Consider the following 53,290-nt stretch of genomic DNA (forward strand, 5'->3'; position numbering starts at 1 on the left):
CGCCCGACCCGCCGCCCGACCCGCCGCCCGACCCGCCGCCCGACCCGCCGCCCGACCCGCCGCCCGACCCGCCGCCCGACCCGCCGCCCGACCCGGCCGTGCAGCCGGCTGGCCCTAGGGGAGCAGGGCTGCGGAGGGCGCTTGTCGCGGAGTCGCGCGCAGCGGTGGCTGGAGTGGGGCGCGTGGGTGGGAGGCGGGGTGGGGGAGGGGGTGGTTGGGTTAGTGGGGCGTGTCACGCCGTCTGCTTGAGGTTGAGTGGAACTGGCTCAACTTTTCTGCCGTTGTGAGTACTGTGGCCGGTGTTCCGGCCGTGTGTAGTGCTGGTTCGCCAACCGAGGTGAGGAATGGACGCTTTCAACCCGACCACCAAGACCCAGCAGGCGGTGTCCGCCGCGGTGCAGGCGGCGACCATTGCCGGGAATCCCGACGTCAGTTCGGTCCACCTCCTCGGCGCCCTCCTCGCGCAGGGCGACGGGCTCGCCGCGCCCCTGCTGGAGGCCGTCGGCGCGGACGTCGCGCAGGTGCGCAAGGAACTCGAGCAGCTCGCCCGCGCCCTCCCCGCCGCCACCGGCAACTCGGTGTCCGCGCCGCAGTTCTCGCGCGACGCGCTGAAGGTGCTGACCCGCGCCCAGGAACTCGCGACCGAGATGGGCGACGAGTACGTCTCCACCGAGCACCTCCTGGTCGGTCTCGCGCAGCACGGAGGTCAGGTCGCCGACCTGCTCAAGCGGCACGGGGCGGGTGCCGAGGCGGTGAAGGAGGCGTTCGGGAAGGTTCGCGGGTCGGCGCGGATCACCAGTCCCGATCCCGAGGGCACGTTCAAGGCGCTGGAGAAGTACGGCGTCGACCTCACCGAACGCGCGCGCAAGGGCGAGCTCGACCCGGTCATCGGTCGCAACACCGAGATCCGCCGCGTCGTGCAGGTGCTGTCCCGCCGCACCAAGAACAACCCGGTGCTGATCGGCGAACCCGGCGTCGGCAAGACCGCCATCGTGGAGGGCCTCGCCCAGCGCATCGTCGCGGGCGACGTGCCGGAGTCGTTGCGCGGCAAGCGGGTCGTCGGGCTGGACCTGGGCGCGATGGTCGCGGGCGCCAAGTACCGCGGCGAGTTCGAGGAGCGGCTCAAGGCCGTGCTGAAGGAGATCACCGACTCCGCGGGCCAGGTCATCACCTTCATCGACGAGCTGCACACCATCGTCGGCGCCGGCGCGACCGGCGAGTCGGCCATGGACGCGGGCAACATGATCAAGCCCATGCTGGCCCGCGGCGAGCTGCGGATGGTCGGCGCGACGACCCTGGACGAGTACCGCGAGCACATCGAGAAGGACCCGGCCCTCGAACGCCGGTTCCAGCAGGTCCTCGTCGGCGAGCCGTCGACCGAGGACACCATCGGCATCCTGCGCGGCCTCAAGGAGCGCTACGAGGTGCACCACGGCGTCCGGATCACCGACGCCGCCCTGGTCGCCGCCGCCACCCTGTCCGACCGCTACATCACCGCGCGCTTCCTGCCGGACAAGGCGATCGACCTGGTGGACGAGGCCGCGTCCCGGCTGCGCATGGAGATCGACTCCCGGCCCGTCGAGATCGACGAGGTCGAACGGGCCGTGCGCCGGCTCGAGATCGAGGAGATGGCGCTGGCCAAGGAGTCCGACGCGGCGTCGGTCGAACGGCTCGCCGCGCTGCGCGCCGAGCTGGCCGAGAAGCGCGAGACGTTGGCGGCGCTCACCGCGCGCTGGCAGAACGAGAAGACCTCGATCGAGAAGGTCCGCGAGCTCAAGGAGCAGCTGGAGACGCTGCGCGGCGAGTCCGAGCGGGCCGAGCGGGACGGCGACCTCGGCCGGGCCGCGGAACTGCGCTACGGCCGCATCCCGGCGCTGGAGAAGGACCTGGAGGCCGCGACCCGCAGCACCCAGGACGCCGCCGTGATGCTCAAGGAGGAGGTCGGCCCGGACGACGTCGCGGACGTGGTCAGCGCGTGGACCGGCATCCCCGCGGGCCGGCTGCTCGAGGGCGAGACGGCCAAGTTGCTGCGCATGGAGGACGAGCTGTCCCAGCGCGTGGTCGGCCAGGGCGAGGCGGTGCGCGTGGTGTCCGACGCGGTGCGCCGGACCAGGGCCGGTGTCGCCGACCCGGACCGCCCGACCGGCAGCTTCCTGTTCCTCGGCCCGACCGGCGTCGGCAAGACCGAGCTGGCCAAGGCGCTGGCGGAGTTCCTGTTCGACGACGAGCGGGCGATGATCCGGATCGACATGAGCGAGTACTCCGAGAAGCACTCGGTGGCGAGGCTCGTCGGCGCCCCGCCCGGGTACGTCGGCTACGACCAGGGCGGTCAGCTCACCGAGTCGGTCCGCCGCCGCCCCTACAGCGTGGTGCTGCTGGACGAGGTGGAGAAGGCCCACCCGGACGTCTTCGACGTGCTGCTCCAGGTGCTCGACGACGGCAGGCTCACCGACGGCCAGGGCCGCACGGTCGACTTCCGCAACACGATCCTGGTGCTGACCTCGAACCTGGGCTCGCAGCTCATCGCCGACGCCAACCTGGACGAGCGGCAGCGGCAGGACGCGGTGCTCACCGTGGTCCGCGGCCACTTCAAGCCGGAGTTCCTCAACCGGCTGGACGACGTCGTGGTGTTCCACGCGCTGGCCACCGAGGAACTGACCTCCATCGTGGACATCCAGGTCGGGCGCCTGTCCGCACGGCTGGCTCAGCGCCGGCTGGTCCTCGACGTCACGCCCGCCGCCCGCGAGTGGCTCGCGCTGAACGGGTTCGACCCGCTCTACGGCGCCCGCCCGCTGCGCAGGCTGATCCAGTCCGCGATCGGCGACCAGCTGGCCAAGGAGCTGCTCGCCGGTGAGGTGCGCGACGGCGACACGGTCCGGGTCGACGTCCTGGACGACCAGTCCGGGCTGATCGTCGGGCGCTCCTGACGTGCGACGAGGGGGAGCCCGCGCTCCCCCTCGTCCGCATAACGGCTTGGCGGCTCACGTGAACCACGGCGGTAGTGATCTTCGTTCTTGACCACGGGACCGCTACCCTCGCCCTGTGGGCATACCGGCGTGGGTCTGGTTCACCGTCGCCGCGGTTGCGGGCGTCGCGGGGTTCGCCCTGCTCGCCACCGACCGGGCGCAACGAACCGCGCGTAACCGGGAGCGGCGCAGATGGGCCGCTCTCCGTGGTTGGCAGTTCGAGGAGACCGACCACGTGCTGCCCACCCGGTGGGAGAGCGGCGCGATCGCGTACTACGGCACCGGCGTGGCCAAGGACGTGGTGGCGGGCTCGACGTTCACCGCGGACGGCCGGCGGCAGGTCTACGTGCTCGACCACGAGACCGGCGGCAAGGTCAACTCGGTGCTGGTCGGCGTGCGCTGCCGGCGTGCCCTGCCGGTGGTGGTCGAGCTGTGGCTGCCAAGCGTGCCGTTCCAGCGCGACCAGATGCCCGACCTGCTCGGACCGGTCGGCTCGCGGTACGCCTTCGTGAGCGAACTGCCCGCCGCGCGCAAGCTGATCACCCCCGACCTGGTCGACGCGGCCGAGGAGATCGGCGGCGACGTGACCGTGGTGTGGCTCGAGGGTGACTGGGTCCTCGCCGCCGCGCCCCCCAACTCCACGCCCGCGCGCCTGGAACGGCTGCTGCGCGACCTGGGCGAGCTGGCCGACGTGCTCGACCCGTTCGACGCGGACCCGGCCGAGGACGAGTCCGAGGGCGCCGAGGTGCACCGACCGCAGTTCGGGCGCAAGCCGTGACCCCACCGACCGCGCTCGTCACCGGCGCGACCTCCGGCATCGGCGCCGCGTTCGCCCGCAGGCTCGCCGCCGAGGGCAACGACCTGGTGCTGGTCGCCCGCACGGTCGAGCGCCTGGAGGACACCGCGCGCAAGCTCACCGAGCGCTACGGCGTGCACGTCGAGGTGCTGCCCGCCGACCTGGCGTCCGAGGCCGGGCGCGCGGCGGTCGAGGCGCACCTCGCCGCGAACGTGGTGGACGTGCTGGTCAACAACGCCGGGTTCGCGAACTCCGGCGAGTTCTTCACCGCCGACCCGACCCGCTTGCAGTCCCAGCTGGACGTGAACGTGACCAGCGTGCTGCGGCTGAGCCGCGCCGTGCTGCCGGGCATGGTGGAGCGCGGGCGCGGCGACGTGGTCAACGTGTCCAGCGTGGCCGGTTTCCTGATCGGCCGCGGCTCGACCTACAGCGCCGACAAGGCGTGGGTGACGTCGTTCTCCGAGGGCCTGGCGTCCGCGACCCGCGGCACCGGCGTGCGGGTGATCGCGCTGTGCCCCGGTTTCGTGCGCACCGAGTTCCACGAGCGCGCGGAGATCGACATGTCCGGCACGCCCGACGTGCTCTGGCTGGACGCCGACCGTGTCGTGCACGACTGCCTGGCGGACCTGCGCGCGGGCCGGCCGCTGTCGGTGCCCGGCGCGCAGTACAAGGCGATCGTGACGCTGTCCCGGCTGATCCCCCGACCGCTGCTGCGGTTCGTGTCGTCCCGGGCGGCCGGTGGTCGCGGCCGGACCTGACCGCGTGCCGCCTGTGAGGGTGCGGCGGCATGTGACAGTCTTTGGACCCGTGCGAACTGAAGTGGTTCTGGACGCCGCGGCCAAGGGTGAACTGGCGCGGCTGGTGAGCGAGTTGGCCGTGGTGCACGGCAAGGTCACGTTGTCCTCCGGCGCCGAGGCCGACTACTACATCGACCTGCGGAGGGCGACCCTCCACCACGCGGCGGCGCCGTTGATCGGCCGGCTGCTGCGCCAGCTCACCGCCGACTGGGACTTCGTGGCCGCCGGCGGGTTGACCCTGGGCGCCGACCCGGTCGCGTGCGCGATGATGCACGCCGCGTCCGCCGCGGGCGACGTGCTGGACGCGTTCGTGGTGCGCAAGGCGACCAAGGCGCACGGCATGCAGCGCCGGATCGAGGGCATCGAGGTCGCCGGGCAGCGGGTGCTCGCCGTCGAGGACACCTCCACCACCGGCGGCAGCGTGCTGACCGCCGTCGAGGCGCTGCGCGAGGCGGGCGCGACCGTCGTCGGCGTCGCCACCGTCGTGGACCGCGGCACGGTCGCCCGCGAGGTCATCGAGGCCGAGGGCCTGCCCTACCGCTACCTGCTGGACCTCGCCGACCTCGGCCTGGCCTGACGTGTCCGCGCTGCTCCTGCTCGTGGTGGTCCTGGGGATCCTCGGGGTCGGCGTCGCCGTGGGGTTGTCGCGCCGCAAGCGCAACCCGTTGACGAACCCGGCGTTCGTCACCGAGTGGGAGCAGCGGATGCGCGCCCTGGAGGCGTCGCTCGGCTGGCAGTTCGTCGGGCCCGACCAGGGCTTCCAGGAACGCGTGCCGCAGATCGGCCGGATGCTCGAGGCCGACCGGTCGCGGGTGAAGTTCCAGCTCGTCGGCCAGTGGCGGGGCGTGCCGGTGCTCGCGGTGGAGGTGTTGCTGCGCACCGACAACGTCGTGACCGTCGAGTACCGGACCTACTCGGTCGTGGTCGTGCCGCGGCCGATGCCCGGGCCGTGGGTGCTCGTCAGCCCGCGCACGGACAGCGTGTGGGGGCTGTTCGAGCAGTTCGTGACCACCGGCGACCCGGTGTTCGACGGCCGGTACGAGGTGCGCCGCAAGAACCCCGCGTTCGCCTCGGCCCTGCTCGGGTCCGGGCTCGCCCAGGCGCTGCTGCACGACCCGCGCGCGCAGGGCGTGGCACTGGACTTCGACGAGCACAACCTGGCGGCGGCGGTGCCCGGCGGGTTGCTCCAGGTGCCGCTCGGTCAGCTCGCCGACCTGCTGCTGGACGTGGCCGGTCGGGTGCCGTGGCAGGCGCTGCCCAGGGGCTGAATTCTCGCGGGCGGGTTTCGGGGGTGCGGCTTACCCTGGATCGCAGGGAGGTCGCCGATGGTCGCGCTCGCCGAGCTGGTCATGGTGCTGCACTTCGGGGTTCTGGTGTTCCTGGTGGTGGGCGGTTTCCTGGCGTGGCGCTGGCACCGCGTCCTGTACCCGCACCTGGTGATGGCGGGGTGGGCGCTGCTGATCGTCCTGTTCCCGGTGTCCTGTCCGCTGACGTGGCTCGAGAACGTGTTCCGCGAGGCGGGCGGGTTGCCGCCGTTGGCCGCCGGCGGGTTCATCGACACCTACATCGACGGGGTGCTCTACCCCGAGTCGGCGGCCGGGGTGGTGCAGCTGTTCGTGGGGGTGGCGGTGCTGACCTCGTGGACGGGCTTGTACCTGCGGCGTCGTGCGGGGCAGCCGGCCTCGGCCGGGGTGGTGGAGTGCGGCGGTCGGCGCTAGGTCGGGCCGGCTCGCGGGGGATCATGGGTCGGTGAAGGTGTTGTTGGAGGGGTTCCACCCGGTCAAGCACGCGCTCCGGTTCGGGGCGGTGGTCGAGGGTCTCGTGGTGGTCGACCTCGACGCCGCGGTGGGGTTGGCCCGGTCGCACGCGCCCGAGTTGGTCGACGTGCTGCGGGAGCGGGCTCGGGTGGTCGACGCCCGGGAGTTCGTGGGGATTGTCGGACGATCCAACAACACCGGGGTGGCCGGGTGGGTGGAGCGGCCTGTCGACAGGGGGATTGTTGAACGATCCTCGCCGGTGGTGTTGCTGGACAACCCGCGGAACCTGGGCAACTTCGGCGCGGTGATCCGGGTCGCGGCCGGGCTCGGCGCGGGCGGGGTGTTCTCGCTGGGGGACGTGGATCCCTGGCACCCCACCGTGATCCGCGGGTCGGCCGGGTTGCACTTCGCGCTGCCGGTCGGGCGGGTGGACCTGGCGGACGTGGTCGGCGCGCCGGGCGTGGGCGGTGGCGCGGGTGACGGGGGCGGGGCGGGAAGTGTCGCCGAGGTCGGCGGTCCGGGCGCCGGCGGTTCGGACGTGGGCGCCGGGGGTCCGGGTGTGGGCGGTGTGGCCGGGGTCGGGCGGTCGGGTGCGGGGCTCGGCGGGACGGTGATCGCGTTCGACGCCGGCGGGGTGGACCTGCGCGGGGTGCGGATTTCGGACGACGCGGTGCTGGCGTTCGGGTCCGAGCGGCACGGGTTGTCGGCCGCGGTGCGCGGGCGGGCGGATCTCGTCGTGTCGCTTCCCATGCGGGACAAGGTGTCCAGCTACAACCTCACGACGAGCGTCGCCATGGGGCTCTACCACTGGGAGCTGTTCCGGCGAGCTTCTTGATCGGTTCATGGGGCAGGCTGGAACCGTGACGACGTCCAAGCTCCTCGCCGCTCGCGCCGGGGTCGCCGAACGCGCGGTCGGGTCCCGCCACCTGCGCCGGGTGTGGGGAGTGCCGGGCACCGCCCTCGGCGCGGTGAACTGGCCGGTCGACCTGGCCGCGCGGACGCACGTCCGGTTCAACTACTGGTGGCAGGCGCACCTGCTCGACTGCGCGCTCGACGCCCACCTCCGCGCACCGACCAAGGGCCGGGAAGCGTTGGTGCGCAAGCTGGTCCGCGGCATCCGGGTGCGCAACGTGCTGGGCTGGACCAACCGCTACTACGACGACGTCGCCTGGCTCGGCCTCGCCCTCCAGCGCGCCGCGCGCCAGGGCGTCGCCAAACCCCGTGCCCTGGACGTGATCGCCGCCCACCTCCGCGCCGGCTGGACCGACCACGCGGGCGGCGGCATCTGGTGGCGCACGAACGACGACTTCAAGAACGTGCCCGCGAACGGCCCGGCCGCGATCTTCCTGGCCCGCCGCGCCGAGGTCACCGGCGACCGGGCCGACCTCGGTCGCGCCGAGTCCACAGTGGACTGGATCGAGGCGAACCTGCTCGACGGCGACACGGGTCTGCTGTTCGACGGCCTCCACGTGCACCCCGACGGCCGGGTCCGCGAGGTCGAGCGCACCCTCTTCACCTACTGCCAGGGCGTGGTGCTGGGCGCGTGCGTCGAGATCGCCCGCGTCGAGGAGGACCCGGTGTGGTCCGACCGCGCCGCGCGCATCGTGGACGCCGTCGACAAGCACCTGGCGACCGACGGCGTGCTGCGCGGTCACGGCGGCGGCGACGGCGGGTTGTTCGGCGGCATCCTGGCCCGCTACCTCGCCCAGGCCGCCCTGCACCTGCCCGGCGACGCGTCCGCGCTGGCCGCCGACCTCGTGTTCCGGTCCGCGGAAGCCTTGTGGACCAACAGGTCCATCGTGGTGAGCGGCCCGCTGTTCGGTCCGGAGTGGACGGACCCGGCGCAGCGGCCGACCCGGGCGAGCGCCGAGCGCGACCTGTCCGTCCAACTGGGCGGGTGGATGCTGCTCGAAGCGGCGGCCCTGTTGGAGCGCAACGACTTCACGCCGCCGCGCTGACCCACCCCAGCAGCACCGCCGCGTCCGCGCGCACGTCCTCCGCCGCCGACTCCAGCACCACGTGCCGCTCGACGCCGTCGCGCGCCAGCTCGCGCAGCACCGGCATCCACAGGTCCTCCCGCGCCGCCGCCGGCAACCGCCGCCCGTCCCGGTCGCGCGAACCCACGTAGGCGGCCGTCAACCGGGGCAGCAGCGCCCGCACCTCCTCGACCGCCGACGCCGCGCGCTGCCCGCCGGTCGACCGCCAGCACGGCACCGCGGCACCGTGCCCCACCTCGGCCGCCAGCAGCACCGCCGACTCCAGCGTGTCGGTCAACGTGCCCGGCAGCCGCGCCAGGGAGAGCCGGACGCCGAACCGGCCGGCGTCCTCGGCGGCCGCGCGCACCGCCGCCACCACCTCGGCGCGCCGGGCGGGCGAGGTCGACGCGGACCCGGAATCCCCCGCGGTGGCCCGGATCTCCGGCGCGCCCAGCTCGCGCGCCGTCGCCAGCACGGGCGGCCAGTCGGCGGGCGGGCTCACCCCGACCCGGTGGGACGAGCCGTAGGCGGACACCGCCAACCCGGCGTCGGCACAGCGCTCGCGTGCCTCGCGCGCGGCGGCCAGGTCGTGCGTCGGCACGTGCACCCGGCTGCTCCACTCGACCGCCCACATCCCGCACGAGGCCGCCAGTTCCACCGATCGGGGGACGGATAAGGCGCGGAAGGTCACCGAATCAACTCCGGGTACCAGCACGACTTCACCCTACTGAGAAAGAAGCCGCAAAATTGAGCAACTCTAGTGACAGCCGCAGGACAACCGGTGCCGCAACTCGGGCACCAGCCGGATGGTTTGCGGCGCCCGCGTCGGGTCCTCGATGCGGTCCAGCAGCAGCCGCACCGCGGTGCGGCCGATCTCCTCGACGGGCTGGGCCATCGTGGTCAGCGGCGGGTCGACCAGCTCGGCCCACTCGACCTCGTCGTAGGCCACCAACGCGAGGTCCGTGCCCAGCCGCACGCCCGACGCCCGCGTCGTGCGGACCACGTTCGCCAGCACCTGGTGGTCGCCGACGACGACACCGGTCACCCGACCCAGCAACGGTTCCACCGAACCGGCCACGAGCGACTCGTCCCACGCCAACCCGGCGCGACCGAGGCCCAGCCGGTACCCGAGCACCCGCTCGTCGGTGGTGGCCAACCCCGGCGTGCCGGTGACCATCCCGATCCGCCGGTGCCCCAGCTCGGCCAGGTGCCGCACCAGCGTCGACGTGGTCTGCACGTTCTCCGGGCCGACCTGGTCGGTGTCCTGCGCGACGGTCAGCCGGTCCACCAGCACGGTCGGCACGCCGAGCCGGCGCAGCTCGGGCAGCGCGGCCGACCCCGCCGTCGGCGTCAGCAGCACCCCGTCCACCCGCCGCGACCGCAGCATCCGCACCGCCGCCTGCTCGGACTCGGCCTCGCCGCGGGTGTCGATCAGCACGAGCGAGTACCCGGCCCGGGTCGCCTCGGCCTCGATGGCCGCGATCAGCTCGGCGAAGTACGGGTGCGACACCAGCGACACGGCCAGCCCGAGCGACTTCGTGCCGCCGGTGACGAGCGACCTGGCGATCGCGTCGCCGGTGTACCCGGTCTCCTCGATCGCTTGCAGCACGCGGTCCCTGGTGGCCCCCGCGACCGCCCTGGTCTCGTTGATCACGTGTGAGACCGTGGTGATGGAGACGCCCGCGAGCTGGGCGACCTCCTTCATGGTGACCATGAGCCGTCCCCGTTCGGACTTGCGCAAGCGATTGCGTCCGGACCCTACCCGCTGGGAGGTGCGTCCGCGTGGCGGTGGTGCTCTGCGTCGGACTGACCACCGTCGACGTGAGCCAGCTGGTGGTCGAGTTCCCCGCGCCCGGCGAGAAGGTGCGCTCGCTGGATGTCCACCTGGTACCCGGTGGACCGGCCGCCAACGCCTCCCGCGCGGTGGCGGCGCTCGGGCACGAGGCCGTTCTGGTGACCGCGCTCGGCGACGACCTCGGCGAGTTCGCCCGGCGGCGGCTCGTCGGCGTCGAGGTGCACGACGCGGGTCCGGGCGGACCGGCGGTCAGCATGGTCGCGGTGCGCGAGCGCGACGGCGAGCGGACCGTGGTGTCCCGCAACGCCGCGACGTTCCGCGACACCGGGTTCGACCTCGCGCCGCTCGTCGCGCGGGCCGACGTGGTGCTGGTCGACGGCCACCTGCCGGAACTGGCGCTCGAGGCCGCCCGGCGGGCCGCGGTGCCCGTGGTGCTGGACGCGGGCAGCTGGAAGCCCGTGCACGGCGAACTGCTGCCGCTGGTGGACGTGGCGGCGTGCTCGGCGTCCTACCCGCTCACCGCGCGCGGACTGCACGAGCGCGGCGTGCCGCTGGTCGTCCGCACGCACGGTGCCGGGCCGGTCACCTGGTCGACGGGAACCCGAACCGGACGGGTGCCGGTGCGGCCCGTCGAGGCACGGGACACCAACGGCGCGGGCGACGTGTGGCACGGTGCGCTGGCCGTCGCGTTTGCCGAGGGCCTCGCCGTGGAAGAAGCGGTGGCCCGGGCGAACGAGGTGGCGGCGGTCCGCGTCGCGCACACCGCCCTGGACTGGGTCGAGGAGGTGGAGCGGTGGCGGCGATGAGGTTCGAGGACCTGCTCGAACGCGCGCACCGGCTGGTCGAGACCGGTGAACGCCGGGTGCTGGGCATCGGCGGCGCGCCCGGCTCGGGCAAGTCGACGCTCGCGCGCCGGCTCGTGGACGCGCTCGGCCCGGACGCCGCGCTCGTCGGCATGGACGGGTTCCACCTCGCGCAGTGCGAGCTCGACCGGCTGGGCATCGCCGACCGCAAGGGCGCGCCGGACACCTTCGACGTGTCGGGGTACGCGGACCTGCTGGCCAGGCTCAAGGCGTGCGGTCCGGACGTGGTGTACGCGCCCGAGTTCCGCCGCGAGATCGAGGAGCCGGTGGCGTGCGCGGTGCCCGTCGCGCCCGAGGTGCCGCTGGTCGTGACCGAGGGCAACTACCTGCTGACCCGGCTCGCGCAGTGGGAGCGGGTGCGCACGGTGCTGGACGAGGCGTGGTTCCTGCTGCTGGACGAGGACGTGCGGGTGGCCAGGCTGGTCGACCGGCACGTGCGCTACGGCCGGTCGCCCGAGGAGGCCCGCGAGCGGGCGCTGCACGGCTCGGACCACGCGAACGCCGTGCTGGTGAACGCGTCGTACGAGAGCGCGGACCTGGTGGTGGAGGGCGTGCTCTAGGTGCTCGTGTCGTACTTGAGCCTGACCTGGTACTGGTCCCCGCCGGCGTTCACGGACAACGTCGCGTAACCGCCGCCGCCCTCGCCCGTGACGGTGACCTGGATCGGGTGGTCCGACGAGCCGGTGCAGCCGACCGTGGTCGCCGCGACCTCGCAGTCCCAGCCGTCGCCGCCGACGGAGGTGAACGAGATGGGCTGCTGACCCTCGGTCAGCGGCTCCAGCGCGAGCGCGACCGGGCTGGTGGACGTCGTCACGGTCAGGTCGGCCGCCTTGCGGAAGCTGAACTGCGTGGTGCCGCCGGAGTCGTTCCGCACCGCACCGCCCGCGGCCTCGATCGCGATCGGACCGCCGGAGGGCGCCTTGTCCGGTGCCGACGTCGGCGCACCGGACTTGGTCGTGCCCCCGGGCGTGGTCGCCGGCGCGTCGGTCGCTCCGGTCGTCCCGGTCGTCCGCGCGGCCGACGGTGTGGTCGAGGGCGTGGAGGAGGTGGGCGAAGCCGAGCCGCACGCGGTCACGGTCAGGGTCAGGGTCAGACAGGCCGCCGCCACCAGGGCGAACCGCTCAACTCGGGACATCGGCCTCTTCCTCTTCCTCGACGGGCTTGCGCATCTCCTGCCGGTACCGGATCAACCCGAACCCGGTGCCGCCGACGAAGAAGGCGATGCTGACGATCACCGCCGCCGTTTCCAACCACGGTACGGCGGTCAGCAGACCGGCACCGTAGTACCCCGCGAGCACCAGCGTCGGCACCCACGCGATCGCGCCCAGCGTGGTCGCGAGCATGAACCGCCGCGACTCCATCCGGGCCGCGCCGGCGATCATCGGCGCCAGTGTCCTGATCCACGGGATCCACCGCGCCAGCACGATCGCCCAGAAGCCCCGGCGGTCGAAGAAGTCGCGGGCCTTGTTCAGGTTTCGCCTGTTCAGGACCTTGCCGCCGCGTCGGGCGAGCAGTCTCGTCCCGGTGCCGCGGCCGATGTAGTAACCCACCTGGTTGCCGACCACGGCCACCACCAGGGCGGTCGCCGACAGCAGCCACGCGCTCAGCTCCGCGCCGTGCGAGGCCAGCACCACGCCCGCCGCGAACAGCAGCGAGTCACCGGGCAGGAACAGGCCGAAGATGAACGCGCACTCCAGGAACAGGAAGCTGAGCGTGATCAGCCACACGGCCATCGGGCCCGCGGTTTCCAGCGAGAAGAAGCCGGCGGCTTCGGTCGTTGCGGACAGCACCACGGGTGCAGCCTACGTCGCGGGTGGTTGTCCGCAGGGCGACTCGGCGCTAACGGTTGAGGAAGGCTTGGCGTCGGATCCGATCACGGGTTAGCTGGGGTCATGGAGTCCCTGCTCGCGCAACTCCGCTCCGCGGTCGGATCTCCGGCCGTGCTGGTCGACGTCGACGTCACCGCCTCCTACCGGCGCGACATGATGCCGCTGGCACCGTGCGGGACGCCGCTCGCGGTGGTCCTGCCGACGACCGCGGCGCAGGTGCAGGAGGTCGTGCGGGCGTGCGCGGCGGCCGGGGTGCCGATCGTGCCGCGCGGCGCGGGCAGCGGGCTCTCCGGCGCGGCCAACGCCGTCGAGGGGTGCGTGGTCCTGGTCCTGACCAGGATGAACGCCATCCTGGAGATCGATCCGGCGAACCGGCTCGCGGTGGTCGAGCCGGGCGTGGTGAACCTGGACCTGCGCACCGCCGTGGAGGCGCACGGGCTGTTCTACCCGCCGGACCCGTCGAGCTACGACTGGTGCACGATCGGCGGCAACCTGGCCACCAACGCGGGCGGGCTGTGCTGCGTGAAGTACGGCGTGACCACCGACTCGGTGCTGGGCGTCGACGTCGTGCTGGCGTCCGGCGAGCTGCTGCGGACCGGTCGGCGCACGGTCAAGGGCGTCGCCGGCTACGACCTCACGAAGCTGTTCGTGGGCAGCGAGGGCACCCTGGGCGTGATCACGCGGGCGACCCTGGCGTTGCGGCCGCTGCCCCAGGCGCCGTCCACCCTGGTCGCCACCTTCGCGTCCACGGTGGACGCGGGCGCGGCGGTGACCCGGGTGGTGCGCGAGGGCGTCGTGCCGTCGTTGATGGAGATCATGGACCGGACGTCGATCCGGGCCGTCGAGCAGTACCTCAAGACCGACCTGAGCGCGGGCGCGGCGCTGCTGATCTGCCAGTCCGACGCGGGCGGCGAGGCCGGGCGGCGGGAGTTGGCCGCCGTCGCGCGGGCGTGCTCCGAGGCGGGCGCGGAGTTGGTGCACACCACCGACGACGTGTCCGAGGGCCGCGACCTGCTGACCACGCGCCGGTCCGTGCTGACCGCGCTGGAGGTGCTCGGCGCCTGGCTGACCGACGACGTGTGCGTGCCGCGGACCCGGATCGCCGAGCTGATCACCGGGTGCGAGCGGATCTCGGCCGAGGTCGGGCTGCCGATCGCGGTCGTCGGCCACGCGGGCGACGGCAACATGCACCCGACGATCGTCTACGACCCCGCCTCCGAGGACGAGTTCGCGCGGGCGCGGCGGGCGTTCGAGGAGATCCTGGGGCTCGGCCTGGAACTCGGCGGCACGATCACCGGTGAGCACGGCGTCGGCAAGATCAAGCGGGAGTGGCTGGAGCGGGAGATCGGACCGGTGGCGCTCGGGGTCCACCGCGCCGTGAAGGACGCGCTGGACCCCGAGGGCCTGTTCAATCCGGGCTCGATGTTCAGCCGACGGTGAAGGTGTAGTTCGTGGCGAGGCGCGACTCGCCGGTCGCGCTGATCAGGTGCACCAGCACGGTGTGCTCGCCCGCCGTGGTCGGCGTGTACGGGAAGCTCGCCACGCCGTCGACCGCGTCGACGGTCGTCAGCTCGCCGGTTTCCCCGTCCTGGTAGGCGATCCTCGTCGTGCCGACGACGTTCGTGTCCACCGTGAAGGTGCTCGGCACGCCGACGCCGCCCGAGGTGTGGTAGGCCGCGTACACGTCGTTGGTGACCGAGGTGGTGCCCGGGACGTTGACGATCGCCGTGGTTTCCGGCGCGGTGCCGCCGCTCGCCGTGGTGCCCTTGACCCGGATGATGAGCGCCCCGTTGCGCTCGACCGGGAGGGTGAACCGGGCCGCGCCGCCCGGGCCCGCCGGCACCGGCTTGGTCTGGAGCGAACTGCCCAGCCGGTAGTTCCAGGTGACCACCGGGTCGACCGGCGAGCCGCCGGTCACGTCGACCTGGACGGTCCACTTCGACGGGCGCGTGACGACGAGCGCCGGCTTGGTCGAGGCGACCTGGAAGGTGTAGGTGGTGGGCGGGGAGGAGTTGTCCGCGCGGTCGTGGCTCCACACGATCAGCTGCACCCGGCCCTCGCCGCCGGGGCGGATCGAGGCGGTGGCCCGGCCGTCCGGACCGGCCTCGACCCGACCGGTCGAGGAGCCGGTGGAGTAGGTGTACGCGACGACGTCGGTGACCCCGTTGGGCTCGAACGCGAAGGTGCCCGGCACCGCGCCGCCGCCGGTGCCCGGCGCGGCGTCCACGTAGTCGGTCGAGGTGACCACCGGGCCGCGGTCCGGCGCGGTGAAGTCGGTGCCGAACGTGCACGGCTCGCTGGTCGGCGAGTCGAGCCGGCCGTCGTTCGTGCGGATGGTCCAGGTGTGGGTTTCGCCGTCGCCGAGCACGCCGGCCGGTACCGGGACGTAAACCCGGTCGTAGGAGGCGGTCGCGGTCAGCTGCCGGGTGCCGTCCAGCACCGCGGTCGCGGTCAGCTGGTCGTGGTCGGTGTCCCACACGGTGGCCATCAGGTCGGGCGTCGGGTTGTTGGTGACACCGCCGCACTCGGTGCCGTTGAGGCCGAGCCGCAGCGCGGTCGGCTTGTCGGGCGCGTGGTCGGCCCACACGCTCACGCCGAACGAGGTGCCGAAGCGGCGGCCGTAGCGCGGGTCCCACTGCTTCGCGCCGGACATCCGCAGCGCGACGGTGATCTTCGTGCGGCCGGCGGCCAGCGCCTTGGTGATCGTGTCCTTGAGGTCGAACTCGACGGTCGGCCACACGCACGTCGGCGTCGCGCGGCTGCCGCCGATCAGCGCCAGCTCACGCGGCTGGTGCGCGTAGGTCGGCGCGGTCGCGTCCTCGGTCAGCCACAGCTCGGTCGACCTCGGCCGCGCGCAGTCGGTGACCGCGGTCTCGCGGGCGAACCCGGACGCGGACACCACCGCGGTGCCGCGCAACGAGGTCAGGTCGATCGTGTAGTACGCCTTGGACACGTGCAGGCCCTTGGCGTCCTGCCAGGCGCCGACCGGCACGTCCTCGCCGGTGGTGATCGTCTTGAACGGCGTCCGCAGGTCCGTGCCGGCCCACGACGCGCTCTCCACCCACTGCGGCGTGCCCTGCCCCGCGACCGCCGGTACGGCGGTCGTCGCCAGCACGGCGCACGCCGCGACGAGCGTGCCGACGGCACGCTTCCACGTTCTCATGCACTTGCCCCCTGATCATCCGGGCACCGTCCCTCGGGTGCCCGCACGACATCCTCACTGATCAGGGTCGGGTTTCCCTAGTGAAATGGCGCTGCCATCGCGGTGAGCAGCGAGTGCCGCGCGTCGTCGTGGCCCAGTTCCCACGTGAACGCGCCGCGCAGGCCCCGGTCCTTCGCGAAGTCCGCCCGGATCCGGATCGAGCGCGGGTTCTCGAAGCTGACGAACTTCCGCTCGGCCGCGTTGTACAGCCACGGCGTCCGCGCGACCGGGTGCCAGAACTCCTGCCAGCCGGGCGTGGCCCGCAGCGCCTCGACCTCGTCCCGGCCGTCGACCCAGAACGCGCTCTCCGCCGGCTGGTAGAGCCCGTGGTCCGGACCCTCCTCGCGGACCACGAAACCCCGGCCGTAGAACGGGACCCCGAGCACCAGCTTGGACGCCGGCACGCCGTGCCGCAGGTAGAACTCGACCGAGCCCGCCACGTTGTTCCAGCGGCGGTCGGCACGGGGCATCGGGTCCTCGCGGACCTCGCGCAGCGGCGCGTCGAACGTCGCGACGGGGGAGAAACCGGTGCCCTGGTCGTAGGTCATCAGGGTGACGAAGTCGAGTTCGCGCGCCACGGCGGCCAGGTCGAAGCTGCGCGCCGGGTCGTAGGAACCGTCGGTCTGGAGCCTCCCGGTGGGCAGCGCGGCGGTGACCAGGCGGTTCCCGACCTGGCGGCGGAACTCGCGCACCAGCAGGGTCGCGTTGGCCCGGTCCTCCGGGCGGTCGGTGATCTCGGCCGGGCCGCCGTAGACCGGGAACTCCCAGTCCACGTCCACGCCGTCGAACACGCCGTCGGTCAGGAAGCGGTCCACACAGGACTTCACGAACGTCCGGCGCGACTCGGCGGTCAGCGCGGCGTCGGAGAAGCCGGCCGCGCCCCAGCCGCCGACCGAGATGAGCGCCTTGAGGGACGGCTTGCGGCGCTTGAGGTCCCGGATGTCGGCGAAGTCCTTGGCCGCGGTGGGGGCGTTCAGCACGCACCGGCCGTTCTCGATGGTGGAGAAGGCGTAGAACAGGTGCGTGATCGGGGTGTCCGACGGGATCGCGGAGATCGGCTTGGCGGAGCTGAACCAGTTGCCGTAGTACGCGCCGACGACCGGCTTCGGCCTGGCCGGTGTCGGTGCCGCGGTGGCGGGTGCCGGTACCAGCAGGAGGGCCGCGAGGGCGGCGAGGGCTAGGCGCACCCCTCAAGTGGTACAGACCACTGAAGGGTGCGGCTACCGCTGATCGGAGCCAGGGCGGTTGGTCGGCGTCGGAGGGCCCGGTGAGTCCCCTCGTGCCGGACTGTTGGCGTGCTCAACAGTTTCCGGGAGGGCTGGGCCGGCAGGACGGCATGTCAGCCCGCCCGTCGAGGCCGTGCGCCGGTGGGAGGACGAGCGCGACGGCGCCGACCACCGGAACGAGCGCGGTGGCACGCACTCCTGGCGTACCTCTGGGCAGGGTCGGAGATGTCCGTGGAGTGCGTGCCGCCGTCCTGTCGTCAGCGGCCGCGTGAGAGTCGACGCTCGGCGCGGTGGAACCACTGTTCTGTCATGGTCGCTCGCGACGCTCCACCAGCGATGTCGTAGTCGAGTGTTACTCAGGTTGCCGTGGTTGCGGACTGCATGAGTTTTGACCTGTGGTTATGTGTTTCGGATAGTTTCGGCTGACAGTTTCCAGTCAAACTGGAACTGTTTACTGCTGGAAAATCAAGGTTTCCTACTGGAAGTTGTCGGTGGCCATCTTGTTCTTGTTCGTTGAAGAGTTCGTTCACGCACGATGTTCGAAGAGTTTCTTCATGATGCGGACCCGGTCGTCATCACGGGGACTTGCCCACTTGGTGTACGTCGAGTGGGCAAGGTCGGGCTAAGCATCTACCAGCATCGACGTCCTGCGGTAGAGATGTGCGGGAGTGGTGGTGTCGACCGCAGGGTCGGCGTCGGGGGCGTCTCGCGCAACTCCCTGCCGACCTCGGATCAACCGCGCCGCCGGTTGTCGTGCCCTAGGGGCGAGGATTCCCATCCAACGTCGAGTGGATTGCGCGAGCGCGCTAAGAATGCTAGGGTGGTGCTCAACGAACAAAGCGCTTCCACAGGCACGTCCGGTTTGTGTATCCGGATGCCCATGGAAGCGCTTCGTATCAAGTCATGGTGTTCTTTGAAGCTTGCCTCACAGGTATTCTAGCTGGTCGGCGAGGTTTGTGCCACCTCTACCGTCCGAGCGGGACACATGACGACGAAGGTCCCGGCAGCCCACGTGCTGCCGGGACCTTCGTGGCAAGAAGGCTCCTTGCGAAGGGCCTGGACCGTCAACGAGCGGCTGGCGGCGAGGGCCCGAGTCCGTGGTCTCCTTCTGTGCAAGGTGCCCGCCACGGCGAGGACTCTGCCGAGCGCACTGGCCCACTGCCCGAGTGCGCCTCATGCCTCCTTGTCGAGGCGCAAACACGACACCAGTCCGGTGAGTACGACCTCGACGGGCACTCCAACGGCCAGGTTCCGACAAAGTGCTCTACGGGATCATGTCCAGATCATGGTTGACAGGCCTCCGGCGGAAGCCTGTGTGGATGGAGCACCGCCGGAGCGGGCCCGGGCGGTTCGACCCATCTGTGCCCGCCGTTCGACAGGCCGCCCGATGCCGTAGGCCTCGCCGCACGCCTGGGCACTCATCACGGTGAACGAGTTGATCATGTCGCCGGATCTCGCGCGAGGTCGAGGCGGATTGCACGGTCGGGTAAGCACGAAACAGCTCGAGGCGGCAGACGCGCGAGGAGGTCCTTGTGGGGCAGTCGGGCGTGTGCGGGGGCTGGACGCCCGCACGCACCGAGTCCAGCAGTCTGGGAGCTATGGGCGACGTTCCGGTTGCAGGTGTTCCCTGCGGGCGGTTGGTCGGCGCCGGAGGAGCTAGTCGATCCGCCGGAACTGCTGGGTGATGTCGTCGGCCTCCTGGCGCAGCAGGTTCTTCTTCTCCTTGCGCGCCTTGAGGACCTCGATGACGATCGGGATCACCGACACCAGCACGATCAGGATCAGGATCAGCTCGATGTTGGTGCGGACGAACGTGATCTGACCCAGGAAGTAGCCCAGGATCGTCAGGCCCGCGGCCCAGCCGACACCGCCGATGGCGGAGTAGGTGAAGAAGCGCTTCGCGTCCATCCGGCCGACGCCGGCCATCGCGGTGATGAACGTGCGCACCACCGGCACGAAGCGGGCCATCACGATCGCGCGGGCGCCGTACTTGTCGAAGAACGCCTGCGTCTTGTCGACGTACTCCCGCTTGAAGATCTTGGAGTCCGGTTTGGAGAACAGCGCCGGTCCGGCCCGGTGGCCGATCCAGTAGCCGACGACGTTGCCCAGGAACGCGCACGCCGTCAGCAGCAGGCACACCAGCCACAGCGGGTAGTCCAGCAGCGGCGGCGTGGCCGCGACGAACAGGCCCGCGGTGAACAGCAGGGAGTCGCCGGGGAGGAAGAACCCGACCAGCAGGCCGCACTCCGCGAAGATGATGAAGCACAGCCCGATCAGCATGTACGGACCGAGGCCCTGGAGGAGTTTTTCCGGGTTCAGCCAGTCCGGACCGAGGGCAACCGTGGAGGTGAGCGCGACCGTCACCGGGACAACGGTACAGGTCCTACCGCAGCGTCATGACCGCGACGACCGTGCCGGCGGCCAGTCCGAGCAGCACGGCGAGCATCAGCACCCACCCCGCGCCCATGCCCGGTTCGTCCGGAACGCGCGCGGGTTCCACGGGCGTGAGGTTGGAGCTGGTGGCCTGCGCCCGCAGTGCGTTCGCCACCAGCTTCTCCTGCTCGTCGGCCACGAGCGTCAGTCTTTCACCCAGGCACCCCGGCTCATCACCTCGCGGGGCTTGAGCTCGGCGTCGAGCACCACGAGGTCCGCGGCCAGACCGGCCCTCAGCTCGCCGGTTTCGCCCTCCAGGCCCAGCAGGTGCGCGGGACGGGTGGACGTCGCCACCACCGCCTCCTCGACCGTGAGGCCGCACGAGGTGACCGCGTTGCGGAACGCCGCGTCCATGGTCAGCGTGCTGCCGGCCAGCGACGCGCCGCCCGCGAGCGTCGGGACGCCGTCCACCACGCGCACCTCCAGGCCGCCCACGTCGTAGACCCCGTCGCCCACGCCGGCCGCCGCGATCGCGTCGGTGACGAGGACGGTGCGGTTCACGCCCGCGTGCCTGGCCGCCAGCCGCACCGCGGTCGGGTGCAGGTGCACCAGGTCGCAGATCAGCTCCACGGTGACCCGCTCGTCGTCCAGCAGCGCGCCGATCGGGCCCGGCTCGCGGTGGTGCAGCGGGCGCATGCCGTTGAACAGGTGCGTCGCGACGGTCGCGCCGGCCTCGATCGCCGGACGGATCTGCGCCTCGGTGGCGTCCGTGTGGCCGATCGCGGCCAAGACATCGTTGTCGACCAACTGGCGCACCGCGTCGACACCGTGCTCCAACTCCGGTGCGACGGTGATCATCCGGATCGTGCCGTGACCCGCCTTCAGCAGCAGGTTGATCGACGCCGGGTCCGGCGGGGTCAGGATCGCCGGGTCGTGCGCGCCGCACCTGGCGGCCGACAGGAACGGGCCCTCCAGGTGGATGCCCGCGACCACGCCGTCCTGGACCAGCTCGGTCAGCGCGCCCACCTGGTTCGCCAGCTCCGGGATCGGCCGGGACACCAGGCTCGCCAACATCGTCGTGGTGCCGTGCTTGCGGTGCGCGTTCGCGGCCTTGCGCACGCGGTCCGGGTCGGCGCTCGTGAACGCCTCGCCGCCGCCGCCGTGGCAGTGGATGTCGACGAAGCCGGGCACCACCCAGCCGTCGCCGATGTCGGTCGTCGGCCCGTCAGGTGGTGTCCCCTCGCCGACGGCCACGATCCGGCCGTCGCGCACCGCGACCCAACCCCGCGCGAGCACCCCCTCGGGCGTGACGACCCGACCACCGGTCAGGGTCACGTCCACGGGTCCACCCCACGTGCTCATCTCTCCTCCAGCATGTCGATGGCCAGCAGCGCGGCACCGAGGCACCCGGCCTCGTCACCCAGCGCCGCCAGCCGCAATTCCGGTCTCCGCTGGAAGGTGATCAACCCGTCCAGTCGGTCCCGCAGTGGGTCGGTGAGCAGGTCGCCCGCCAACGCCAGACCGCCGCCGAGCACGACCGCCTCGGGACCGAGGAGTGCCGCGACCAGCAGGATGCCCCTGGCCAGTGCGTCCACCGCCTCGTGCCACACCGTGACGGCGTCCACGTCGCCCGCTCGGACCAACCTCGCGACCTCCGCCGCGCCCTGCACCGGGCGGAGGGTCCGCTCGGTGTATCGGCGCGCGATGGCCGCGGAAGAGGCCCGTGCCTCGACACAACCCGTCTGGCCGCAGCCACAGGGGTCGCCGTGGCCGACTTCCACGTGCCCGATCTCGCCGGGCAGGTTGCGGACGCGGCCGTCGATCAGCAGGGCGGCGGCGATGCCCGTGCCGATGGGCATGATGACGGCGTTGTCCAGGTCGCGCGCGTTGCCGAGCCGGTGCTCGGCCAGGCCGCCGGCTCGCACGTCGTGGCCGAACGCCGTCCGCAGGTTCGTCGCGGCCTGCGTCTTCGCGACGAACGGGTAGTCCTTCCAGCCGAGGTTCGCCGAGTACACCCCGATGCCGTTCGCCTCGTCGACCAGTCCGGGTACGACCAGGCCCACGGCGTCGATCGGGTGTTCGGTGGCCGCGCGCAACTCTTCGACCAGGCCTGCGACCTGGCCTACGACGCCGTCGGCGTCCCGGACCGTGGGACACCGCTGCTGCTTCACCGCCTGCACCTGCGACGAGGTGCCGGTGACCAGAGCGGCCTTGGTCTCCGTTCCGCCGACATCGACGGCAATCACGTGTCTTGTGCGCGCCACGAGGGTCGATACTGCGGCATCCGACCTCCATTGGTCTATACCAAGTGCCCGATTCCCCCTCCCAGGTCTGCACCTATCCCGGTCTGCGGGCTGGTTCGGGGGGTGTTTCGGGGGGGTGCGGGTGTGGGATTCGGGGGGTGGGTGGGGTGTGGGGCGGGTGTGGGAGCGCTCTCGCTTCGGGAGTCGTCCAGTGGGGCTTCGGGGGTCGTCCAGTGGTGCACCCTCGGTAGTCCAGTGGACACCATCGGTTAGGTGTGGTACTGGAGAGTCGCGTGGCGCTGGGGTGCGTTGTTCGGGGTGTTACGTGACGTCGGGGGTGCGTTGTTTTGGGGTGTTGCGTGACGTCGGGGTGCGTCGTTTTGGGGATTGCCCGCGTTTAGGGCGTGTCCTCGCCGGACGGGCAGGCCTCCGGGGAGGAAGGGCGTTGCGTGTTCTCCCCGTATGGCCTGCCTGAGGCAACCACATGCGTCAAGGGGGCAGTTTTTGAGTTTGGGCGGCGGTAGCGCTTTGAGTGCCCCCTTGACACATGCGGTTGGGCTTCGCCCAGGCCATACGGGGAGAACACGCCAGGCTTGGCCTGTGTGCCTGGCGGCACTGGTTCTTGCTGGTCAGCGGGCTGCCATGATTTTTTGTAGGGCGTCCAGGGCTCGGCTTGCGGTGCTTTTCACCGTGCCCTTGGAGATTCCTGTTGCTTCTGCGATTTCGGCTTCCGAGAGGTCGCCGTAGTAGCGCAGGACCAGCACTTCGCGTTGTCTTGGTGGGAGTTGGGAGAGGGCCGCGACCACTGCCTGGTGCTCTGCGGTCAGCATTGCCAGGCTTTCCGCCGACCTCGCGTTCGCTACGTGCGGCGGGGTGTAGTCGCGGGCTGTTTTGCGGCGCCTCAGGACGCTGCGGGAACCGTTCACGACCGCGGTGCGCAGGTAGCCCACTGCCGCCTGGGCGTCGCGGAGGTTCGACCAGTTCCGGTACAGGCCCGTGAAGGCCTCCTGGACCACGTCCTCCGCGGTCGCGGGCTCGTCCACCAGGAGCAGGGCCAGGCGGACCAGGCGCATGCGGTGTTGGCGGTAGAGGTCTTCCAGGGTCAGCGGGCCCGTGGGGGCCGGGGGAGCGCTGTCCTGGATGCGCAGGTTCGTGAGCGTGTCCTGGACACGCGCGATGCCGCCGTTGTTCTGATCCGGACCGACCACGGAAAAGACCGTACCCCGTGACCGGGTAGCTTCGGCGCGGCGTTGGACTTCGTGAAGGGGTGTTCGATGGCTCGGTACGCGGTCGAGTTGGTTTTCGGTGACGACGAGGCGACCCGGTTGGCCGTTCGGCCCGCGCACCGGGAGTACCTGGCGACCCTGGTCGAACGGGGTGTGCTGGTGCTCTCCGGGCCGTGGGTGGACGACACCGGCGCGCTGCTCGTGTTCGAGGTCGACGGCGAGGGCGACCTGGAGAAGATCTTCGCCGACGACCCCTACACGCCCGCCGGCGTCGTGGCCGAGACCCGGGTTCACGAGTGGAAGACCGTCATGGGGACCTGGCTGCCCCGCGACTAGCCCTTCCTGGCCGCCTCGCCGCCCGGTCCGACCAGGCTCGACGTGGTCGGGTCGGCGGTGGCCATGGCGCGGTCGGCGGCCGGGACGGACTTCGCGGCCTGGGTGTCGACCACGCGCGGGGTGAAGGCGCGGAAGAGCTTCAGGGCGCCGACCCAGCGCGGGACGTGCACGGTCCGCGCGCGCTTCTCGACGCCGCGGACCACGGCCTTGCCCACGGCGGACACCGGGTACTTCTTCGACGCCAGGCCCGGCATGCCGCTGCGCAGCGGGCCGAACACGGGGTGCCGGTCGGCGCTGTCCACCATGTCCGTGGAGATCCACGAGAAGTACGCGACGCCCACGCCGACGCCCAGGTGGCGCACCTCGGCGCGCAGGCTGTCCGCGAACGCCTCGCAACCCGCCTTCGCCGCCGAGTAGGCCGCGTTGCCCGGGATGTGCACGATGGCCGCCAGCGACGACACCACGAGGCAGTACCCGCGGGACGCGATCAGGTGCGGCAGGCACGTCCGCACGGTCCGCCACACGCCGAGCAGGTTCACCTCGATCACCCGCTCGAACGCGGCCGGGTCGATCGAGCGGACGAAGCCGGTGGCCGCGATGCCCGCGTTGGCCACCACCACGTCCAGGCCGCCGTAGTGGTCGACCACGCCGTCGACGGCGGTCTTCAGGGCGTCCCAGTCGGTGACGTCCGCCTCCCACGCGCGGCCGCCGCACTCCGCCGCCACCTCGCGCAGCTGCTCGCCCTCCAGGCCGACCAGCGCGACCTTGGCGCCGCGGGCCGCGAGCCGGCGCGCGACCTCGGCGCCGATGCCCCTCGCCGCCCCAGTGACCAGCACGACCTTGCCCGCAACGTCCACGGTGACCTCCTCGAACCCGGTTCGCCAGGAGGTCACCGTAACGCAACTTACCGCCAGTAAGCTACTGGAGAGTTAAGCTTCGCCGGCGCGGGTCAGCAGGTCGACCTCCTCGGCCTTCAGCTCCAGCCCCAGCGCGGGCAGCAGGTCGGCCAACTGCGCGGTCGACCTTGCCGAGGCGATCGGCGCGGCGACCGTCGGGCGGGCGGCGAGCCAGGCCAGCGAGACGGCGGCGACGGGCACGTCGTGCGCGGCCGCGACCTCGTCCAGCGCGGCGAGCACGCGCAGGCCGCGGTCGTCCAGGTAGCGCGACGCGGCGCCCGCGCGCGGGCTGTCCACCTCGACGCCCGGGCGGTACTTGCCGGTCAGGAAGCCCCTGGCCAGGCCGAAGTACGGCGCCGAGGACAGGCCCGCGCCCTCGACCACGGACGCGAGTTCGCCCTCGTAGTCGCGCTCCACCAGGTTGTACTGCTGCTGCAAAGCCACGTAGGAGACCAGGCCCTCGCGGGCGGAGGTCTCCAGCGCCGACGCGAGGCGGGGCGCGGTGAAGTTCGACGCGGCGACGTGGCGGACCTTGCCCGCCTTCACCAGCCGGTCGAACGCGGCCAGCGTCTCCTCCTGCGGCGTGCCCTCGTCGTCGCGGTGCGCGTAGTAGAGGTCGATGTGCTCGACGCCGAGCCGGCGCAGCGAGCCCTCGGCCTGCTCCTCGATGGTCTCCGGACGCAGGTTGTCCCGGCCGGGGAGCATGCCGACCTTGGTCGCCAGCACCACGTCGTCCCGCCTGCCGCGCCGCTGGAGCCACGCGCCGATGACGGTTTCGGACTCGCCGCCGACGTGCCCGTCGATCCACGCCGAGTACGAGTCGGCGGTGTCCACGAAGTTGCCGCCGGCCTCGGTGTACGCGTCGAGCACGGCGAAGGAGGCGGCCTCGTCGGCGGTCCAGCCGAACACGTTGCCGCCGAGCGCGAGGCGCGACACGTCGAGGTCGCTCGTTCCCAGTTTCGTCATGGGTCGAAGCTAGTCGGGCACCCGCGCTGACGTCGAACGATCTTCCTCGCGGACTAAATCCCGGCGCGTGCCGGTTGGGACGGGTGACGTGGATTTCGAGGAGGGTCGAAGTGTCGGTGCAACTGGGCGAGTTCGGTGTGTGGAGCCTGTCGGCGCAGTGGGGCGCGGGTGACGGCGAGGCGGTCGCCGAGCTGGAGGAGTTGGGCTTCGGCACGTTGTGGCTCGGCGGTTCGCCGGACCGCAGCGTGCTGCCGACGGTGGCGGGGCTGTTGGACGCCACGTCCAAGCTGACCATCGCGACCGGGATCATCAACGTGTGGACGACCTCGGCCGAGGACGTCAACGACGGGTACCGCGAACTGGCGTGGACCGACCGGTTCCTGGTCGGCATCGGCGCCGGGCACCGGGAGACGCTCGGTGAGACCTATCACAGCCCCTACCGCAAGCTCGTGCACTACCTGGACGAGCTCGACGTGCCGCGGGACCGGTTGGCGCTGGCCGCGCTCGGGCCGCGGGTGCTGAGGCTGGCCGCCGCGCGCACCAGCGTCGCGCACCCGTACCTGGTGACGCCGCGGTACACGGCGTGGGCGCGGGAGACGGTGGGCTCGGGTGTGCTGCTGGCGCCGGAGCAGCACGTGGTGCTGGAGACCGACCCGGAGGTCGCGCGGGCGCGGGGGCGCAAGGCGCTGGAGCTGTACCTGGGCCTGTCGAACTACCTGGCGAACTGGCGGCGCGACGGGTTCACCGACGAGGACTTCGCCGACGGCGGCAGCGACCGGCTGGTGGACTCGCTCGTCGCCTGGGGCACGGTCGAGCAGGCCGCCGCGCGGGTGCGCGAGCACCGCGACGCCGGCGCCGACCACGTGGGGATCCAGGTGATCGGCGCCGACGGGAAGCACTCGCCGGAGGCCTTCCGGGAGCTCGCGGCCGCGTTGCGCTAGGGACTGACCTCGACGCCGTTCCAGAACGCCACGTGGCCCTTGATGTTCGCCGCCGCGTCCTTGGGTTCCGCGTAGTACCAGACGGCGTCGGGGTTCTCCTGGCCGTTCACGTGCAGGGAGTAGTAGTTCGCGGTGCCCTTCCACGGGCACACCGACGTGGTGTCGGACGGGCGCAGGTACTGCGCGTGCACCGACTCCAGGGGGAAGTAGTGGTTCCCCTCCACGACTTCGGTCTGTTCGCTCTCGGCGATGATCTCGCCGTTCCACCGTGCGATCGCCATGCACCCACTATGCCGGTGATCGACTTCTCCTGCCGGACGGTGCCCGTAGGATGCAGCCGTACCGCGTTCCGGGCACCTGAGGAGGACCTACCGATGCCCATCGCAACCCCCGAGGTCTACGCCGAGATGCTTGATCGGGCGAAGGCGAACTCGTTCGCCTACCCCGCCATCAACGTCACCTCGTCCGAGACGCTCAACGCGGCACTGCGCGGTTTCGCGGAGGCCGAGAGCGACGGGATCATCCAGGTCTCCACCGGCGGTGCCGAGTTCGCCTCGGGCACCAAGGTGAAGGACATGGTGACCGGCGCGGTCGCGCTGGCCGAGTTCGCGCACGTGGTCGCCGAGAAGTACCCGGTGAACATCGCGCTGCACACGGACCACTGCCCCAAGGACAAGCTCGAGGGCTACGTCCGGCCGCTGATCGGGATCTCGCAGGAGCGCGTCGACCGCGGCCTGAACCCGCTGTTCCAGTCCCACATGTGGGACGGCTCCGCGGTGCCGCTCGACGAGAACCTGGTGATCGCGGCCGAGCTGCTCGAGCTCTCCGCCAAGGCCCGCATCATCCTCGAGATCGAGGTGGGCGTGGTCGGCGGCGAGGAGGACGGCGTCGCGCACGAGATCAACGAGAAGCTCTACACCTCGCCCGAGGACTACCTCAAGACCGTCGAGGCGCTCGGCACCGGCGAGAAGGGCCGCTACCTGGTGGCGGCGACGTTCGGCAACGTGCACGGCGTGTACAAGCCGGGCAACGTGAAGCTGCGCCCGGAGATCCTCAAGCAGGGCCAGGACGTGGTGGCCGAGAAGCTGGGTCTGCCCGCCGGCTCGAAGCCGTTCGACCTGGTGTTCCACGGCGGCTCCGGCTCGCTGCTGGAGGAGATCCACGAGGCGCTGGACTACGGCGTGGTGAAGATGAACATCGACACCGACACGCAGTACGCGTTCACCCGGCCGATCGTGGGCCACTTCTTCACCAACTACGACGGCGTGCTCAAGGTGGACGGCGAGGTCGGCAACAAGAAGGTCTACGACCCGCGCTCCTACCTGAAGGCGGCCGAGCAGGGCATGGCGACCCGCATCGCCCAGGCCTGCGAGCACCTCCGCTCCTCCGGTCGCATGATCGCCGGCTAGGCGCCGAACCACGACGAAGCCCCGGGACTCCAGCGGAGTCCCGGGGCTTTTCGGTGTGCGGGCTAGAGGGCGGCGGGTGCGGGTCGTCGTCGCCTGGTGAGCACGAGGGCGGTCCAGAACGCGGCCAGGAGCAGGAACGTGGCGGCGGCCGAGGTGTAGTTGACGGGCGGCGCCGCGTCGAGTTGTTGCTGGGCCCAGATGCCGGCGTAGCCGAGGCCGGTCACCGCGGCGGCGCCCAGGACGGCGGACAGCGGCGCGGGCAGCCGGCCGAGGTGGGCGGCGTCCACGGCCAGTCCGATGAGGACCAGGAACACCGGCACCGCCGAGATCGGGAAGTCGATGCCCGCGAGCAGCGGCCAGATCAGGCAGCGGTACGCCACGTAGCCCGCCGCCACGGCGGTCGCGGCCCACGGGGTGCCGATCGTGCGCCTGGCGAGCACCAGCACCAGCGCGGCGGCCACCAGGCCCCACACCGGGTACACCCAGTCCGCGATCGGCAGCGAGAACTGCACGATGGACGCCCGGTCGACCGGCCGGCCGATCTGGTCGGCCGCGAACCGGAGCAGGCTCGGCTCCGCGTACGGGTCGCCGCGGTCCCACGACGCGATCTCCAGCACCCCGTACTCCTGGTGCTGGTTCGGGAACCACGCGTTCTCGAAGAAGAAGAACCACAGCGCGACCAGGCCGGGCACCCGCCACCGGTCCATCGGGTGGTACTTCAGCCACCCGCGGATCGCGCCCGCGAGCATGATCGCGGTGCCCAGGTACAGCAGGGCGTGCGACCCGCTCCACGACGTGATGTCGAGGCCGTTGATCCGGTGGTTGATCAGGTCGATCGGCAGTGCGACCAGGAACACGCCGGTGCCGTACTGCATCAGCCGCAACGAGAGCTTGTCGACGCCGTACCCGGTGAAGGTGTGGAAGATCGTCAACCCCACCACCAGCACCGTGCCCACGGTGTTGATCATGTGCGGGGGCGCCAATTCGTCGCGCAGCCACTTGAAGTGCCACGCCACGTCCCAGGACGAGCCGAGGAGCTTGAGCGCCAGGCCCACGAGCCACAGCCGGTACAGGCCCGCCGCGAGCGCCGGCGGGGTCTCCCTGCCGGGCTCGCCGCGTTCCCAGTACCGGTCGCGGAAACGCGCGATGCGATCGACTACCCCCGTTTTCACCCGCCCATGATGCGTCCCGGCCGGTCGAACGAGAAGGGTGACTCGCCCTGGGATTTCCCTGAATGTCCCCTAGGGGGTCGTGTTGACCAGCACATTCGCCGTGCCACTAGGCTCGTCGGGTTAACCGGGTTGATCTGTTCGGCCCCAGCTTGGAACGGTGTGGCACCGAGAGTTCACTGAGAGGAGTCCGATGGGCAAGAGGGTCGTCGCGGGTCTGCTCGCGGGTCTGCTCGTGCTGGCACTGGTCGCTGCGGTGGCGCGCCTGTTCCTATCCTGAGGTCATGGAGAACCTGCTCGGTCCCGGACCCACCCTGCTCCCCGAACGGCCGGAAGCGCAGTCCGCCGCCGAGGCGGGCACCGATCCGGCCAAGATCGTCCGCGCGTACCCCGACTTCAGCGAGGCGTGGGCGCTGCTGGCCGAACGCGCGTTGCAGACCGGTGATCCCGTCGCGGCCTACGCGTACGCCCGGACCGGCTACCACCGCGGGCTGGACCAGTTGCGCCGCGCCGGCTGGAAGGGCCACGGCCCGGTCCCGTGGTCGCACCGCCCCAACCAGGGCTTCCTGCGCGCCCTCGCGGCGCTGGCCCGTGCCGCCGACGAGATCGGCGAGTCCGAGGAGTACGACCGCTGCCGGGCGTTCCTGGCCGACAGCGACCCGGCCGCGCCCTCCGCGCTCGGCCTGAGCTGACCGGGTGACCGCACCGGACGACCGGGGGCCGGCGCGCGTGCTCCGCTCCGGGGCACGGCGGTTGCGCCCGGCCGCGGTGCGGCGCGAGGTGGGCAGGCGGGTCCGCCGGTGGCGGTCGACCGCGCTGCCGATCCTGCACACGGCGGTCGCCGCCGGGTTGTCGTGGCTGGTGGCCACCCGGGTCGTCGGCCACGAGCACCCGTTCTTCGCCCCGATCGCGGCGGTCGTCTGCCTGGGCGTGTCGCTCGGGCAGCGGCCGCGGCGGGCCGCCGAACTGGTCGTCGGCGTCTCGGTCGGCGTCGGCGTCGGCGACGTGCTGATCTCGTTGATCGGCTCAGGGCCGTGGCAGATCGCGCTGGTCGTGGCACTGGCCATGTCCACCGCGGTGCTGCTGGACGGCGGCGCGGTGATCGCGTTGCAGTCGGGCTCGTCGGCGGTGCTGGTGGCGACGCTGCTGCCGCCCAGCGCCGGCGGCGGGCTCGACCGGATGGTGGACGCGCTGGTCGGCGGGCTGGTCGGGCTCGCCGTCACGGCGTTGCTGCCGGCCGACCCGATGCGGGTGGCGCACCGGCAGGGCAAGGTCGTGTTCGGCGAGTTGACCGCGGCGCTGCGCGGTGTGGCGGACGCGGTGGAAACCGGCGACACGACGAAGGCGGCGGGCGTGCTGACCCGGCTGCGGTCGAGCCAGGACGCGATGGACGAGTTCCGCGCCGCGCTCCAGGCGGGCGGCGAGATCGCGACCATCGCCCCGATCCGGTGGCGGTCGCGCGACGACCTCTCCCGGTACGCGGCCGCCGCCGCGCCGGTCGACTACGCGCTGCGCAACACCCGCGTGCTGGCCCGCAGGGCGCTCGCCGCGCTGCGGGACGGCGAGGAGGTGCCCGAGGTGCTGCCGGACGTGCTGCGGCGCTACGCGGACGCGGTGGACGTGCTGCGGGTGGAACTGGCGCGCGGCGTGGAGCCGACCGCCGCCCGCACCGCCGTGAGCGACGCGGCGAAGGCGACGACCACGCGGCTGCTCGGCGGCGAGGGCCTGTCCACGAAGGTGGTGCTGGCCCAGATCCGCTCGGTGGCGGTGGACCTGCTCCAGGCGACCGGGATGACCCGGTCCGACGCGGCGGCCGCGTTGCCGCCCCTCACGCGCGGGGGCGGCAACCGGTCTTGACCTTCCGCCGCGCCCTCACGGGGGCGGCAACCGGCGGGCGCTCGGCCTCCAGCCGGCCTCTTCCGGGCACGCGACCGGGACCTGGTGCGCGGGGCCGGCGGTCAGCCCAGCGGCCGGTGCAGCACGCCCAGCAGCACGGCGTGCACGGCCGGGTGGTCGCGGGCGTCCACGACGCGGCAGGCGCCGCCGGTGATCGCGTACCACTCGTCCGCGCCCTCGTAGCGCACCTGGGCGCGCACCACGCCGTCGGTGAGCGAGGTGCGCAACTCCAGGTCGCCGGTGACCACGCCGACCTCGTCGGTCATGACGCCGCCCGGCCCGGCCGTGAAGGGGGACGAGATCATGGCCCGACCCTACCCGGGACGTCCGGGTCAGCAGCGGTCGAGCATGTCGCCCAACGCGGTCTTCTCGGCCGTGTCGACGGTGAGGTTCCAGCGGTACTTGGAGTGCGTCCACATCCGCGCGTAGGTGCACCAGTACGCGGTCAGCGGCGGCTTCCAGGCCGCCGGGTCCTTGTCGCCCTTGGACTGGTTCACGTTGTCGGTCACCGCGATCAGCTGCGGGTTGCCCAGGTCGTTGGCGAAGGACTGGCGCTGCGCGGTGGTCCACGAGGCCGCGCCGGAGCGCCACGCCTCGGCCAGCGGCACGACGTGGTCGATGTCCACATCGGACGCCTGGGTCCAGGTCGCGCCGTCGTACGGGCTGTACCAGCTGCCGGAGGTCGCGGCGCAGCTCGAGTTGGTGACCACGTTCACCCCGTCCCGCTTGAGCACCGTCTCGCGGGTGTCGCAGCTGCCGGACACGGTGATCCAGTGCGGGAACTTGTCGCGGCTGTAGCCGGTGGTCGAACCCGGCGCGGCCACGGTCAGCGCGGAGAGCTCCGAGCGGGCGGTGGCCGCGGACGGGATGTTCGGCGGGGTCGCGGAGGCGGGTGCGACGAGTCCGAGGGTCAGCGCGCCGGCCAGGAGCAGGGAGGTGGTCCAGAACCTCTTGTGAGGGATTGACATGATTCTGACCTTCCTGGTTGGAAGCTGTCAGAACCCACCTTGGTCGAAATTCTCCTGCCTTCACAACGCCTTCGAGTGACACGCCAATGGCGGATCGATAAACGGTCAGTTACCCCAGCCCGCGCACCAACCGCAAATCCTCCGTGTGGCGGTACCACGTCCACTTGCCCATCGGACGCGGGTGCGCCACGCCGTCGGACCGCACCTCGACCGGCAGGCAGCCGAGCTGGAACGCCCGGCCCGCGGTCGTCTTCACCTTGCTGCCCAACAACCTCTTGTTCACCACCCGCACGACGAGGCCGAGCTCCCGGTCCGGCACGACCTCGATCCGGCTCGCCTGACCGCGCAGCACGACCGTGTCGTCCGCGTACCCGACGCCGCGCACCGGTCCGAGCCGGCCGAGCCCGACGAGCACGCCGCCCACGTCGTCCCGGACGAGTGGCACCCGATCGGGTTCGCCGGACAGCGCGAGGTCGAGCGCGCGACCGCGATCGGTCGGCAGCCCCCACAGGTCCGCCACCGCCGAGTCGGGCTCCACCGGCACGTAGCCCACGGCCACGTCGGCCAGCCGCTCGGTGCGCAGCAGCCGGAGCACCACGGCGTTCAGGTCCGCGTCCGTGCCCAGCACGACGAGACGTGCGTCACCCGATTCCGCCAACACCGGGTCCACGTGCGCTTTTCCGGGTCGCGAGGGCACTTCCCGCACCTCGAGGCGATCACCGTCCGTGATCAAAGGCGACTGCGTGTTTCCGCAGGCCAACACGATTCCGCGCACCGTCATCTCCTGGTCTACCCTCAACTACCGGCATTCGCTCTTGTCCGAACCGACCCTTGGAGTTTCACATGCCGGCCGTCGTGCTGATCGGTGCCCAGTGGGGCGATGAGGGCAAGGGCAAGGCCACCGACTTGCTCGGCGAGCGCGTCCAGTGGGTGGTGCGCTACCAGGGCGGCAACAACGCGGGCCACACGGTCGTGCTGCCCGACGGCCAGAAGTTCGCCCTGCACCTCATCCCGTCCGGCATCCTCACACCCGGTGTCACGAGCGTGATCGGCAACGGCGTCGTGGTCGACCCGGGCGTGCTGCTGGAGGAGCTGGCCGGGCTGGACGAGCAGGGCGTGGACACCAGCCGCCTGCTGATCTCGGCCGACGCGCACTTGATCATGCCTTACCACGTGGCCATCGACAAGGTCACCGAGCGGTACCTGGGCAAGGCCAAGATCGGCACCACGGGTCGCGGCATCGGGCCGTGCTACCAGGACAAGATCGCCCGCGTCGGCGTCCGCGCGCAGGACCTGCTGGACGAGAAGATCCTGCGGCAGAAGGTGGAAGCCGCGCTGGACTTCAAGAACCAGGTGCTGGTCAAGGTCTACAACCGCAAGGCGCTCGACCCCGACCAGGTCGTGGACAGCGTGTTGGAGCACGGCGTCAAGTTCTCCTCGCGGATCCGGGACACCCGGCTGCTGCTCAACCAGGCGCTGGAGCGCGGCGAGACGGTGCTGCTGGAGGGTTCCCAGGGCACGCTGCTCGACGTGGACCACGGCACCTACCCGTTCGTCACCTCCTCGAACCCGACGTCGGGCGGCGCGAGCGCGGGTTCGGGCATCGGGCCGACCCGGATCACCACGGTGATCGGCATCCTGAAGGCGTACACCACGCGTGTGGGCTCCGGTCCGTTCCCGACCGAGCTGAACGACGAGATGGGCGAGCACCTGCGCAAGACCGGCGGCGAGTTCGGCGTCACCACGGGTCGCTCGCGCCGCACCGGCTGGTTCGACGCGGTGATCGCGCGCTACGCGTCCCGGGTCAACGGCATCACCGACTACTTCCTCACCAAGCTGGACGTGCTGTCCGGCCTGGAGAAGGTGCCCGTCTGCGTCGGGTACACAGTGGACGGTGAGCGGGTGGACGAGATGCCGATGACGCAGACCGACGTGCACCACGCCGTCCCGGTGTACGAGGAGCTGCCCGGCTGGTTCGAGGACATCAGCCACTGCCGCGAGTTCGCCGAGCTGCCCGCGAACGCGCGCGCCTACGTGGAGCACCTGGAGTCCATCTCCGGTGCCCGCATCTCGGCGATCGGCGTCGGCCCGGGCCGCGACCAGACGATCGTGCGCCACGACATGCTGGCCTGACGGCTCCCACCGGTGCCTCCGTGGCCGACACCATCGGTCACGGAGGCACTTCCACGATCCGGGAGCACGTGTCCGCCCGTTGACGCGCACCGCGGGTCGGCCAAGACTCGGAACCCATGAGCGTGGTGCTGCACTGGTTCCTGCCGACCTCGGGCGACGGGCGGACGATCGTCGAGCGATTCCACGCCAGCAAGGAGCGGGGCGCGGACACCCCGCGCGAGCCCGACATCGACTACCTGGCGCAGGTCGCCCAGGCCGCCGAGCGCAACGGCTTCGCGGGCGTGCTGACGCCGACCGGCACGTGGTGCGAGGACGCCTGGCTGACCACCGCCGCGCTGATCGCCCGCACGTCGACGCTGAAGTTCCTGGTCGCGTTCCGGCCGGGCGTGCTGTCGCCGACGCTCGCCGCCCAGATGGCCGCGACCTACCAGCGGATCTCGCGCGGCCGGCTGCTGGTCAACGTGGTGACCGGCGGCGACGACGTCGAGATGAACCGCTACGGCGACTGGCTCGACCACGACCAGCGGTACGCGCGCACCGACGAGTTCCTCCAGGTCGTGCGCTCGGTCTGGGCGGGCGACCCGGTCGACTTCACCGGCGAGCACTACCGGGTGACCGGCGCGACCCTGCGGCGCGCGCCCTCGCCGACGCCGGAGATCTACTTCGGCGGCTCGTCCGACGCCGCCCTCCCCGTCGCGGCCCGGCACGCCGACGTGTACCTGACCTGGGGCGAGCCGCCCGCCGACGTGGCGGACAAGATCGCCAAGGTGCGCTCGCTCGCCGGTGGCAGGCCGATCCGGTTCGGCGTGCGGCTGCACACGATCAGCCGGGACACCTCCGCGGAGGCGTGGGCGGTGGCGGAGAAGCTGCTGTCCGCCGTCGACCCCGAGCAGGTCGCGAAGTCGCAGGAGCAGCTGCGGGCCAGCGGGTCGGTGGGGCAGCAGCGGATGGTCGCGCTGCACGGCGGCGACCTGTCCCGCGGCGTGCGCGGCCTGGAGATCCACCCCGGACTGTGGGCGGGCATCGGCCTGGTGCGCGGCGGTGCGGGCACCGCCCTGGTCGGCAGCCACGCCGAGGTCGCGGACCTGGTCGAGGAGTACCACTCGGCGGGCGTGGAGGAGTTCGTGCTCTCCGGCTACCCGCACCTCGAGGAGGCCTACTGGTTCGGCGAGGGCGTCCGGCCGATCCTGGCCTCCCGCGGCCTGCTCTGAACCCCGGTACGGCCCGCCACCGGGTGGGCGGCGGGCCGTCCGCGGTCAGCCCCTCGCGGCCTTGAGCGCCTCGATCGCGGTGTCCGGGTTGTCGGCGAACAGCCCGTCCAGCCCGGTGGCCAGGAACTTCGCGTACTCCTCGAACGCCCGGCCGTACGCCGCCGGGTCCGTCGACGAGCGGTAGTCGGCGGGCAGGAACGCGTTCTCGTTGCGGAACGTCCACGCGTGCACGACCAGACCCTTGGCGTGCGCGTCCTTCACCAGCGTGGTCGGCTGGAGCAGGAAGCCCTGCGCGTCGCGCGGGATGATCCGGTCCTTCGTCGGGCCGACGCCCTGGGCGTAGGTCGCGATCTCCTTGAGCCCGGCCGGGGTCAGCAGGTCGGTGTAGGTCCGCTTGTCGCCCGCCTTCACGAAGTCGTACGGCGCGCCGGAGCCGTTGATCAGCTGCATCACCGGCACCCGCAGCTTCCCCTTGAGGGACTTGAGGTTCGCGACCTCGAAGCTCTGCACGAACACCTTCGCGCCCGGCCGGTTGAGCCCGTTGCGGTTCAGTACGTCCAGCAGCTTCGGCTCCAGCGCGAGGCCGATGTCCTGGAAGTACGTGGGGTGCTTGGTCTCCGGGTACACCCCGATCGGCCGGCCGAGCTCGCGGCTCAGCGACCTGGTCAGGTCCACGACCTCCTGGAAGGTCGGGATCTCGAACCGGCCGTCGTAGAGCGTGTTGCGCGGCCGGATCTCCGGGATGCGCTCCTTGGCGCGCAACGTCTTCAGCTCGGCCAACGTGAAGTCCTCGGTGAACCAGCCGGTGATCGCGACGCCGTCCACGGTCTTGGTGGTCTTGCGCGCGGCGAACTCCTGGTGCGCCGCCACGTCCGTGGTGCCGCCGATCTCGTTCTCGTGCCGGGCGACCAACTTGCCGTCCTTCGTGGACACCAGGTCCGGCTCCACGTAGTCCGCGCCCAGCCGCGCCGCCAGCTCGTAGGACGCCAGCGTGTGCTCGGGCCGGTACGCCGACGCGCCCCGGTGGCCGATCACCAGCGGCCCGCGCGACTTCTCCGCGCCGCCGGTCGCCGACGCCGACGGCAGCACCGCAACCCCCGCCACGGCCAGCGCCGCCAGCGCCACCCCGACGATCCTCGTCCGCACCATCGCCGACCTCCTCCGCTCGTCAACCGGACGGAGCCTGGTGGCCCGGCGGTAAATCGGGGCCACCGGGGCCTGAAGTCGAGGTGAACACGTCACTCCCGGGATATGGCCGCCTCCTCCAGGTCGAGTTCCCGCAGCACCCGGAACAGCACCTCGTCGTCGATCTGCTTGTCGTCGCGGGCCTGGATGAACACCTGGCGCTCGGCGTCCAGCATCGTCCGGCGCAACCGCCGGTACGCCGCGGCCGGCGACTCGTCCTGCTGCCGGCCCAACCGCTCCCACGCCGCGTTGCCCCGGTGCTCGGCCATGATCCGCAACCGGTCCACCACGTGGCCGGGCGTCGCGTCGCCGTCCGACACCAGCTCGTCCAGCCGGTTCACCGCCGCCTGCGCGGCCGCGTGCTGCACCTGCGCCTCGGCCAGCGCGTCCTGCTGCTCCTCGGTGCCGAAGTGGCCGAGCCGGCGGATCACCCACGGCAGCGTCAGGCCCTGCACGAGCAGCGTGCCGACGGTGACCACGAAGGTGCAGAACAGGATCACGTCGCGACCGGGCATCTCCAGCGGCAGCGCCGAGGCCGCCGCCAGCGACACCACGCCGCGCATGCCCGCCCACGCGATCACGGTGACCGCGCGCCACCCCGGCGCCCGTTCCCGCTCCCGGATCCGCTTCGAGAGGAACCGGGGCAGGTAGGCGGCCGGGTACATCCACAGGAACCGCACCAGGATGGTCGCGGCCAGCACGGCCGCCGCGGCGCCGAGGAGCGCGGGCGTGATCGAGACCGCCTCCACGACGCTGCGGAACTGGAGGCCGATCAGCGCGAACACGAACGACTCCAGCAGCACGTCGACCGACCGCCACACCGCGGTGTCCTGCAAGCGGGTGTAGTACGAGCTGCGCGGCGCGTTGTGCCCGATCCACAGGCCCGCCACCACCACGGCCAGCACGCCGGACGCGCCGAACTCCTCGGCGAACAGGTACGCGCCGAACGGCACCAGCAGGCCGAGCGACGACTCGAGCACCCCGTCGCCCAGCCGCTGCCGGATCGCGCCGACGCCGACGCCCACCACGAGCCCGACCAGCACGCCGCCGCCCGCCGCCACCACGAACGTGCGGGTGCCGTCGATCCACGAGCCCGCCGCGCCGAGCGCCGCGACCACCGCGACCTTGTACGCGGTCAGCGCGGTCGCGTCGTTGATCAGGCTCTCGCCGGTCAGCAACGTCATGGTGCGGCGCGGCAGGTTGAGCCGGCGGCCGATCGCGACCGCGGCCACCGCGTCCGGCGGCGCCACGACCGCGCCCAGCACCAGCGCGGCGGGCAGCGACAGGCCCGGCAGCACCAGGTGCGCGACCACGCCCACACCCACCGTCGTGACCAGCACCAGCCCGACCGCGAGCAGGCCGATCGGCCGCAGGTTGGCCTTGAAGTTGAGGAACGAGCTGTCCAGCGCCGCCGAGTACAGCAGCGGTGGCAGCACCAGGACCAGCACCAGTTCGGGTTCGAGGGCGAACTCGGGCAGCCCGGGTACGAACGACACGGCGAGGCCGACGCCGACCAGGACGAGGGGCGCCGACCAGCCCAGCTTGCGCGCCACCGAGGTGACGAGCAGGGCGCCGACGAGCAGCAGGAGGAGCTCCGGTCCGTGCACGCGTCAATCTTGCGTCAGGATGTGTCGCATGACCTGTCCTCACACCGCCGAACTGCCCGCGTCGGTCACCCCGGACAACCCCGAGGGGTGCGCCGACTGCCTGGCCGCGGGCGAGCACAACTGGGCCCACCTGCGGATCTGCCTGACCTGCGGCCACGTGGCGTGCTGCGACTCGAGCCCGCGCCGGCACGCGACGGCGCACTTCCACGCGTCCCACCACGCGGTCATCCGGTCCTTCGAGCCGGGCGAGGACTGGCGCTGGTGCTACGAGGACAGCCGCATCGTCTGAGGCTTTACCGTCCCTTTGGACGGTGGGGCTGTGGTGTGACCGCCGGCACAAGTAGCTTCGGGTCGACTACTCAGCGCGACACGAAGGGTGCGCCGTGTCGACCACCGAAGCGCTTGCCGTCGAGTTCGACGAGGAGAAGCCGTCCCGCGCGCTGTCGCCGCGCTGGGAGCGGGTCGTGTGGGCGGCGGGCCTCGCCGTCGCGCTGCTCGTGCTCAAGCAGGTGTTCTGGCCGTTCGCCAAGGGCGGCCAGTACTACCTGGTCGTCTTCCTGGCGGTGACGCTGCCGCTGGTGTTCCTCTGCTACCGGTCGGGCCGCGGCGCGCCGGACGACCCGGGTCCGCTCGACTGGGCCTTGGCGCTCCTGGCCTTCGCGGCCGCGGCCTACCCCCTGTTCGGCGGGTTCGACGCGTTCCTGGACCGGCAGGGTCAGTTGACGCCGGCGGACGTGGTCGCGGGCACCGTGCTGCTGCTCCTGGTGCTGGAGGCGGCCCGCCGGACCACCGGGTGGGTGCTGCCCGCGGTGTGCGCCGTGTTCGTCGCGTTCGCCTACTACGGCGGGTACCTGCCGGCGTCGTGGTCGATCTCCCACGCGGGCGTGGACTTCGCGCAGATCGTCAACGGCTTCTTCAACGACGCCACGGGTTTCTACGGCACACCGCTGGACGTCGCGGCGACCTACATCGTGCTGTTCACCGTCTACGGCGCGGTGCTCAACGCGTCCGGCGCGGGCGCCTTCTTCGTGGACATCAGCTTCTCCGCGTTCCGCCGCTCGCGCACCGCGCCCGGTCGCACCGCCGCCGCGGCCGGTTTCCTGCTCGGCACCGTGTCCGGCTCCGGCACCGCGACGACCGTGTCGCTGGGCGCGGTCACCTGGCCGATGCTGCGCGAAGCCGGTTACCCCAGGGAGAACGCGGGCGGTCTGCTCGCCGCGTCCGGCATCGGCGCGATCCTGTCGCCGCCCACGCTGGGCGCGGCGGCGTTCATCATCGCCGAGTACCTGGAGACCTCGTACCTCCAGGTGCTGGTGTGGGCCGTGCTGCCGACGCTGCTGTACTACCTGGGCATCGCGCTGGCCGTGGAGAGCGACGCGCGGCGGTTCGGCGCGAAGCCGGTCGACGTCGACGTGCCGCGACCGTGGCCGCTGCTCAGGCGCGGCGGGTACCACTTCCTGTCGCTCGGCGTGATCGTCGTGTTCCTCGTGCTGGACATCCCGGTCTACTCGGCGGTGGTCTACGCGACCGGCGTCGCCGCGCTGTTCGCCCTTGCGGCGCAACGGGATCCGCGGGCGTGGGCGCGGTCGGTGCTCGACTCGCTGTCGCTGGGCGTGCGGGCGGCGCTGCCGGTTGTCGCGGTGTGCGCGGCGGCGGGCGTGATCACGTCCACCGTCACCAAGACCGGCCTGGGGCAGGAACTCGCGGCCGCGCTGGTCGACCTCGCCTCGGCGCTGTCCTCGCGACCGGCCGCGGTGCTGCTGGTCACGGCGGTGCTGGCGGCCGTCGCGGTGAGCGTGCTCGGGCTGGCCGTGCCGGTGACCGCGTCGTTCGTCATCTCCTGGGTGGTCGTCGGGCCCGCGCTGGTGGGCCTGGGCGTGGCGCGCGAGGAGACCGCGATGTTCGTCTTCTACTACGCGGTGCTGTCCGAGGTGACGCCGCCGACCGCATTGGCGGCCGTGGCGGCGGCCGCGATCACCGGCGGCGACGTGATGAAGACCATGTGGCGCACCTGGAAGTACACGCTGCCCGCGTTCCTCGTGCCGCTCGCGTTCGTGCTGACCGACCACGGCGCGGCCCTGTTGCTGCGCGCGTCCTTTGTGGACGTCCTCTGGGCGTTCGCGGCGTCCGCGCTGGGCGTCGCCGCGCTGGCCGTGGTGACCGGCGGGTGGCTGTTCGGGCCGGCGCGGTGGCCCGAACGCGCGCTGTGCGTGCCCGCCGCCGCGCTCCTGCTCTACCTGCAACCGGTCACCGTCGCCGTCGGGGTGGGATTCCTGCTCGTCGCGGTGGCCGTCCACCTGGTGCTCGGGAAGGGGAACCATGCGTAGCAGAGCGTTCGTCGCGGTGCTGCTGGCGGCCGGACTGGTCGCGGCGGGCTGCGGCGGCAAGCGGACCACGTCGTCGGCGGGCGGCGGCTCGTGCGAGGCGTCGGACCGGCGGATCACCATCGCGACCGGCAACTCCGGCGGCGTGTACTACGTCGTCGGCGGCGCGCTGGCGAAGCTGATCAGCGACCACACCGCGCTCAAGGCCACCGCCGCGGAGACCGGCGCGTCGGTGCAGAACGTCCAGCAGCTGACCGCCGGCACCTACGACGTGGCGTTCTCGCTCGCCGACACGGCGGCCGACGCCGTCGACGGCAAGGGCGCGTTCGAGGGCCAGAAGCAGCAGATCCGGGCGCTGACCCGGTTGTACCCGAACTACACGCAGGTGCTGGTGCGGGCGTCCAGCGGGATCTCGTCGCCGGCCGACTTCCGGGGCAGGCGGATCTCCACCGGGTCGCCGAAGTCCGGCACCGAGGTGATCGCGCAGCGGCTGGTCGAGGCGGCCGGGGTGCCGTTCGGCGAGGTCCGGGCGCAGCGGCTGGACCTGGCGAAGACGGCGGACGGGATGAAGGACGGGAGCCTCGACGGGCTGGTGTGGTCCGGCGGGCTCCCGACCGCGCAGATCACCGACATCACCACGGCGCTCAAGGGCGACGTGAAGTTCCTCGACGTGACACCGCAGCTGGAGGCGCTGCGGAAGGTGAACCCGGTGTACGACCGGGGCGTCATCCCGGCCTCCGCCTACGGTCAGCCGGCGGACGTGCCGACGGTCGTGGTGCCGAACCTGCTGCTGGTCCGCTCCGACTTCCCGGCGGGTGACGCGTGCGCCGTCACGAAGCTGCTGTTCGACCGGAAGGGCGACCTGGAGAAGGTGCACCCGGCCGCGCGGGACATCGTCCGGGAGCGCGCGGCGCAGACCGGTCCGGTGCCGCTCGCGGCCGGGTCGTCGGACGCACTCGGCGGATAGCGCGCTGCGTCATCTAGGCTCAACAGTCGTGCGCGTCCTGGTCATCGGGTCTGGAGCCCGTGAACATGCCCTCGTCCTCGCGTTGTCGAAGGACCCGTCCGTCGTGGCGCTCGCCTGCGCGCCCGGCAACGCCGGTATCGCGGGCGCGGCCGAGATCCGCGGTGTGGACGTGGCCGACGCCGCGGCCGTCGTCGCGCTGGCCGTGGACTGGGCCGCCGACCTGGTCGTGATCGGACCGGAGACACCGCTGGTCGCGGGCGCGGCCGACGCCGTCCGCGCGGCGGGCATCGCGTGCTTCGGCCCGTCCGCCGCCGCGGCCCGCATCGAGGGCTCCAAGGCGTTCGCGAAGGACGTGATGGCGGCCGCGGGCGTGCCGACGGCGTCGTCCGAGGTCGTGGACAACCCGGCCCGGCTGGACGCGGCGCTGAACCACTTCGGGCCCACCTGGGTGGTGAAGGACGACGGCTTGGCCGCGGGCAAGGGCGTGGTCGTGACGGCGGACCGCGCGGTGGCGCGGGCGCACGCGATGACGTTGCTGGACAACGGCCACCCGGTGCTGCTGGAGTCGTTCCTGGACGGGCCGGAGGTGTCGCTGTTCTGCCTGGTCGACGGCTCCTCGGTGGTGCCGCTGCTGCCGGCGCAGGACTTCAAGCGCGTCGGCGACGGCGACACCGGCCCGAACACCGGCGGCATGGGCGCCTACGCCCCGCTGCCCTGGGCGTCCCCCGATCTGGTGGACACGATCGTGACGACGTGCGTGCAGCCGGTGGTGGACGAACTGGCCCGCCGCGGCACCCCGTTCACCGGCCTGCTCTACGCGGGCCTGGCCCTGACCTCGTCGTCCGGCCCCCAGGTCATCGAGTTCAACTGCCGCTTCGGCGACCCGGAAACCCAGTCCGTCCTGTCCCTCCTGCGCACGCCGCTGTCGACCGTGCTGCTGGCGGCGTCCACCGGCACCCTGGCCGCCCTTCCGCCGCTGGACTGGTCCCCGGACTACGCGGTGACCGTCGTGGTGGCCGCCGAGGGCTACCCGAACCGCCCCCGAACGGGTGACGTGATCGGCGGCTCGGAAGCCGAGGGCGTCCTGCACGCCGGCACCCGCCGCCGCGAGGACGGCGCCATCGTCTCCACCGGCGGCCGCGTGCTGTCCGTGGTGGGCACCGGCGAATCCCTGGCACTGGCCCGCGACGACGCGTACCGGAAGATCGCGGCCATCCACCTGACGGGCTCCCACCACCGCACGGACATCGCCCTGAAAGCCGCGAACGGCGCCATCACCCCGTAACCGGGGAACCGGGGACCCCTTGTCTTCGTCCAACCACAAACGAGCCACACCCGCTCGTTGGTAGCCTGCGAACCGGGACCGATCCGTCACCGACCGTACGGGGGTAGGACGTCGTGGCAGAGGAAAACGCCCTACTAGGCGCCGTGGCCGCGGCAGGCGGAGCAGTGGGCAGAGCCGTAGGCACCGTCTTCGCCGCCGAAAAGGCCCTGGGCCAGACGATGGAAGGCCTGGGCTCGTCGTCCCAGAAGTTCAAGGTGACCAAGTCGACGGTCCTCCAGGCGGGGAAGATCATCCAGGACCAGGGGGCGGCGCTGTCCAAAAAGCTCCGCGCCTCGGGGCGTGCGCTGGTCGTCAATCTGCCTGCCGGCGCGGATGTCGTGAACCAGGAAGTCGCGGCGGCGTGGAACTCCCGTCTCGTCGGCGGTGACGACACGTACGCCGGTCGGGTCGAGCAGTACATCGCGAGCCTCCAGAACCTGGTGGACCAATTGCGCGAAGCGGCGGCGGGTTACGGATTCACCGAGGAAGAGGTCACGGCCGCGCTGGGAGCCAAGGGTGCGTAATGCCGGACGGCGCGGCCTGATCGCGCTCGTGGTGATCGGTTTCCTGACCACGGCCTGCACTGTAGGCGGATCAGGCAGCGGTCCCGCCACGCTCGGGCAGAGTGCGACTCCGACGACCGGGACGTCCGGGACGTCCCGGACCCCGCCCGTCGCCTCCTCGGTACCGCGCCCGAAGGAACTCAAACTCGACAACGTCGACCCCTGCAAGGTGTTGACGTCGGCCCAGATGGCGCAGTTGTCCGTCGTGACCGCGGAGCGCAACGACGGCACCGTCGTGGACACGGGAAAGACTCCGCTCTGCGACTACGCGTCGGCGGGTGCCCAAACCACCGCTTACGGCGTCGGGTTGATCACGAGTGTGGGTATCGACTACTGGACCGGAAACGGCAACTACACCGCCACCCCGACCCTGATCAACGGCTACAGCGCGCTCACCATCGCGCTGGCAGGTGTGCAGGACGCGTGCGCGGTCGCGATCGACGTGGCCGACGGCGAGCAGTTGTACGTGGATTTCCGCCCCATCGGGAAGAAGCCTTCGCAGGACCAGATGTGCCAGAACGCTAAGAAGGCGGCGGAGCTCGCGCTCGTCACCTTGCCGACTTTGGCGTGAGGGGAAGTCATGAGCGGGTACGAGCAGATCAGCGACCACCGCTTCGAGGGGTATGACAACCACTCGCTCGCCGGGTTGGTCGATCAGTTCAAGGCCGGTGACGCGGCACAGAAGTTCGCGGACGCGTCGCACGCGTTGCGGGAGTTGTCCGCGTCTCTCGCCGAGACCGACGACGTGTTGCGGACCGAGTTGGGGAAGCTCGGGATCGAGTGGCAGGGTGCCGCCGGGGAGAACGCCGGGAAGACGATCAACGCCCAGGCCGACTACGCCGGTGAGGCGGACGAGGCGGCCAAGCGGAATTCCCAGGCCACGGCGGTGCAGAGCGCCTCGTACTCCCAGTCGCGCAACGGGTTGCCCGAGCCCGCCGTGTTGCGGGGTGCTTCCGAGACCAACCTCGTCGACGACGTCGGCGGGTTCTTCGGGTACGAGACCGACCACGCCGCCGAGGTGAAGGCCACGCAGGCCGCGCGCGAGCAGGCGATCCGCGGGCTCGACCAGTACACCGAGGCCTCCCGGGACGCGCTCGGGCAGTACCAGGGCATTCCGCAGCCGCCGAACTTCGACGTCACCACGGTGTCCTCCGCCACCGCCACCGTCGGATCCGTGCAGAGCCCCACCGGCCACGTCGGCGGCGTGCCCGCCGGCACCTCCGGCGTCGGGTCAACGCCCGGCGGCACGGCCCAGCTGCCCGGCGGTGGCAGCGTGCAGTTGCCCGGCAAGCTCCCCGGCGGCGTGCCCGGCCCACTCCCGGGCCAGCTGCCCGGTCAGCTTCCCGGCACCGTCCCCAACATCCCCGGCGGCTCCACGGGCCAGCTCCCCGGCCTGCCCGGCACGGTCGGCGCGCTGCCCACCGGACCGGCCCTCGCCAAGGTGCCCGGCTCCAACCTGGGCCTGGGCATCGGGCTCGGCGTGGCGGCCGGCGTCGGACTGGGCGCGGCGGCGGCGACGGCACGCGGCGGACGGGTCGTGCGCGGTGGTCAAGCGCAGGGCCAGGGCCCGCACGGCGCACCCGGCAGCGGCACCCCGGAGGGCAAGGGCGCCAAGGCTTCCACGCCCGGCACCGCGCTCACCAAGGGCGGCGCGGTCGGCGCGCTGGAGGAGGAACGCCTCGCCGGACGCGGCGCGGCCGCCGCCGCGGGCACCCGGTCCGGCAAGGTCGGCACCGGCTCGATGCTCCAGCCGGCCGCGGTCGCCAAGGGCGAGGACGAGGAGGACGGCGAGCACATCCGCAAGTACGGCGTCGACTCCGACGACGTCTTCGGCGACGAGCGCATGGTCGTCCAGTCCGTCATCGGCGACGACCCAGACAAGCGGTGACCGCCCCCGGCACCGTCGTCCTCACCACGCTCGAGTTCGACGTCGCGTGGGAGGCTGAACGGCACCCGCGCCGCAACGTCGTGCTCGACGTGCCCAGCCCCGGTGTCACGCACACGGAGCGCGCCCGCTACGTCGAGCACGCCTGGGACACGCTCGGCCAACGCGGGTTGGCGCGCAACGGGCGGGTCGCCTCGGAGTTGGCCGACGCGTTCGCCCTGCTCGCCAACCCGCAGGTGTCGATCGACGTCTGGATCTGGTTCGACCGCCGCAAGATCCGCGGTCTCGCCGCGGCCGCCGCCGAGGACGCGGTGCTCGCGGTGGTCGACGGCGACGAGGTGTGGCTGATCGAGTCGCGGGCGAGCGCGCTGGCCGAGGCGGCGGTGTCGGTGACCGGCGAGATGCCCGCCGGGTACGGCCGGTCGATCAGCCTGCCCAACGACGTGCTGCGCGCCGCCGCCGACGACGCGGGTCGGGACGCGGAGAAGCTCGTGCTGGCCCTGGAACGCCGCGGCGTCCCGCTGCACGACGCCCAGGAACTCGCGGGCATGTGCGACGGCATGGGCACCCGCGGCCAGTTCGGGGCCGAACGTGCGCAGCAGGGTGGACCACCCAGTCGCGCGCCCCGCGTGGTCGCCTGGCACGACACCCCGTCCGGCCGCTACCTGCACCAGGTCCGCCCCAGCTCGGACGGCCGGGCCTGGAGCACCATCACCCCGATCGACAACGCGCGGCTCGCCGGCTTCGTCTGGGAACTGCTGCACGAAGCCTGACGGAACCCGCGACCCGGATCGAACGTCAGAACGCCTTGCGGGCCGGGGGGCCGGAGCAGCGCCCGCCGTCATCCGGGAGCGACGTCTGGTGACCAACGCGACCCTCAGCGCCGCCGCGTTCCGCGCGGCCTGGGACCACCTGGACCTCGGCGCGATGCCGATCGTGCTGCACGTGGACGACGACGCCGCGTGGGCCGACCTGACCGCGTGCGGCCTGGCGCGCGGCGACGAGGTGGACCCGTGGCTCGGTTCGGCGCTGAAGCTCATCGCCAACCCGCCGCGCTCGGGTGACCTGCGGCTGGGCATCGGCAGCGGAGCGGTTCGCGCGCTGGCCGCCTCCGCCGGGAACGGCGCGGTGCTGGCGGTCCTGGCGGGCGGCACGCTCGCGGTCACCGGGCTCGACCACGACGACCTCGCCTCGGCGCTGGTCGGCGTGCTCCCGGTCGCGGACGACGGCACGGTCGGCGCGCCCGATCTGCGCGGCCAGTTCGGCGCGGCGGTGGTCGACGCGTCGGGTCGACGGCGGCGCGCGCCGGACGTGGTCGATTTCCACGGTCCGGCCGAACCGGTGGAGTTGCGGGGAAGAGTTGCCGAACTGATCGATCAGGGCGGCGTCGGTCGCCTACAGTCTGATCGGACGTAAGGGGGAGAGGGAAATGCCGGTGGCGAAGTTCAACTCCGAGGCGTTGGAGCAATGTCGGAGCACGGCGAGTGCGCAAGCCGGACAATTCGGGTCGATTGGCGACGGCCTGTCCGACGCGCACGTGGACGCGAACGCGTTCGGCAAGCTCGCGTCGTCGGCCGGACTCGCGTCGGCGGTGTCGGCGCTGGACTCGACGGCGGGCGCGGAGTGCGCGGCCGCCGAGTCGCTGCTGGGCAAGGTCGACCGGGCGCTGGACAAGATCCAGGGCGCGGTCGTCGACACCGAGACGGCCGCGGCCGGCTCGTTCCGGGCGGTGTGAGATGAGCGCGAAGGACGAGGTCGCGGGCCTGCCGGGTGGTGCGGCGCTGGCCGCGCTGGCGGACAAGGTCGAGACCGCCCGGCCGCAGTCGGTGCGCGACGTGGCCACCCGCTGGCGCGAGGCGGCGGAGAAGGTCGCCGACTCCGGCAACCAGGTGAAGCAGACCGTGAACACGCTCGACGGCGCGTGGGAAGGCGACTCGTCCGACGGATTCGTCACCTACATGGCGCAATTCACCAAGGGCGGGACGTCACTCGCCGAGGTGTTGACCGGTGCGGCCGAGGACCTCGATTCCGCGGCCGCCGCGCTGGAGTCGGCGAAATCGTCGGTCGACCGGATCTGCGAGACGTTGTTGGGTCGCGTCCGGCAGTTGCGGCAGCAGAACCAGAACGTTCCTCAGGCCGATGTCGACAACGCGATCAGCGGCTTGTGCGCGGAGGCCGCCGGTGACGCGAAACCGGTCGTGGACGAGGCCGAGCAGGCCCTGAGCACGGCGCTGTCGGCGATCAAGGGCCGGCACCTGACGCCCGCGTTCAGCTCGCTGCCGGACCCGGGCGTGCAGGCGTTCGTGCCGCAGCCCGGCGACCCGATCGACTGGACGCCCACCCCCGAGGCCGACACCCGGACGTCGTCCGCCGACGCGCCCGCCCAGACCCCGGCCGCGGACACCCCGGCCGCCTCGGGTTCGGGCTCCACCGGCGGTGGCGGCTCGAGCGGCGGCGGTGGTGGTGGCGGTGGAGCCACCGGCGGCGGTGGCGGCGGTGGGGGCTTCGGCGGCTTCGGCTCGTCCGGTCCGCCGCCGAGCAGCGGCCCGCCTCCCGGCAACGTGCAGGAGTGGATCCGCGAGGCCATCAAGATCCTCCAGGCCAACGGCATCCCGGTCACCGAGGCCAACATCAACGAGATCTGGACGATCATCGAGAAGGAGTCGGGCGGCAACCCGCACGCCATCAACGACTGGGACTCGAACGCGGCGGCGGGCACCCCCTCCAAGGGCCTCATGCAGTGCATCGACCCCACGTTCAACTCCTACAAGCTGCCCGGCCACGACGACATCTGGAACCCGGTGGACAACATCATCGCCGGCGTCCGGTACACGTTCTCCCGCTACGGCGGCTTCGAGGGCCACCCGGGCCTCGCGTCGATGGCGTCCGGCGGCGGTTACCAGGGCTACTAGGCCGAAGGGGCCGGCCGCCGTCCACCGGGCGGCGGCTAGCCTGTCGGCATGTCCGGTGTCGCGGCACGTGCCGACGTGCCCCCTTTCCACGTCATGGAGGTGCTGTCCGCAGCCGCCCGGAGGCAGCGGACGCACGGCGAGGTCGTCTCGCTCGCGGCGGGCCAGCCGTCGAGCCCCGCGCCGGAGCCGGTGCTGCGGGCCGCCGAACGGGCGTTGCGCGAGCAGGCGCTGGGCTACACCGAGCAGTTGGGCGTCCTCCCGCTGCGCGAGGCGCTGGCCGGGCACTACGAGCGGCAGTACGGGCTGGCCGTCGACCCCGACGAGGTGGTCGTCACGACCGGCTCGTCCGGCGCGTTCCTGCTGACCTTCCTGGCCGCGTTCGACGCCGGCGACCGGGTCGCGCTGGCCAGGCCGGGCTACCCCGCGTACCGCAACATCCTGCGCGCGCTGGGGTGCGAGGTCGTGGAACTGCCGTGCGGACCGGACACCCGGTTCCAGCCGACGGTGGAGGTGCTCGCCGAGGCGGGTCCGCTGGACGGGCTGGTCGTGGCGAGCCCGGCCAACCCCACCGGGACGGTCCTCGACCCGGCCGAGCTGAAGGCGATCACCGAGTGGTGCTCGTCGACGGGCACCAGGCTGGTCAGCGACGAGATCTACCACGGCATCGGCTACGGCACGCCGCTCGCGAGCGCGTGGGAGACCTCGCGCGACGCCGTCGTGGTCAACTCCTTCTCCAAGGCGTTCGCGATGACCGGGTGGCGGCTCGGCTGGACGCTGCTGCCCCGCGACCTGGTGCGCGCGGTCGACCGGCTGACCGGCAACTTCACCCTGTGCCCGCCCGCGCTGGCCCAGTACGCCGCGGTGGCCGCGTTCGAGCCGGAGTCCTACGCCTACACCGACAGGCTGGTCGAGGGCTACCGGCGCAACCGGGACACGCTGCTCGCGGGCCTGGCCGACCTGGGCGTGGACCGGGTGGCGCCCGCCGACGGCGCGTTCTACGCCTACGCCGACGTCTCGCACCTGACCGACGACTCGGCCGCGTTCTGCCGGGGGCTCCTGGACGACACGGGCCTGGCGATCGTGCCCGGGATCGACTTCGACCCGGTCGACGGGCACCGGTTCGTCCGGCTGTCGTTCGCCGGCGCGCACGACGACATCGCGGAGGCGCTGGAAAGGTTGCGCGGCTGGTTGGGAACCCGCTGATCAGCGCGTGCGTTCAAGGGTCATGATGCGCATCATCCTGTGGTTGCTCGCGGCGTGGATCGTGATCACCGTCGCGGGCGCGCTGATCAAGGGTTTGTTCTGGCTGGCGGTGCTGGGCGGCGTGCTGTTCCTGGGCACGGTGGCCTACGGCGCGATCAAGGGCGGCAAGGGGCAGAAGGGCATCACCAAGGGCCGCTGACCGCGGCCGGGTCGATCGGCACTGGTCAACGCGGGTTGCGCCGGTCACCATGGTGCGGTGTTCCAGACCGATGAACGCCGGCTCGCCCGTTGGGAGCAACGCGTCGAGTGGCCGTTGACGGCGCTCGCCGTGGTCTTCCTCGTGTCCTACGCGTGGCAGGTGCTCGACGACCACCGCACCTCGGGCGTGGACACGGTGCTCGAGGTCGTGCTGTGGATCGTCTGGCTGGTGTTCGCGGCGGACTACGCGGTCCGCTTCACGTTGGCGCAGGACAAGTGGCGGTTCTTCGTCGGTCACCTGTTCGACCTGCTGGCCGTGCTGCTGCCGGTGGTGCGGCAGTTGCGCGTGCTGCGGCTCATCACCGTGCTCAAGGTGCTCAACCGGCGGTTCGCGGGCAAGGTCCGGCAGCGCGTCGGGGTGTACGTGGCGGGCGTGACGGCCCTGGTGGGGTTGTCCGCGTCGCTCGCCGTGCTGGACGCGGAGCGCCACCACCCGGGTGCCACGATCACCACTTTCGGTGACGCCGCGTGGTGGACGCTCACCACGATCTCCACTGTCGGTTACGGCGACCGGTACCCCGTGACGTGGGAGGGTCGGCTCGTCGCCGCGCTGCTGATGATCGGCGGCATCGCGCTGCTGGGTGTCATCACCGGCACGATCGCGTCCTGGCTGGTGGAGCGGCTCAGCGGGGTCGAGGGCTCGGTGGCCGAGGCCGAGCAGGCGACCCTCGCCGAGTTGCGCCTGGTCAGGGCCGAGCTGGCGGAACTGCGGGCGGAGTTGCGGAACCGCTGAGCACGGCCAGCCGCACGAGTTCCTCCCGCGCGTGCACCGAGCCGTCCCAGCGCACGCCGATCAGGCCCGCCCGCGTCGCACCCTCGACGTTCACCGGTCTGTCGTCCAGGAACACGCAGTCACCCGGTTGTGCGCCCAGTCGGGTGACGAGGGCGGTCCAGATCTCGGGGTCCGGTTTGGCCGTTTTGAGGTCGCCGGAGAACACCAGGTGCCGGAAGTGCCGGGCCCACGGCAGGCCCTCGACCCGCCTGCCGAACGAGGACGGCGCGTTCGACAGCAGCGCCAGCGGCACCCCGGCCGCGTCGAGCTCGGCGATCAGCTCCAGCGTCGCCGGGTCGAACGTCAGCCACCCGCCGATGTCCACCTCGGTCAGCTCGGCGGCCAGCTCCTCGGCCACGCCGGGCACGACGGCGCGCCAGAACTCCAGGTCCGAGCCACCGCGGTCGTAGGCGTCGCGCGCGGCCCAGTAGGCCGTCGCGAACTCCTCCGCCGGCACGCCCGCGAGGCCCGCCAGCTCGGGCAGCCGCCGCTGCGGACCGCTGATCACCTCGCCGTAGTCGAAGACGATCCAGCGCATCAGCTGCTCACCGACTCGATCCGGCGCAGCGCCTCACTAACGTCGTCGGCATCCACATCGCGGTGCGTCACGAACCTCACCTTGCCGGCCATCGGTCCGGTGAACACGCCCAGGTGACGCAATCCGTTGATCGTCACGTCCAGATCGGGCACGCCGGCCAGCACGATGTTGGTCTCCGGCTCGACCACCTGCCAGCCGAGGTCGATCAGGCCCTTGGCGAGCGTGCGGGCGTTGGCGTGGTCCTGCGCCAGGTCCTCGATCCGGTCGAGCCCGATCAGCCCGGCCGCCGCCAGCACACCGCCCTGCCGCACGCCGCCGCCCAGCATCTTGCGGATCCGTCGGGCCTCCTGCACGAAGTTCGCGGTGCCGGCCACGATCGACCCGACCGGCGCGCCGAGACCCTTGCTCAGGCACACCTGGACGGTGTCCACGCCGACCGTGAGCGCCGCGGGGGGCACGCCGAGGGCGACGGCCGCGTTCCACAGCCGCGCGCCGTCCAGGTGCACCCGCAGGCCCGTCTCGCGGGCGGCGGACACCAGCAGCGCGTGCTCGTCGGGCGGCGTGACCGTGCCGCCGGCGCCGTTGTGGGTGTTCTCCAGGCACAACAGCGTGGTGCGCAGCGCGTAGTAGGGACCCTGTGCGCCCGCCGCGGCCCGCACGTCCTGCGCGGACGGTCTCCCCGGCCCCTCCACCCACTCCAGCGCGTGCGGCATGCCGCCGGCGAGCCAGGCGGCGGTGCCGAGTTCGAAGTCCAGCACGTGGGCGTTGCGCGGCGCGAGGAAGCGGTCGCCGCGACCCAGGTGCGCGGTCAGCGCGATCAGGTTGCCCATCGAGCCGGACGGCACCCACAGCGCCGCGTCGACGCCCAGCAGTTCGGCGGCGCGTTCCTCGAGCCTGCGCATGGTGGGGTCGTGGTCGAGGACGTCGTCGGCGACCTCGGCCGCCGACATGGCGAGCCGCATCGCCTCGTCCGGTTGGGTGACGGTGTCCGAGCGGAAGTCGATCGGTGCGAGCAGGGTCACGAATGGATCACATCACATCCGACGGCCGCTGACCGAACAGGCTTCGCGGTACCACCATGTGGTGACCGAGGTCTCCCCCGACGCGCGTGCAACCGGAGTGCCCGTCGCGTCCGTCCCGTAGTCGACAGAACGAACGAGCGGAGAGAGTCCGCGTGGACCAGCACGACGAGCAGGAGTTCGCGGCGTACTTCGTGGCTCGACGCGAAGCCGTGCGCCGGACCGCGTACCTGCTGTGTGGTGACTGGCACCGGGCGGACGACCTCGCGCAGACCGCGTTCGTCGCGCTGCACCGCAGGTGGCGCAAGATCCGGGACAAAGGCGCCCTGGACGCGTACGTGCGCCGGTCGGTGGTGCGCGCGGTGATCGACGAGTCGCGACGGCCGTGGCGGAGGGAGCGTTTCGTGGACGAGGTCCCGGACACGCCTTCCGGCGACGGCGAGATCGCCGAGTCGGTCGCCACGCGCACGGCCCTGGTGGCCGGGTTGAAGCGGGTGCCGCCGCGGCAGCGGGCGGTCCTCGTGCTGAGGTTCCTGGAGGGCTTGGACGTCGCGGCCGCGGCCGAGGTGCTGGGCTGCTCGGAGGGGACCGTGAAGAGCCAGACGTCCCGCGGCCTGGAGGCGTTGCGCGAAGCCCTGGGTGACGCGATGGACGACCTGAGGCCGGCGTCGTGAAGGTGGGGTGGAGGTAGGTGGACGAGAAGGAGCTCGCGGAGCTGTTCCGCGACGCGGCGGGCGACGCCCCTCCGGCGTCCTTCGACGTGGGCGGAATCCGCACGGCGTCGGCCAGGGCGACCGCCCGCCGTCGTACCGCGTGGGTCTCGGGGGGTGCACTGGCGGTGGTCCTTCTGCTGGGAGGAACGGTCATCGTCAACACGACATCCCGCGAATCCGGCACAGCAGGTTCCGCGATGGAGGCTTCGTCCCCTAATCTCAGCCAGTCCGAGATGTCCCCGAAGATCGCACAGGAACCCCAATTCCCGGCGACTCCGGACAAAACGGGCGGCCAACCGCCCAACAGCATCCCCGAAGACCCGTCTACGCAGGGGGACGAGTCCACGGGGAGCGCCGACCCCAAGGTCGGCGGTGCCTCGCGCGCGTGCGCCGAGGTGGACCGGGAGCTCGCCGCCGCCCTCGCCGACGAGCTCCCGGTCGTCACCACCCTCCCCGGCCCGGCCGCGGCCGTCTGCCCACCGGGCGCCAGGGGCGCGTCGTACGCGGTGCACGACAACGGCACGTACGGAACGATCTCGGCGGTCCTGGTCCCACCGGGCCGACAGGTACTGGGCGGCCAGTCGGAATCAAGGCCGACGAAGGCAGGCTGGACCATCTACGTCCTCAGCGAACCAGCCGCAGGAGAATCGATCGCCCCAAGACTGACAAACCTGCCGGCAATAGCGGAGGCCCTGTCCCAGAAGTTCTAACCCGCTTTCCCCCCCCCGCACACCCGCCGCCACCCCACCGGCCAAGCCAGGCGCGCAGCGCAAACCCCTAGTGCTGTGTTTCCCTCCCGTATGGCCCGGGCGAAGCCCAACCGCATTTGGCACGGGGGCGCCGCACCTCTCAGGACGCGACATTAATTTCCCAAGCCGGCGCCCCCGTGCCAAATGTGGTTGCCTCTGGCGGGCCATACGGGAGGGAAACACAGCCACCCAACCCGACCAACTGCCCAACGCACGACGAAGACGTCAATCCGGCACCGCCCAAGTCCCCTCCCCGGAGGCTCCGCCCGTCCGGCGAGGACGCTTTTATGCTTTTAG

The 53,290-nt window shown here is 71.8% G+C and carries 57 protein-coding genes; 35 read left to right on the plus strand and 22 right to left on the minus strand.

From position 1 onward, the window contains the following. The 9 genes from AB0G50_RS29640 to AB0G50_RS29680 form a co-directional block, all read left to right on the plus strand. On the plus strand, positions 1-249 hold a 249-nt coding region (locus AB0G50_RS29640; RefSeq protein ID WP_360114951.1), incomplete at its 5' end, for a PT domain-containing protein. A gap of 95 nt (positions 250-344) precedes the next feature. Then, positions 345-2,927 carry an ATP-dependent chaperone ClpB gene (gene clpB / locus AB0G50_RS29645; RefSeq protein ID WP_360114954.1) on the plus strand — a complete coding sequence of 861 codons (2,583 nt, stop codon included), beginning with the start codon at positions 345-347 and terminating at the stop codon, positions 2,925-2,927. A 115-nt stretch (positions 2,928-3,042) separates the two neighbouring features. Beyond that, positions 3,043-3,744: a hypothetical protein gene (locus tag AB0G50_RS29650; protein ID WP_360114957.1), complete on the plus strand. Its 702-nt coding sequence runs from the start codon at positions 3,043-3,045 to the stop codon at positions 3,742-3,744. After that, positions 3,741-4,520, plus strand: a complete 780-nt coding sequence (locus tag AB0G50_RS29655; RefSeq protein ID WP_360114960.1) for an SDR family oxidoreductase — start codon at positions 3,741-3,743, stop codon at positions 4,518-4,520. Before AB0G50_RS29650 ends, AB0G50_RS29655 begins: the two co-directional genes overlap by 4 nt. 61 nt (positions 4,521-4,581) lie before the next feature. Then, positions 4,582-5,136, plus strand: a complete 555-nt coding sequence (gene pyrE / locus AB0G50_RS29660) for an orotate phosphoribosyltransferase (protein WP_360115111.1) — start codon at positions 4,582-4,584, stop codon at positions 5,134-5,136. Between the two features lies 1 nt (position 5,137). Further along, on the plus strand, positions 5,138-5,827 hold the full coding sequence (locus tag AB0G50_RS29665; protein WP_360114963.1) for a hypothetical protein: 690 nt from the start codon (positions 5,138-5,140) through the stop codon (positions 5,825-5,827). Between the two features lie 57 nt (positions 5,828-5,884). After that, positions 5,885-6,277: a DUF2784 domain-containing protein gene (locus tag AB0G50_RS29670; RefSeq protein WP_360114966.1), complete on the plus strand. Its 393-nt coding sequence runs from the start codon at positions 5,885-5,887 to the stop codon at positions 6,275-6,277. A gap of 31 nt (positions 6,278-6,308) precedes the next feature. Continuing rightward, entirely contained in the window at positions 6,309-7,151 is an 843-nt protein-coding gene (locus AB0G50_RS29675; RefSeq protein WP_360114969.1) for a TrmH family RNA methyltransferase, read from the plus strand. A gap of 25 nt (positions 7,152-7,176) precedes the next feature. Then, positions 7,177-8,274 (plus strand): glycoside hydrolase family 76 protein, encoded by a 1,098-nt coding sequence (locus AB0G50_RS29680; RefSeq protein WP_360114972.1) that lies wholly within the window; start codon positions 7,177-7,179, stop codon positions 8,272-8,274. Here the strand turns inward: AB0G50_RS29680 and AB0G50_RS29685 are convergent. Further along, the gene (locus AB0G50_RS29685) at positions 8,258-9,007 is read right to left on the minus strand and encodes a TIM barrel protein (protein ID WP_360114975.1); all 750 of its coding nucleotides are present in this window, start codon (positions 9,005-9,007) and stop codon (positions 8,258-8,260) included. The two genes, AB0G50_RS29680 and AB0G50_RS29685, sit on opposite strands and share 17 nt — an antisense overlap. 42 nt (positions 9,008-9,049) lie before the next feature. Then, complete coding sequence (locus tag AB0G50_RS29690; RefSeq protein WP_360114978.1) at positions 9,050-10,006, minus strand: LacI family DNA-binding transcriptional regulator; 957 nt, start codon at positions 10,004-10,006, stop codon at positions 9,050-9,052. A 77-nt stretch (positions 10,007-10,083) separates the two neighbouring features. Here AB0G50_RS29690 and AB0G50_RS29695 point away from each other — a divergent pair, with 77 nt between their 5' ends. After that, positions 10,084-10,893, plus strand: coding sequence for a PfkB family carbohydrate kinase (locus AB0G50_RS29695; protein WP_360115114.1), 810 nt, complete (start codon positions 10,084-10,086; stop codon positions 10,891-10,893). Then, complete coding sequence (locus tag AB0G50_RS29700; protein WP_360114981.1) at positions 10,890-11,510, plus strand: nucleoside/nucleotide kinase family protein; 621 nt, start codon at positions 10,890-10,892, stop codon at positions 11,508-11,510. The genes AB0G50_RS29695 and AB0G50_RS29700 overlap by 4 nt, the downstream gene beginning before the upstream one ends. On the opposite strand, the gene AB0G50_RS29705 is transcribed toward AB0G50_RS29700, so the two are convergent. Both AB0G50_RS29705 and AB0G50_RS29710 read right to left on the minus strand, forming a co-directional pair. After that, on the minus strand, positions 11,507-12,085 hold the full coding sequence (locus AB0G50_RS29705; RefSeq protein WP_360114984.1) for a hypothetical protein: 579 nt from the start codon (positions 12,083-12,085) through the stop codon (positions 11,507-11,509). The two genes, AB0G50_RS29700 and AB0G50_RS29705, sit on opposite strands and share 4 nt — an antisense overlap. Further along, a complete protein-coding gene (locus AB0G50_RS29710) occupies positions 12,072-12,683 on the minus strand; it encodes a DedA family protein (RefSeq protein ID WP_360115117.1) in 612 nt (203 codons plus the stop codon). The genes AB0G50_RS29705 and AB0G50_RS29710 overlap by 14 nt, the downstream gene beginning before the upstream one ends. A gap of 159 nt (positions 12,684-12,842) precedes the next feature. Between AB0G50_RS29710 and AB0G50_RS29715 the strand changes: the two genes are divergently transcribed. Further along, positions 12,843-14,219, plus strand: coding sequence for an FAD-linked oxidase C-terminal domain-containing protein (locus AB0G50_RS29715; RefSeq protein WP_360114987.1), 1,377 nt, complete (start codon positions 12,843-12,845; stop codon positions 14,217-14,219). Here AB0G50_RS29715 and AB0G50_RS29720 read toward each other — a convergent pair. The 7 genes from AB0G50_RS29720 to AB0G50_RS29750 all read right to left on the minus strand — a co-directional run bounded on the left by AB0G50_RS29720 (position 14,206) and on the right by AB0G50_RS29750 (position 23,031). Next, complete coding sequence (locus AB0G50_RS29720) at positions 14,206-15,942, minus strand: hypothetical protein (protein ID WP_360114990.1); 1,737 nt, start codon at positions 15,940-15,942, stop codon at positions 14,206-14,208. The genes AB0G50_RS29715 and AB0G50_RS29720 overlap by 14 nt on opposite strands. Positions 15,943-16,019: 77 nt before the next feature. Continuing rightward, positions 16,020-17,168, minus strand: a complete 1,149-nt coding sequence (locus tag AB0G50_RS29725) for a glycosyl hydrolase family 18 protein (protein WP_360114993.1) — start codon at positions 17,166-17,168, stop codon at positions 16,020-16,022. 1,695 nt (positions 17,169-18,863) lie between these two features. Continuing rightward, positions 18,864-19,571: a VTT domain-containing protein gene (locus AB0G50_RS29730; RefSeq protein WP_360114996.1), complete on the minus strand. Its 708-nt coding sequence runs from the start codon at positions 19,569-19,571 to the stop codon at positions 18,864-18,866. Between the two features lie 19 nt (positions 19,572-19,590). Next, positions 19,591-19,779 (minus strand): hypothetical protein, encoded by a 189-nt coding sequence (locus AB0G50_RS29735; RefSeq protein WP_360114999.1) that lies wholly within the window; start codon positions 19,777-19,779, stop codon positions 19,591-19,593. Between the two features lie 5 nt (positions 19,780-19,784). Continuing rightward, positions 19,785-20,942: an N-acetylglucosamine-6-phosphate deacetylase gene (gene nagA, locus AB0G50_RS29740; protein WP_360115002.1), complete on the minus strand. Its 1,158-nt coding sequence runs from the start codon at positions 20,940-20,942 to the stop codon at positions 19,785-19,787. Continuing rightward, positions 20,939-21,826, minus strand: a complete 888-nt coding sequence (locus tag AB0G50_RS29745; protein WP_360115005.1) for an ROK family protein — start codon at positions 21,824-21,826, stop codon at positions 20,939-20,941. The genes nagA and AB0G50_RS29745 overlap by 4 nt, the downstream gene beginning before the upstream one ends. 626 nt (positions 21,827-22,452) lie before the next feature. Continuing rightward, positions 22,453-23,031, minus strand: a complete 579-nt coding sequence (locus AB0G50_RS29750) for a SigE family RNA polymerase sigma factor (RefSeq protein ID WP_360115008.1) — start codon at positions 23,029-23,031, stop codon at positions 22,453-22,455. Between the two features lie 66 nt (positions 23,032-23,097). On the opposite strand from AB0G50_RS29750, the gene AB0G50_RS29755 reads away from it, so the two are divergent. Further along, on the plus strand, positions 23,098-23,385 hold the full coding sequence (locus AB0G50_RS29755; RefSeq protein WP_360115011.1) for a YciI family protein: 288 nt from the start codon (positions 23,098-23,100) through the stop codon (positions 23,383-23,385). Here AB0G50_RS29755 and AB0G50_RS29760 read toward each other — a convergent pair. Beyond that, the gene (locus AB0G50_RS29760; protein ID WP_360115014.1) at positions 23,382-24,278 is read right to left on the minus strand and encodes an SDR family oxidoreductase; all 897 of its coding nucleotides are present in this window, start codon (positions 24,276-24,278) and stop codon (positions 23,382-23,384) included. The genes AB0G50_RS29755 and AB0G50_RS29760 overlap by 4 nt on opposite strands. Before the next feature lie 36 nt (positions 24,279-24,314). Then, positions 24,315-25,247 carry an aldo/keto reductase gene (locus AB0G50_RS29765; protein ID WP_360115017.1) on the minus strand — a complete coding sequence of 311 codons (933 nt, stop codon included), beginning with the start codon at positions 25,245-25,247 and terminating at the stop codon, positions 24,315-24,317. 110 nt (positions 25,248-25,357) lie between these two features. Here AB0G50_RS29765 and AB0G50_RS29770 point away from each other — a divergent pair, with 110 nt between their 5' ends. Beyond that, positions 25,358-26,188: an LLM class F420-dependent oxidoreductase gene (locus AB0G50_RS29770; RefSeq protein WP_360115020.1), complete on the plus strand. Its 831-nt coding sequence runs from the start codon at positions 25,358-25,360 to the stop codon at positions 26,186-26,188. Here AB0G50_RS29770 and AB0G50_RS29775 read toward each other — a convergent pair. Continuing rightward, the gene (locus AB0G50_RS29775) at positions 26,185-26,469 is read right to left on the minus strand and encodes a DUF427 domain-containing protein (RefSeq protein ID WP_360115023.1); all 285 of its coding nucleotides are present in this window, start codon (positions 26,467-26,469) and stop codon (positions 26,185-26,187) included. The two genes, AB0G50_RS29770 and AB0G50_RS29775, sit on opposite strands and share 4 nt — an antisense overlap. Before the next feature lie 93 nt (positions 26,470-26,562). On the opposite strand from AB0G50_RS29775, the gene fbaA reads away from it, so the two are divergent. Beyond that, the gene (gene fbaA, locus AB0G50_RS29780; protein WP_360115026.1) at positions 26,563-27,597 is read left to right on the plus strand and encodes a class II fructose-bisphosphate aldolase; all 1,035 of its coding nucleotides are present in this window, start codon (positions 26,563-26,565) and stop codon (positions 27,595-27,597) included. A 62-nt stretch (positions 27,598-27,659) separates the two neighbouring features. On the opposite strand, the gene AB0G50_RS29785 is transcribed toward fbaA, so the two are convergent. Beyond that, the gene (locus AB0G50_RS29785; RefSeq protein ID WP_360115029.1) at positions 27,660-28,769 is read right to left on the minus strand and encodes a hypothetical protein; all 1,110 of its coding nucleotides are present in this window, start codon (positions 28,767-28,769) and stop codon (positions 27,660-27,662) included. A 281-nt stretch (positions 28,770-29,050) separates the two neighbouring features. Between AB0G50_RS29785 and AB0G50_RS29790 the strand changes: the two genes are divergently transcribed. Together AB0G50_RS29790 and AB0G50_RS29795 are read left to right on the plus strand one after the other, a co-directional pair. Continuing rightward, on the plus strand, positions 29,051-29,458 hold the full coding sequence (locus tag AB0G50_RS29790; protein ID WP_360115032.1) for a DUF3151 domain-containing protein: 408 nt from the start codon (positions 29,051-29,053) through the stop codon (positions 29,456-29,458). A 4-nt stretch (positions 29,459-29,462) separates the two neighbouring features. After that, entirely contained in the window at positions 29,463-30,623 is a 1,161-nt protein-coding gene (locus tag AB0G50_RS29795) for an FUSC family protein (RefSeq protein WP_360115035.1), read from the plus strand. A gap of 101 nt (positions 30,624-30,724) precedes the next feature. Here the strand turns inward: AB0G50_RS29795 and AB0G50_RS29800 are convergent, their stop codons facing one another. The 3 genes from AB0G50_RS29800 to AB0G50_RS29810 form a co-directional block, all read right to left on the minus strand. Beyond that, complete coding sequence (locus AB0G50_RS29800) at positions 30,725-30,967, minus strand: hypothetical protein (RefSeq protein WP_360115038.1); 243 nt, start codon at positions 30,965-30,967, stop codon at positions 30,725-30,727. A gap of 27 nt (positions 30,968-30,994) precedes the next feature. Beyond that, positions 30,995-31,630 (minus strand): HNH endonuclease family protein, encoded by a 636-nt coding sequence (locus AB0G50_RS29805; RefSeq protein WP_360115041.1) that lies wholly within the window; start codon positions 31,628-31,630, stop codon positions 30,995-30,997. Between the two features lie 109 nt (positions 31,631-31,739). Continuing rightward, positions 31,740-32,405, minus strand: coding sequence for a hypothetical protein (locus AB0G50_RS29810; RefSeq protein WP_360115044.1), 666 nt, complete (start codon positions 32,403-32,405; stop codon positions 31,740-31,742). 68 nt (positions 32,406-32,473) lie between these two features. Between AB0G50_RS29810 and AB0G50_RS29815 the strand changes: the two genes are divergently transcribed. Next, complete coding sequence (locus AB0G50_RS29815) at positions 32,474-33,763, plus strand: adenylosuccinate synthase (RefSeq protein ID WP_360115047.1); 1,290 nt, start codon at positions 32,474-32,476, stop codon at positions 33,761-33,763. 116 nt (positions 33,764-33,879) lie between these two features. Beyond that, on the plus strand, positions 33,880-34,974 hold the full coding sequence (locus tag AB0G50_RS29820; RefSeq protein WP_360115050.1) for an LLM class flavin-dependent oxidoreductase: 1,095 nt from the start codon (positions 33,880-33,882) through the stop codon (positions 34,972-34,974). Positions 34,975-35,019: 45 nt separating this feature from the next. Here the strand turns inward: AB0G50_RS29820 and AB0G50_RS29825 are convergent, their stop codons facing one another. After that, the gene (locus AB0G50_RS29825; RefSeq protein WP_360115053.1) at positions 35,020-36,123 is read right to left on the minus strand and encodes a glycerophosphodiester phosphodiesterase; all 1,104 of its coding nucleotides are present in this window, start codon (positions 36,121-36,123) and stop codon (positions 35,020-35,022) included. A gap of 89 nt (positions 36,124-36,212) precedes the next feature. After that, a complete protein-coding gene (locus tag AB0G50_RS29830) occupies positions 36,213-37,766 on the minus strand; it encodes a Na+/H+ antiporter (RefSeq protein ID WP_360115055.1) in 1,554 nt (517 codons plus the stop codon). 28 nt (positions 37,767-37,794) lie between these two features. Here AB0G50_RS29830 and AB0G50_RS29835 point away from each other — a divergent pair, with 28 nt between their 5' ends. The 14 genes from AB0G50_RS29835 (at position 37,795) to AB0G50_RS29900 (ending at position 49,935) form a co-directional block, all read left to right on the plus strand. Beyond that, positions 37,795-38,055: a UBP-type zinc finger domain-containing protein gene (locus AB0G50_RS29835; RefSeq protein ID WP_360115058.1), complete on the plus strand. Its 261-nt coding sequence runs from the start codon at positions 37,795-37,797 to the stop codon at positions 38,053-38,055. A gap of 94 nt (positions 38,056-38,149) precedes the next feature. Beyond that, positions 38,150-40,093: a TRAP transporter fused permease subunit gene (locus AB0G50_RS29840; protein ID WP_360115061.1), complete on the plus strand. Its 1,944-nt coding sequence runs from the start codon at positions 38,150-38,152 to the stop codon at positions 40,091-40,093. Further along, the gene (locus tag AB0G50_RS29845) at positions 40,086-41,057 is read left to right on the plus strand and encodes a TAXI family TRAP transporter solute-binding subunit (protein ID WP_360115064.1); all 972 of its coding nucleotides are present in this window, start codon (positions 40,086-40,088) and stop codon (positions 41,055-41,057) included. The genes AB0G50_RS29840 and AB0G50_RS29845 overlap by 8 nt, the downstream gene beginning before the upstream one ends. Positions 41,058-41,085: 28 nt before the next feature. Then, complete coding sequence (purD, locus tag AB0G50_RS29850) at positions 41,086-42,342, plus strand: phosphoribosylamine--glycine ligase (RefSeq protein WP_360115067.1); 1,257 nt, start codon at positions 41,086-41,088, stop codon at positions 42,340-42,342. Between the two features lie 113 nt (positions 42,343-42,455). Further along, the gene (locus tag AB0G50_RS29855; RefSeq protein WP_360115070.1) at positions 42,456-42,905 is read left to right on the plus strand and encodes a hypothetical protein; all 450 of its coding nucleotides are present in this window, start codon (positions 42,456-42,458) and stop codon (positions 42,903-42,905) included. Beyond that, positions 42,898-43,515 (plus strand): DUF3558 domain-containing protein, encoded by a 618-nt coding sequence (locus AB0G50_RS29860; protein ID WP_360115073.1) that lies wholly within the window; start codon positions 42,898-42,900, stop codon positions 43,513-43,515. Before AB0G50_RS29855 ends, AB0G50_RS29860 begins: the two co-directional genes overlap by 8 nt. A 9-nt stretch (positions 43,516-43,524) precedes the next feature. Continuing rightward, positions 43,525-44,832, plus strand: coding sequence for a hypothetical protein (locus tag AB0G50_RS29865; protein WP_360115076.1), 1,308 nt, complete (start codon positions 43,525-43,527; stop codon positions 44,830-44,832). Next, the gene (locus AB0G50_RS29870) at positions 44,829-45,602 is read left to right on the plus strand and encodes an ESX secretion-associated protein EspG (protein WP_360115079.1); all 774 of its coding nucleotides are present in this window, start codon (positions 44,829-44,831) and stop codon (positions 45,600-45,602) included. The genes AB0G50_RS29865 and AB0G50_RS29870 overlap by 4 nt, the downstream gene beginning before the upstream one ends. An 88-nt stretch (positions 45,603-45,690) precedes the next feature. Then, positions 45,691-46,245, plus strand: coding sequence for an ESX secretion-associated protein EspG (locus AB0G50_RS29875; RefSeq protein WP_360115082.1), 555 nt, complete (start codon positions 45,691-45,693; stop codon positions 46,243-46,245). Positions 46,246-46,258: 13 nt separating this feature from the next. Further along, entirely contained in the window at positions 46,259-46,564 is a 306-nt protein-coding gene (locus tag AB0G50_RS29880) for a hypothetical protein (RefSeq protein ID WP_360115085.1), read from the plus strand. A 1-nt stretch (position 46,565) separates the two neighbouring features. After that, positions 46,566-47,741: a WXG100 family type VII secretion target gene (locus tag AB0G50_RS29885; RefSeq protein WP_360115088.1), complete on the plus strand. Its 1,176-nt coding sequence runs from the start codon at positions 46,566-46,568 to the stop codon at positions 47,739-47,741. 48 nt (positions 47,742-47,789) lie between these two features. Then, on the plus strand, positions 47,790-48,944 hold the full coding sequence (locus AB0G50_RS29890; protein ID WP_360115091.1) for a pyridoxal phosphate-dependent aminotransferase: 1,155 nt from the start codon (positions 47,790-47,792) through the stop codon (positions 48,942-48,944). Positions 48,945-48,966: 22 nt separating this feature from the next. Then, the gene (locus tag AB0G50_RS29895) at positions 48,967-49,143 is read left to right on the plus strand and encodes a hypothetical protein (RefSeq protein ID WP_360115093.1); all 177 of its coding nucleotides are present in this window, start codon (positions 48,967-48,969) and stop codon (positions 49,141-49,143) included. A 57-nt stretch (positions 49,144-49,200) separates the two neighbouring features. After that, the gene (locus AB0G50_RS29900) at positions 49,201-49,935 is read left to right on the plus strand and encodes an ion channel (RefSeq protein WP_360115096.1); all 735 of its coding nucleotides are present in this window, start codon (positions 49,201-49,203) and stop codon (positions 49,933-49,935) included. Here AB0G50_RS29900 and AB0G50_RS29905 read toward each other — a convergent pair. Beyond that, positions 49,889-50,512 carry an HAD family phosphatase gene (locus tag AB0G50_RS29905; protein ID WP_360115099.1) on the minus strand — a complete coding sequence of 208 codons (624 nt, stop codon included), beginning with the start codon at positions 50,510-50,512 and terminating at the stop codon, positions 49,889-49,891. The genes AB0G50_RS29900 and AB0G50_RS29905 overlap by 47 nt on opposite strands. After that, positions 50,512-51,534, minus strand: a complete 1,023-nt coding sequence (locus tag AB0G50_RS29910) for a GntG family PLP-dependent aldolase (protein WP_360115102.1) — start codon at positions 51,532-51,534, stop codon at positions 50,512-50,514. Before AB0G50_RS29910 ends, AB0G50_RS29905 begins: the two co-directional genes overlap by 1 nt. Before the next feature lie 152 nt (positions 51,535-51,686). Here AB0G50_RS29910 and AB0G50_RS29915 point away from each other — a divergent pair, with 152 nt between their 5' ends. Both AB0G50_RS29915 and AB0G50_RS29920 read left to right on the plus strand, forming a co-directional pair. After that, positions 51,687-52,205, plus strand: coding sequence for a SigE family RNA polymerase sigma factor (locus AB0G50_RS29915; protein WP_360115105.1), 519 nt, complete (start codon positions 51,687-51,689; stop codon positions 52,203-52,205). A 17-nt stretch (positions 52,206-52,222) separates the two neighbouring features. Further along, positions 52,223-52,954, plus strand: coding sequence for a hypothetical protein (locus tag AB0G50_RS29920; protein WP_360115108.1), 732 nt, complete (start codon positions 52,223-52,225; stop codon positions 52,952-52,954). Positions 52,955-53,290 lie beyond the last annotated feature (336 nt).

The sequence above is a fragment of the Actinosynnema sp. NPDC020468 genome, assembly GCF_040642015.1.
Taxonomy (GTDB): domain Bacteria; phylum Actinomycetota; class Actinomycetes; order Mycobacteriales; family Pseudonocardiaceae; genus Actinosynnema.

Coding starts and splice junctions, on each gene's coding strand:
- clpB (WP_360114954.1), top strand. CDS start 345: ATGGACGCTTTCAACCCGACCACCAAGACCCAGCAGGCGGTGTCCGCC.
- AB0G50_RS29670 (WP_360114966.1), top strand. CDS start 5,885: ATGGTCGCGCTCGCCGAGCTGGTCATGGTGCTGCACTTCGGGGTTCTG.
- AB0G50_RS29690 (WP_360114978.1), bottom strand. CDS start 10,006: ATGGTCACCATGAAGGAGGTCGCCCAGCTCGCGGGCGTCTCCATCACC.
- AB0G50_RS29700 (WP_360114981.1), top strand. CDS start 10,890: ATGAGGTTCGAGGACCTGCTCGAACGCGCGCACCGGCTGGTCGAGACC.
- AB0G50_RS29705 (WP_360114984.1), bottom strand. CDS start 12,085: ATGTCCCGAGTTGAGCGGTTCGCCCTGGTGGCGGCGGCCTGTCTGACC.
- AB0G50_RS29710 (WP_360115117.1), bottom strand. CDS start 12,683: ATGGCCGTGTGGCTGATCACGCTCAGCTTCCTGTTCCTGGAGTGCGCG.
- AB0G50_RS29715 (WP_360114987.1), top strand. CDS start 12,843: ATGGAGTCCCTGCTCGCGCAACTCCGCTCCGCGGTCGGATCTCCGGCC.
- AB0G50_RS29720 (WP_360114990.1), bottom strand. CDS start 15,942: ATGAGAACGTGGAAGCGTGCCGTCGGCACGCTCGTCGCGGCGTGCGCC.
- nagA (WP_360115002.1), bottom strand. CDS start 20,942: ATGAGCACGTGGGGTGGACCCGTGGACGTGACCCTGACCGGTGGTCGG.
- AB0G50_RS29755 (WP_360115011.1), top strand. CDS start 23,098: ATGGCTCGGTACGCGGTCGAGTTGGTTTTCGGTGACGACGAGGCGACC.
- AB0G50_RS29765 (WP_360115017.1), bottom strand. CDS start 25,247: ATGACGAAACTGGGAACGAGCGACCTCGACGTGTCGCGCCTCGCGCTC.
- AB0G50_RS29775 (WP_360115023.1), bottom strand. CDS start 26,469: ATGGCGATCGCACGGTGGAACGGCGAGATCATCGCCGAGAGCGAACAG.
- fbaA (WP_360115026.1), top strand. CDS start 26,563: ATGCCCATCGCAACCCCCGAGGTCTACGCCGAGATGCTTGATCGGGCG.
- AB0G50_RS29790 (WP_360115032.1), top strand. CDS start 29,051: ATGGAGAACCTGCTCGGTCCCGGACCCACCCTGCTCCCCGAACGGCCG.
- AB0G50_RS29800 (WP_360115038.1), bottom strand. CDS start 30,967: ATGATCTCGTCCCCCTTCACGGCCGGGCCGGGCGGCGTCATGACCGAC.
- AB0G50_RS29805 (WP_360115041.1), bottom strand. CDS start 31,630: ATGTCAATCCCTCACAAGAGGTTCTGGACCACCTCCCTGCTCCTGGCC.
- AB0G50_RS29815 (WP_360115047.1), top strand. CDS start 32,474: ATGCCGGCCGTCGTGCTGATCGGTGCCCAGTGGGGCGATGAGGGCAAG.
- AB0G50_RS29820 (WP_360115050.1), top strand. CDS start 33,880: ATGAGCGTGGTGCTGCACTGGTTCCTGCCGACCTCGGGCGACGGGCGG.
- AB0G50_RS29825 (WP_360115053.1), bottom strand. CDS start 36,123: ATGGTGCGGACGAGGATCGTCGGGGTGGCGCTGGCGGCGCTGGCCGTG.
- AB0G50_RS29835 (WP_360115058.1), top strand. CDS start 37,795: ATGACCTGTCCTCACACCGCCGAACTGCCCGCGTCGGTCACCCCGGAC.
- AB0G50_RS29845 (WP_360115064.1), top strand. CDS start 40,086: ATGCGTAGCAGAGCGTTCGTCGCGGTGCTGCTGGCGGCCGGACTGGTC.
- AB0G50_RS29865 (WP_360115076.1), top strand. CDS start 43,525: ATGAGCGGGTACGAGCAGATCAGCGACCACCGCTTCGAGGGGTATGAC.
- AB0G50_RS29880 (WP_360115085.1), top strand. CDS start 46,259: ATGCCGGTGGCGAAGTTCAACTCCGAGGCGTTGGAGCAATGTCGGAGC.
- AB0G50_RS29885 (WP_360115088.1), top strand. CDS start 46,566: ATGAGCGCGAAGGACGAGGTCGCGGGCCTGCCGGGTGGTGCGGCGCTG.
- AB0G50_RS29890 (WP_360115091.1), top strand. CDS start 47,790: ATGTCCGGTGTCGCGGCACGTGCCGACGTGCCCCCTTTCCACGTCATG.
- AB0G50_RS29895 (WP_360115093.1), top strand. CDS start 48,967: ATGATGCGCATCATCCTGTGGTTGCTCGCGGCGTGGATCGTGATCACC.
- AB0G50_RS29905 (WP_360115099.1), bottom strand. CDS start 50,512: ATGCGCTGGATCGTCTTCGACTACGGCGAGGTGATCAGCGGTCCGCAG.